Below are 55,637 nucleotides of genomic sequence, written 5' to 3'. Positions count from 1 at the left end.
AAGTTCACACAGCTCTACGGCCTTACCGAAACGGTGGGTCTTGGCACCTATCTGCCGCCGGAAGCGCATGACCCGAGCTGGGGCAAACTGCGCTCGTGCGGCCTGCCTTATCCGTCCGCCATCGTCCGCGTCGTCGATCCGGATGACAATCCGGTGCCCCAGGGCGAGGTTGGCGAAATCGTGATCGGCGCAGACTTCGTAATGAAGGGCTACTGGAACCGCGAGGAAGCGACCGAGGAAGCCCTGCGCGGCGGCCTCTTTCATACGGGCGATGCGGGCTATTTCGACGAGGACGGGTTTCTCTACATCCATGACCGTATCAAGGACATGATCGTGTCGGGCGGCGAGAACGTCTATCCGGCCGAAGTCGAGAATGCGCTGTTCAGCCATCCGGATGTGGCCGACGTCGCCGTGATCGGCATTCCGAGCGAGAAATGGGGCGAGGCCGTCAAGGCGATCATCGTCCTGAAGGAAGGCGCGACCCCGGACAAGGATGCGATCATCGCGTTCACGAAGGAGAAGATTGCGAGCTATAAATGCCCGAAATCTATCGACTTTGTGAAAGTGCTGCCGCGCAACCCGTCCGGCAAGATCCTGCGCAAGGATCTGCGGGAACCCTACTGGAAGGAGACTGACCGGCGGGTTGGGTAGCGTGCGCTCTCAAGCGCTCGTCCTTCGACTTCGCTCAGGATGAGCGCTAAGGTAGCGCCTGATGAATCCTAAGAGATCGTATGAACTTCTTTGTCTACATTCTGCGATGTTCCAACGGCGCCTACTATGTCGGCTCCCATCGCGGGCAGGATGTTGAGACGAGGCTTCATCAGCACAATGAGGGCGCGGACCCCAAAGCGTTTACTTACCGCTACCGCCCTGTGGAATTGTTATGGAGCTGCCAGTTTGACGACCCAACAGACATGGTAGCGTTTGAACAACAGCTCAAAGGCTGGTCGCGAAAGAAGAAGGAAGCTTTCATGCGGAGCGACTGGGCTGAGCTAAAACAATTGTCGAAATCCCGGACTGCGCCCGCTATCCATGAAAAAGGCCGCTTCTACCTGTCCACACAAGGCGGCCTCTCGACGCGCTCATCCTGAGCGAAGTCGAAGGACGAGCGCGGGCTCGGAATAGAGAGGTCGAAATAGATGGAAGACGAACCCCACGGCGTACACGATTTTGTCTATGATCCGCGCAATGCAGATGTGCTGATCTCCGTCAATGGAGAGCTCAAGCATCGTGACGAGGCGACGGTCTCTGTCTTCGATAGTGGCTATTTGCTGGGTGACGGGGTGTGGGAAGGCTTGCGCGTCAAGGATGGCGGGGTCGCCTTTCTCGATGAGCACCTGAAACGCCTCTATGCCGGTGCAAAGACCATCGACATGGATATCGGCCTGACAAAGGACGAGCTGACCGCCCGGCTGTTCGATTGCCTCAAGGCGCAGGACATGACCGACGGCGTGCACATCCGGCTGATGGTGACGCGCGGCATCAAGAAAACACCCTATCAGGGCCCGCGCTTCACGATCACCAAGCCGACCGTGGTCATCATCCCCGAATACAAGGCGCCGGTGCCGGAGGTGATCGAGAAGGGCCTCTCGCTGTTTACCGTTCATGTGCGCCGGACTGGCCCGGCCGAGCAGGACCAGAAGCTGAATTCCCACTCCAAGCTCAACTGCATTCTCGCCTGTATCCAGGCCGACAAGGCAGGCGCCGATGAGGGGCTGATGCTGGATGCCGACGGCTTTGTTGCGACCTGCAACTCAACCCATTTCTTCATCGTGCGCGATGGCGAGGTCTGGACTTCGCCCGCCGATTATTGCCTCGGCGGGATCACGCGCGGCAACATCATTCGCGTCTGCGAGGAGGCCGGGATAAAGGTGCGCGAGAAGCGCTTCTCCCTGTTCGATGTCTATTCCGCCGATGAGGCATTCGTGACCGGCACATTCGCGGGGGTGACACCGGTACGCGAGGTGGATGGCCGGACGATGGAGGAGGTCGGCGGGCCGATGGCGAAGCGGATTACCGGGCTTTACCAGGACCTTGTCGCCCGCAGCCTGACGCCGATCAAATGAACGACGCCCCCATCCGGATTGCGATGTGGTCTGGTCCGCGAAACCTCTCCACCACGATGATGCGAAGCTTTGGGGCGCGCCCGGATACAGCCTGCGTGGATGAGCCCTTCTATGCGGCCTACCTCACCGCGACGGCCATCGTACATCCCATGCAGGAGGCGATCCTCGCCTCGCAATCCTGCGATGGAGAGGAGGTCGCCCGGCAGCTGACACAAGCCCCCGTGCCCGGCAGCAAACCCGTCTTCTACCAGAAGCACATGACCCACCATATGGCGCCCTCCATTCCGCGCGGCTGGATGGGAGAGGTCACCAATGCCTTCCTGATCCGCGATCCAGCGCGCGTGCTGGCCTCCTATGCCCGCAAGATGGAAGAGGTGAGCCTGGAGGCCATTGGTGTCCCGCAACAGGCCGAACTGTTCGACCGGGTCTGCCAGCTGGAAGGCACACCGCCCCCGGTGGTGGATTCCGACGATATCCTTGCCGATCCGCCCGGCATGCTGCGCGCGCTCTGCGACGCACTGAAAATTCCGTATACAGACAAGATGCTGAGCTGGAGCGCGGGGGCAAAACCAGAGGATGGGGTCTGGGCGCCGCACTGGTATGACGCGGTCTGGCAGTCGACAGGGTTCGGCGCCCCGCGAGAGGCGCCGCCCGCCCTTCCAGACAAGTTGCGCCGACTCGCCGACGCGGCCCGCGAGCGTCATGAATCGGTCTCAAGATACCGCCTCAAACCGCTTTAGGGACGGGAAGATGAGACTCAGACCGGTTTTCCCCTGTCACATCCGATAGGACTGACGCGCAGTCAGCTTTGACCCTCCCTTGGCAGGGCACGCTGGGTGTATAAACTGAACGGGCTACACAAAAACATAGTTTCCAAGGGAGAGACCACATGGCCGACGGACAGGCTTTGCCGCCATTCCGCCCCCTGCCGCAGAAAGAGCCGGACATTGAAATGGTCCGCAAGGATGACGGCACGATCTATCTGACGCCGCGCCAGACGCCGGGCGACCGGCCCAAGACAATCCCGCACTGTCTGGATGAGCGCGCCGCAGAGCACCCGGACCGCCCCTGGCTGAAGCAGCGCGATCCCGAGACAGACCAGTGGCGCACCGTCACCTATGGCGAAGGCAAGAAGACGGTTGATGCGCTGGCGCAGGCCTTTCTGGATATGGGCGCAGGCCCGGACGCGCCTGTCATGATCCTGTCGGGCAACTCCATCGAAAGCGCGCTGACGATCCTCGCCGCCATGAAGGTCGGCGCGCCGGCGGCCCCGATCTCTGTGCCCTATTCCACCATGTCGACGGATTTCGGCAAGCTGAAGCATTGCTTTGGCGCGGTGAAGCCCAAGGCGATCTTCGTGCAGGATGTCGAGCCGTTCAAGAATGCCCTCAATGCGCTTGGCGATCATGGCTGCACCGTCTTTGCCAAGACCGGCGCAACCAATGAGATCCAGTCCTTCGACAAGCTGGCCGAAACGAAGCCCACCCCGACTGTCGATGAAGCCATGGCGAAGCTCAATGATGACAGCGTCGGCAAGTATCTCTTCACCTCCGGTTCCACCGGCATGCCGAAGCCCGTCCCCACGACGCAGGGCGCCATGTGCTCCATGATCGCCGGGCAGGAAGGTCTGCGCGATGATGCGCGCGACCCGGACTATGACCCCGATGAGGTTTCGCAGGTTCTGGACTGGCTGCCCTGGAACCACATTTCCGGCTCCAATGTGAACTTCAATGGAGCGCTCTGGAATGGCGCGACTTTCTGGATCGATGGCGGCAAGCCGACGCCGGATCTGTTCGGGGAGACGATCCGCAATATCCGCGAAGTCAGCCCGTCCTCCTTTGGGACTGCGCCGATTGCCCTGTCCATGCTGGCCGACGCCATGGAGCAGGATGATGAGCTGCTGGAGGCCTTCTTCAAGAATATGCGGTCCATCGGCTATGGCGGCGCCACGCTGTCGGACGACCTCTATGACCGGCTGCAGGCCCTTGCCATCAAGGCCACAGGCAAGCGCATACCGATCGTGACCATGTATGGCGCGACCGAGACGCAGGGCATTACTGTGGTGCACTGGGTGGTCGAACGCGTTGGCCTGATCGGCCTGCCACTGCCGGGCATGACGCTGAAACTGGTGCCGAACGGCGCCAAACTGGAAGTGCGCGTCAAGGGCCCGAGCGTCATGCCGGGCTATGTCGACATGCCGGAGAAGAATGCGGAAGTCTTTGACGAAGAGGGGTATTACAAGCTCGGCGACGCGGCGGTCATGGTCGATGAGAATGACCCGAACAAGGGCATTATCTTCGATGGACGCGTCGGTGAGGATTTCAAGCTGTCGACGGGAACATGGGTGAGCGTCGGCACGCTGCGCCCGGACCTTGTCGCCGGCTGTTCGCCGCTGGTCTTTGATGCCGTCCTGGCCGGGCAGGACAAGAATTTCGCCACAGCCCTCTTCTGGCCGGCACAGGCGACGATGCAGGCCTATGCGAAGAAAGCCGGCGGCGACATGCAGAAAGCCTTTGGCCAGCTGACGGACGACCTGACCGAGAAGGTGAAGGCCTTTAACTCGGGTGAGAAGGGCTCTTCGCGCAAGATCAAACGCTTCATGGTCATGACCGAGCCGCCATCCATCGATGCGGGGGAGATTACCGACAAGGGCTATGTGAACCAGCGGGCCGTCATCGACCGGCGCGCCAATCTGGTCGCGGCCCTCTATAGCGAGCCGCCCGGACCGGGCGTCGTCACCGTCTAGGCGTGGGCGGGCCGGACAGCGAAAGAGAGCAGCGCAAGCGCGGCCGGAGCACGGGGCTCTGGCTGGGCCTTGCGGCTGCCCTTCTGGTCGGCGCGGTATTCGTCACCCTGGTGGCCTTCCCTTCATTGACGGGGAGCGTGCGGGACGAGGTTGAGACGCCGCTGGCGCCGGACGGGGAGGCGCAGCTTGCCGAACTTGGCGAGGATGAAGTGACGCGCGCCTATTTCGACCGGCTGGACCGGACCTTCCCCTCAGCGGCGCAGGATCTGCGCGACACGCTGGTAGAGGCACTGGAACGCGGCGCGCCGGACGGCGAGATCGGCCTGATCGTGCTCCAGTCCGGTCTGGACGATATCTATGCCAATCTGGACCGGCTGTCGAAAGCCGACATCCGCTACTTCAACCAGCTTATGGATCTGGCTGAAGGCGAGCTTGCCGCCCTCTCGCAGTCGGGGGCGCCCTACTGCCAGGGCAGCGACCTGGTCGAATATTCCGACCTTTCCGAACAGGAAGCCTACCGGTTCGTCCAGGCGCGTGTGGAGCCGGGCGATCCGCTTTACGAGTTCGGGCTGGAAGCGAGCGGCATCCTGCTGGACGCGATCCGCGACGGACGGTCCAATCCCAAGAACAGGGCGGCGCTGTCGCGGGCCGATATGAGCGCGATCCAGTCGCTTGGGACGCAGCTTCTCTTCGACAGCGACATTACCCTGCTGCTGACGACAGAGGGCAAGAGCCGGCGCGAGATGAATGCCGCGCTGGAAAAGGTGAATTTCTGCGACCTCGGCGTGCGCCTCATCGGACGAGTGGAAAACCTGCCGGAACCAACGCGCGAAAGGCTGATCACGGCAGGGCTCGACCGGCTGAGATACTATGGAATCCGGCGCCTCATCTGGATGATGTCTGCCTATTAAACGGTTCCATGCAGAAAAAGCCTGCGCCCATGCGCGAAAAGACGCTTCAAAAAAGGTGAGGGACGCGTCATTTTAGGGCGATGGCTCTGGACGAAACCCTGCGGACATTTCTGGACCGCTTCAAACTCCCCGATTTCTCAAAGCTCGACTGGGCCCAGTCGACCGACCGGCTGCGCAACAGTTTCTACCGCGCGAGCCGGTCTGTGGAACGCGATGCACCGGAGCTTGCCGACATCTCGACGCTGGCCGTGGACGGCGCGGACGGACCTCTCAAGGCGCGGCTCTACACGCCGCTTGGGGCGGGGATCGGGCCGGGGCCGGGCATCATTTTCTTCCATGGCGGCGGCTTTGTCCTTGGCGACCTCGACAGCCATGACATGATCTGCCGCAGGCTGGCGGCGGGCTCGCGCTGCCGGGTATTGTCTGTCCACTACAGGCTTGCGCCTGAACACCCCTTCCCCGCTGCGCATGAAGACGCCATGGCGATCTGGCACTGGGCGACCCAGCGCAGCGACCTGCTGACGATGGATCCTGAACGCCTCTGCGTGGCCGGTGACAGTGCGGGCGGAAACCTTGCGGCCTATCTCTGTCAGGAACTGAACCGCCTCGGCGAACCAGCGCCGGCTTTCCAGCTTCTGCTTTATCCGCTGGTCCAGTTCGCGGATATCAGCACCAAGAAACTGACTTTCCAGGAAGGCTTCTTCCTCTCAGAGCGGTTGTTCGACTATTTCCGCGACGCCTATATCCAGGCCGAGAGCGACCGGATGGACCGGAAGGTCTCGCCGCTATTTGCGCCGGAAAATGACTTCCGGGGCCTGCCCCCCGCGCATGTGGTCCTCTGCGGCTGGGACCCGCTAAAGGATGAGGGGCGCGCCTATGCCACCAAGCTGGCCGCACACGGCGTGCCCGTCACCATCCGGGAACATCCCGGCATGGTGCACGGCTTCATGAACCTCACCGCGGTGTCAGTGCCCGCGCGCGATGCCATCCATGAGGCCGGCGAAACGGTCGGCCGCGCCCTTGGCGCGCTTTGACAATGGGCGATCGGGAAAGCAGGGCTCGTATTTTATGGCGAACCGCTCTAACTTCTGGTTCAGTATGAGACACTCGTTTTCTTCCCGCCAGCTTGCTGCGCTTTGTCTTGCGGCGGCCACGCTTTGTGGCATGGGCTCTCTTTCAGGCTGCGACCGGCAGGAAGAGCGTGTGGACCGGCTGGAAGACATTGCAGACGGCGTCTCGGAACAGATTAATGACCTGGACGAGCCCAGCCCGCAGGAGACCGACGCCAATGACAGCAAATAGCCAGACACGCACGCGCCGCCATAGCGGCGGACATCTCGGCCTCGGTCTGCTCATCGTCATGATTGCGGCGGCCAGCGCGCTTGCTGTACTGCAGATGACCGGCCTTTAGGCAATCATTGCACTTGCGCAACAAACCATAAAAATGCCGTGGGCGGATGAAGAAGATTGTGTTAACAATCTCTTAATGCAGTTGCGCGGCCCTCTGGATTGTCGGGCCGTTACCTGAAGCAGCCCGGGTCCATCCCTTATGAGCAATGTCGAAAAGCTACCGGTAAAGGCGCGCGAGGACGGCCCAGCTGTAACGCTTATCGGCACCGACCTGCCAGAATCCTATCTGGAAGAGGCTGAACCCTCGCCTTTCATGCATTCGGCAAGCTGGTGGTGGCGCCGCTGCGTCGCCGCGATCAAGGTGGTTGGTGTCCTGGCCATTGCCGCCTTCTATCCGGCCCTTGTGGCCGGTTCCCATGACATCAAGGACGACACGGTCATCCTGTCGGCGGAGCGGCCGTGGACCTCGCCGGAGACCGGCATCATGATTACGATGATTGGGCGCGAGATCGAAGGGCCGGGATGGGCGACGGATCGTCCGGGCTGGCACCCGCAGGCCCGGTTGACGGGGCTTCCCGCCTGGCAGGAGACCCTGTCGGCCTCAATGAGCGAATATGCGCGGCTGATGGCCGGTGAGGCGAGAACGCCGCGCGGGGCGGCCGACCCCGACCTCTCAGCCGCCGCCCGGCTGCTGACGATCGATCCGCAGCTGACGCAGACGCCGCGTCTTGCCGCCGCCGCGGAGGCACTGGCACGCTATGAAGGCCGGCTGGAGCGCGATCTTGCTGCGCCGTCGACCGGCTATGACAGCCTTCTGGGAAAGCTGGCGCTCATGGCGAGCTGGTCCGATATCTCGACCACGGAGCTTGGCGAGCAGATCGCGCTGCGCGATGGCTGGCCCGCTTCGAAGGCGGACATCACCGCTTTCTATGCCGCCCGTGCCCGCGCGCAGCTTGCAAGCCAGCTTCTGCCTGCCAGCATAGCCGCAGAGCCGGAAGTGGCCGTCAGTGAAGCGGTGCAATCGCGCATCGACAGGCTGGAAGCGGCCTGGCGCCGGGCCGCCACGCTCGACCCGGTCTTCGTGTCGAACCAGTCCGGCGATGCCCGCCTGATGGCCGATCACCTTGCCATGATGGCTTATTATATCGGCGAGGCGGGCCAGGCGACGCGCGAGCTTGGCGGCGCGATTATCCTGCAGGATGAGGAAAACGCGGAGGCCGCGCTCGCAAGTGCCGGACCAGAGCTGCGTGGCACCGGCACAGACTAGCGCGGCTTGAAACTAGTGCCCCTGCGGTCCATCTGAACGCTTTAGCACAAAGCACAGATTGCGGGACGCCAGATGTTTATCCAGACAGAGCCAACGCCAAATCCCGATACGATCAAATTCCTTCCGGGCGAAACCGTCGCCGGTGCGGCAGGTCCGTTCGATTTTGCAAGCGAGGAAGAAGCCGGATCGAGCCCGCTGGCCCAGACGATCTTCGAGGTCGAAGGCGTCACGCGCGTTTTCCTCGGCCCGGACTTCCTGTCGGTTTCCAAGGACGAAAAAGCCGACTGGAAACATGTCCGGCCGATGGTTCTGGCCGCGATCATGGACCACTATGTCGCCGGCATGCCCGTTCTCAACGATGGCGGCGCTGCACCGCAGCTGGACACGAGCGCGACAACGGCCGCCGACTATGAAGGCGAAACGGCCGAAATCGTCGAGGAAATCCTGGAGCTTATCGAGACCCGTGTACGTCCGGCTGTGGCGCAGGATGGCGGCGATATCACCTTCCAGCGCTTTGACCCGGCGGGCGGTATCGTTCACCTGACCATGCGCGGCGCCTGCGCAGGCTGCCCGTCCTCGACGATGACGCTGAAACAGGGCATCGAGAATATGCTGAAAGCGTATGTTCCCGAAGTGAATGCGGTCGAAGCCGCCCTCTAAGAATTACCACTCCAAGGAGCTTTGAAGACATGTCCGATCCGGTCAATGATTATGCGCTGGACCTTATCTGGCGCGAGGGACGGTCCTATAATGGATGGCTGGACAAGGATGTCCCCGAGACCCTGATCCGCGCCGTCTATGACCTGGCGAAGATGGGCGCGACGAGCGCCAATTGCTGCCCCGCCCGCTTTGTCTTCATCCGCTCCAAGGAAGCCAAGCAACGGCTGAAACCGCACCTCATGGAAGGCAATATCGAGAAGACGCTGACCGCCCCATGGGTCTGCATCATCGCGAACGACTTCATGTTCCATGAGAAGATTCCGAAACTCTTCCCGCACAATCCGGGGGCCAAGGACTGGTTCTCTGATCCGCATGCACGTGAGGAACACGCCATGCGCAACGGCTCGCTTCAGGGTGCCTATCTCATGCTGGCGGCCAGGGCGTTGGGCCTCGATTGCGGCCCCATGTCCGGCTTCAACCAGGACGGCGTCGATCTGGAATTCTTTGCGGACAAGGATGAGACCCATCACTGGCGCTCAAACTTCCTTTGTGCCATCGGCCATGGCGATGACAGCACGCTCTTTGACCGCAGCCCGCGTCTCAGCTTCGATGAGGCCTGCAAGATCCTCTAGGCAGGCGGGCCCGCCATGCTGATCCTTGCAATCAACACGTCGGGGCCGGCCTGCGATGTTTCCGTCCTCAAGGATGGCGACTGCGTGGTCACGCGCCATGAAGACATGGTGCGCGGGCAGGATGCGCGCCTGCCCGCCATTGTTTCGGACTGCCTCGCAGAGGCGAAGGCGAGTTTCGAGGATATCGGGCGGCTTAGCGTCGTGACCGGTCCGGGCAGCTTTACCGGTATCCGTGTCGGTGTCGCCTTCGCGCGTGGCCTTGCGCTTGCGCTCGGCATCCCCTGCATCGGTGTGACCGCGCTTGAAGCAGCCCTGCCTGCCGGTCAGCAGGGCTCCGCACTCGTCGCGCTGCCTGCCAAACGGCGCCCGCCCGACCTCAGCTATTGGGTGCAACGGTTCAGGACAGGCGCGGCCACAGGTGCGCCGGAGGAGATTTCGATTGCCCGGCTGACAGAAGAGCTGGCGGCCCATCCGCATTTCGTCTTCGGGGAAACGGACGGGGCGCTTGCTGAGCACATGCCCGCGCTTCAGATGCATGCGGCAAGCCCGACCGCTCGCCGCGCCGGTGAAATCGCCGCCCTCGCCGATCCGGAAGGCGCGGCTGCCCGCCCTGTCTATGTCCGTGCGCCGGACGCGGCCCTGCCAGGCGGACGAAAACTGAATGGCTGAGCCGGCCATCGTCATGTTGCGCCCCGATGATTCCTCGCGGGCCGCCAGCCTGCATCACGCTGCCTTCGATAGCGATGGCGCATGGAGCGCAAGGGCCATACGCGAAAGCCTCAGCGCCGCCACGACACTCGCTCTCGGGGTCGAGATGGAGGCTCGTCTCGCCGGACTTCTCATCATCCAGCGCATTCCGCCAGAGGCTGAAATCCTGACCGTCTGCGTTCACCCCGACATGCAACGCCGGGGCCTCGCCCAGCAGCTTCTGGACCACGCCCTGACCCTGCTAGGGCCTTATGGGGTCGACAGGCTGCTTCTCGATGTGGCCGCCGACAATGCGGCAGCTATCTCTTTCTATGAAGCAAACGGATTTACGCGCGACGGCGTGCGCCGGGACTATTACACAAGGGCGGGCGGGAAAGCTGTCGACGCCGTGCTAATGTCCAGATCGCTTGCTGGACAGACAGACAAATCGGAGGCATGAACATGGCCATGGACCGTCTCGAGAAACTTTGCACGGAAAAAGGTCTCCGGATGACGGAGCAGCGCCGCACAATTGCGCGCGTCCTGTCCTCTTCCGATGACCATCCGGACGCAGAAGAGCTGCACCGCCGTGCCAATGCGCTCGACAATTCCATCTCCCTGGCCACCGTTTACCGCACGGTGAAGCTTTTCGAGGAGAGCGGAATTATCGAACGTCACGAGTTCCGCGACGGGCGCGCCCGCTTTGAAGAAGTGCCCGAGGAGCATCACGACCACCTCATCGATGTGAAGACCGGCGATGTCGTCGAGTTTCACTCAGAGGAGATCGAGAAGCTGCAGATCGAGATCGCCGAACGGCTCGGCTACAAGCTGGTTGATCACCGGCTGGAGCTCTATGGCGTACCGCTGAAGCGCGACTGAACGGACTTGCACTCAGTCTGGCACCTGAGTCTGGCCTGAAAGCCTGTTTTGTTGCATAAGCGCGCGCATGACCACCCAGACTTCGCGACCCGAGCCGAAGCGTCTTTTCATAAAGACGTATGGCTGCCAGATGAATGTTTATGACAGCGAGCGTATGCGCGATGTGCTGCGCCCGCTCGGCTATCAGCCCGTGGACGGCCCGGAGACGGCCGATCTTGTGGTGCTGAACACCTGCCATATCCGCGAGAAAGCGACCGAGAAGGTCTATTCCGAGCTTGGCCAGATCAAGAAGATGAAAGAAGCCTCTGGCGGCAAGATGACGATTGCCGTGGCAGGCTGCGTGGCGCAGGCTGAAGGCGCCGAGATCATGCGCCGCCAGCCAGCTGTCGACCTGGTGCTGGGGCCGCAGGCCTATCACAAGCTCCCCGAAATGGTGGCCCGCGCCAGCCGTGCAGCCGGTGACAGGCTGGAAACCGAATTCGAGACGCTGGAAAAGTTCGACGCCCTGCCGAAACAGCGCGAGGCCGAAGGGCCGACGGCTTTCCTTTCGGTGCAGGAAGGCTGTGACAAGTTCTGCACCTTCTGCGTGGTGCCCTATACGCGCGGCGCCGAGCTTTCGCGGCCCGTGGATGACATCGTGATGGAAGCGCGCAGCCTGGCAGCGCAAGGCGTGCGCGACATCTCGCTTCTGGGTCAGAACGTGAATGCCTGGCATGGGGCACCGCCCAAGCTGGACGGCGGCGGCGAATGGGGCCTTGGCCAGCTTGCGCGTCACCTGTCGAGGATTGGCGGGATCGACCGCATCCGCTACACAACCAGCCACCCGCGCGACATGGATGACGACCTTATCGCCGCCCATGGCGAAGTGCCTGAGCTGATGCCTTTCCTGCACCTGCCGGTGCAATCGGGTTCTGACCGGATCCTGAAGGCGATGAATCGCGGGCATACGGCCGAGCATTATCTCGATATCATGCGGAAGATGCGGGACGCGCGCCCCGACATGGCGCTGGCGTCCGACTTCATCGTCGGCTTCCCCGGCGAGTCCGATCAGGACTTTGAGGACACGATGAACCTCGTCCGCGAGGTTGGCTATGCCATTGCCTATTCCTTCAAATATTCGCCGCGCCCCGGCACACCGGCCGCCGACATGTTCGGCCATGTGCCAGAAGAGGTGAAGGATGAGCGGCTGCAGCGGCTTCAGGCGCTGCTGAAACAGCAGCAGACCGAATTCAACGCCTCCAAGATCGGCGAGACGCTTCCTGTGCTGGTCACAGGCAAGGGCCGGATGCCGGGCCAGATGCATGGCCGGTCCCCGTGGATGCAGGCCGTCCATTTTGACGGGCCGGAACACCTCGCCGGACAGATCGTGGACGTAAAGATCGTCGGCGCGACGCTGAACTCCCTGTCCGGCGAATATGCCCATGCGGTGGAGGCCGCCTGACTTGAAAGGCACTGTCACCCGCCTCTACACCCCGGATAATCCAGCGCTGCTTCCTGCGATCTGCGGGCCGCAGCATCGCAACCTCATGAAGCTGGAAATGGCGCTGATCGACGGCAAGCTGAAAGCCGACAGCCAGGGCGGCAGCATCCGGCTGACCGGCTCACAGGGCGCGGTGGGCGATGCCGAAGCGGCGCTGGCTGCGTTTGAGCGCATGCTGCGCAGCGATCCGGCCGCCAGCGAAGCGGCGTTCGAAGGCGCCATCGATCAGGCGAGGGCGCCAGCCGAAAGCTATGGCTCACTCTCTGGCCTGCGCGTACCGGTGATGCCGCAGACACGCACGCAGGCCCAGTATATCGACTATCTCACGCGTGAAGGGCGCGATCTTGTCTTCGGGGTGGGCCCTGCCGGTACCGGCAAGACGTTTCTGGCCGTCGCCGCAGGAGCCGCCGAGCTGCGCAAGAAGACCAAGGAACGCCTCATCATCACGCGCCCAGCCGTCGAAGCCGGCGAAAATCTGGGTTTCCTGCCGGGGGACCTCGAAGAGAAGGTGGAGCCCTATCTGCGCCCGATCTGGGATTCTCTCAATGAAGTCCTCGGCGCCGATCATGTCGAGCGGATGCGCGAAAAGAAGATCATCGAGGTGGCGCCGCTTGCTTTCATGCGCGGGCGCACGTTGAAGAATGCCTTTGTCATCATGGACGAGGCGCAGAATGCCACGGTCGGCCAGACCAAGATGGTGCTGACCCGTCTTGGCCGGGATTCCCGCATGGTCGTGACCGGTGACCCGGGACAGGTCGACCTGCCACCGAAAACCCAGTCCGGCCTTGCACATGCGCTGCGTATTCTGGACGGGGTCGAGGGGACGGGGATCGTGCGCTTTACCGCATCCGATGTGCGCCGCCATGCCCTCGTCTCCCGCATCATCCGGGCCTATGACAAGGATGCCGGCCATGGCGATGACACCGGCTCAGGGGCAGGCTCTTGAGCATCACGCTGGACCTGCGCGTCGAGACGCCGGGCTGGACAGACGAAATCGGCGCGCCGGAGAGCGTCTGCCAGGGCGCGCTGGATGCTGCCTACGCGCTGACCGGTATTGCGGGGGAGGTCGCCCTCCTGCTGACCGATGACGAAGAAATGCACGGCCTGAACCGCGACTGGCGCGGCAAGGACAAGCCGACCGATGTGCTTTCCTTTCCAGCAGACGAGATGGATGCGCCTTTTCTGGGCGATATCGCCGTGGGTCTTGGCATCTCGCGTGGCGATGCGGACACACGCGGGCTGAAACTGACCGACCACCTGACCCATCTGGTCATTCACGGCTATCTTCATCTTCTGGGCTATGATCATATTATTGAAGAAGAGGCCCGTGAAATGGAGGCGCTCGAGGTCCAGGCTCTCGCCAGTCTGGGAATAAGCGACCCCTATGACCGCGGCCCTTAAGTTGGAACGAGATGACTGACACAACCGACCGAGAGAGACGGCGCCGCCCGCGACTTTTCAGGTTCCGCAGGCGGCGCGAAACCGAAGCGCAGGACGAGGCGCCCACAGCCGTCGTGAACAATGCGCATCACACCCCTGCACAGCTGCGCCTGCGGCTGGCTGAGTTCGAGCAGGGCCGGGTCGCCGATGTAATGGTGCCGCGCGCGGAGATCGTGGCCGTCGAACTTTCCACAGACCTGCCTACCCTGATCCAGCTCTATGCCGAAGAATCCCATTCGCGGCTTCCCGTCTATCGCGAAACGCTGGATGACCCGATCGGCCTGGTCCATATCAAGGACGTCGTCGGGGAGGTCGCGCGCGGCGGTGAAGGCATGGATCGCCCCCTGGAGCGCCTGCGCCGGGACATCCTGTTTGTTCCCGCCTCGATGAAGCTCGCCGACCTGCTGGTGAAGATGCAGACGAGCCGCATTCATATGGCCCTCGTCGTCGATGAATATGGCGGCACGGACGGCCTCGTCTCGCTGGAAGACCTCATGGAAGAGATCGTCGGCGACATTGAGGATGAGCACGACGAAGTGCCAGCCCTTGTGATCCGCCGCGGACGTCATGCCTGGGAAGTCGATGCCAGGATGGAGATTTCGGACTTTCAGGAAAAGACCGGCGTTGACCTCGATCTTGGCGATCAGGACGTCGAGGTGGACACGCTGGGTGGGGTCGCGTTCGCCCTCGCAGGCAAGGTGCCCCTGCGCGGTGAAGTCCTGCGTCATCCCGCCGGCGCGGATATCGAAATCCTGGACGGAGATGCCCGGCGCATCGACCGCCTGGTAATCCGCCAGCTGCCAGCAGAGGTCCCTGCTTGAGCACGCACATCCAGAGCCACGGCCTGTCTGCGCTGAGCCCGCCCCATGACTGGATGGCAAAGCTGTCGGGCCTGGCCGCGACCTTTGTGGCAATGCTGCTCGGTGCCATCGCCGCGCTGGGATTTGCGCCGTTCCACTTTACGCCTGCGCTTGTGATTTCGCTTACCGGCATCGTCTGGATGACCGACGGCGCCCGCCTCAAGGAAAAATGGGGCCGGTCGACCTTCCTGCGGGGCTGGGCCTTTGGCTATGGCTTCTTCCTCATCAGCATGTACTGGACGGTCTCCCCCTTCCTTGTCGATCCGGCCCAGCATGCCGCCTATATCTGGATGCCGCTTGTCTTGCTGCCGGGCGGCATGGCACTGATCTGGGGTGCGGGCTTCAGCCTTGCCGGGGCTTTCTGGTCAGCGTCGCCTTCACGCGTTTTCATCTTTGCGGTTTTCATGGCACTTGCCGAGCTGCTGCGTGGCCACCTCTTTGGAGGATTCCCCTGGAATCTGTTCGGAACAACCTGGACGCCGGGCGGGGCATTGTCGCAGGCCGCATCGCTCGGCGGGGTGTACTGGCTCACACTGCTGACACTGTTCGCATGCGCAGCGCCCGCGGCGCTCGTCGATACACGTGATGTACGCGGGGTGATCGGCCGCGGCTTTCCTGTGACCATGGCGGTCATCATTGCGGGCTTTGGCTGGGCCTGGGGCGCGCAGCGTATCGCCTCACCCTCGCAGATGACGGGGCAGCATGTCGTTCTGATGGACCCGGGCGTGCCGCAGGCAGAGAAGTATAATGGCGCGGCAGACCAGCTTCTGCGCCGCTATCTGACCTTTCTGGAAACGGTCGACGGCAGTGACGACGACATCATTATCTGGCCTGAGGGCGCCCTGCCCTTCTATCTGCTGACCAATACCTATGCGATCGACACGATTTCATCCTATCTGGGCAACCGCACCCTGATCGTCGGCGCCACCCGGCGGGGCCTCGATGAAGAAGAGACGCTCTACTTCAATAGTCTCGCCGTCCTGGATGCCGAGAATGGACAATCCGAGCTCATTGCCCTCTATGACAAGCACAGGCTGGTGCCTTTCGGGGAACTGGCCGCCGCCGATATTATCCCGTTCGGGCATGCGATGGCCGGGCTTTTGCCAGACGCCATGCAACAGCTGGCCTCAAGCGGGCTTGACCCCGGCACTGAGCCCACCGTCCTTTTTCCTCGCGGCATGCCGCCTTTCGTTGCGCTGATCTGCTATGAGGGGCTTTTCCCCGAAATCACGCGCAACGCCCGTCCCCAACGCGACCAGGCACGCTGGATCGTGACCATTTCCAATGATGCCTGGTTCGGCAGGGGACTTGGGCCCGCCCAGCATTACGCGCAGAACCGTTACCGCGCCATCGAAAGCGGTCTGCCCATGGCACGGGTGGCCAGCCGAGGGGCCACGGCCATGATCGACGGGTTCGGTCGGGAGACAGCCCACGGGCAGCGTATGCCCGGCGACCCGCAGGGATGGGTGTCTTCAGTGGTACGGGCTCCATTGCCCGAACCTGCTCCGCCAACCGGTTATCAGCGGTTCGGACCTGCCCTCTTCTGGCTGACGCTGGCCGGGTTCACAGTGCTGGCCTTCTTTACGTGGCGGCGCTAAGAGGGCGGTTTTCGCCCCTCAAAGCCCTACGACAAAGCGAGATCATGCCCGAGAGCAAACTGCCCAACAAGATCGACGAGCTGGTCGGCCAGCGCATACGCTGGCGCCGCAAGGAACTGAAGTGGACGCAGGAACAGCTCAGCGAGCGCCTTAGCCTGACCTTCCAGCAGGTTCAGAAATACGAGAAGGGCGTAAACCGGATTTCGGCAGGCCGTCTCTATGAGATGTCGCGCGTGCTCGAGGTGCCGGTCTTCTATTTCTTCGATGGCGCAGAGGAATACCTCTCCCTGCCCGGCCAGTTCGAGGAAGAGACAAGCGAAGCGGCCCCGCTGCCGCAGATAGACCAGGAAGCGATGGAACTTGTCTCTGCTTTCCAGAAAATTCGCGATGAAGGCCTGCGAAAATCCCTGCTGGCTACGATAAAGGCAGCCGCCGCCGCAGAGCCGACTAATTCCTGAGTAAGACTAGCCGGGACCGGCTCAAGCCTATAACACGGCGGGACCACTCACTCTAACCACCGGATATTATTTTGACCGATCCAGATTTTCTTTTCACCAGTGAAAGTGTTTCTGAAGGCCACCCAGACAAGGTTTGCGACCGCGTCTCCGACGAAGTCGTCGACCTCTATTTCCGGGAAGCGCTGAAGGCCGGCTACGACCCTTCGCGCGTTCGCGTTGCCTGTGAGACCGCTGCAACGACCAACCAGGTTGCCCTGCTCGGCGAAATGCGCGGCCCAGACACGATTACGCCCGACATGGTCGAGGCGGTTGTCCGCAACGCGATCAAGGACATCGGCTATGAACAGGACGGCTTCCACTGGGAGAAGCTGAAGCTCAATAACTGGCTGCACGGCCAGTCCGAAGACATCGCCGCTGGCGTCGATGAGGGCACCGGCACCTATACCGAGGAAGGCGCTGGCGACCAGGGCATCATGTTCGGTTATGCAAGCGACGAGACCGATGAGCTGATGCCGGCCCCGATCTCTTTCTCGCACCGCATCCTCAAGCGTATGGCCGAGCTTCGCCATTCCGGCGAACGCCCGGAATTCGAGCCGGACGCCAAAAGCCAGGTCACCATGGCCTATCGCGATGGCAAGCCGATCGGTGTGGACGCAGTTGTCGTCTCCACCCAGCACAAGGATGGCCTCTCGTCCGCCGATGTGCGCGAACTGGTCCGCCCCATTGTGCAGGACATCCTGCCGGATGGCTGGATGCCGGCCGAAGAGAAGCTTTATGTGAACCCGACCGGCAAATTCGTCATCGGCGGTCCCGACGGCGATGCCGGCCTCACCGGCCGCAAGATCATCGTCGACACCTATGGCGGCTCTGCCCCCCATGGCGGCGGCGCCTTCTCCGGCAAGGACCCGACAAAGGTCGACCGCTCGGCCGCCTATGCCGCGCGCTATCTGGCCAAGAATGTCGTGGCTGCAGGGCTCGCAAAGCGCTGCACGCTGCAGCTCTCCTATGCCATCGGCGTCTCCCAGCCGCTCTCGATCAATGTGAACCTGCACGACACGGCGAACACCGATGAGCGCAAGCTGGAAAAGCGCCTGATGGAAATCATGGACCTGTCCCCGCGCGGCATCCGCACGACGCTCGGCCTCAACAAGCCGATCTTTGCGCGCACCGCCGCCTATGGCCACTTTGGCCGCAAGCCAGACAGCGATGGCGGTTTCGGCTGGGAAAAGCTCGACCTCGTCGACAGCCTGAAAGACCTGGCCGGTTAGCCTGATCCGCTTCCGGCAAAGCACCGAATGAGCCTTGCCCCGCCCTTCGAAGGCGGGGCAAGTGTGTTTGGGGCACCAGCCCCCGTAACACTTTTTCAAACTGTCCGGGCTACGGTCCTAGGAAACAAAATCTGAAAAAGTGTGGTGTGGCTGTGGCGTCCCGGAAACTGATCATCCAAATTCCGTGCTTCAATGAAGCGGGCACGCTGGCCATAGCGCTGGGCCACCTTCCGCGTGAAGTGCCGGGCTATGACGTGGTCGAATGGCTTGTCATTGATGATGGCTCCACCGACAATACGGTACGCATTGCACGTGAGAATGGTGTCGATCATGTCGTCTCGCTACGACACAATCAGGGTCTCGCCCGTGGATTCATGGCAGGGCTGGAAGCTGCGCTAAAGCTGGGCGCGGATACGATCGTCAACACCGACGCGGACAATCAGTATGATGCGTCCTGTATCCCTGACCTCGTGGCACCCATCGTCGCCGGCGAGGCAGAAATCGTTGTTGGCGCACGCCCCATCAACGAGACACCCCATTTCTCAGGCATCAAGAAATTCCTTCAGCGTCTTGGCAGCCTCGCGGTTCGTCTGGCCAGCAACACCACCATTCCAGACGCGCCATCAGGATTCCGGGCTATCCACCGGGAGGCGGCGATGCGGATGTTCGTCTTCTCCGAATACACCTACACGCTGGAAACGATCATCCAGGCAGGCCGCAAGAACATGCGGATCACTTCGGTCCCCGTGCGGACCAATGAGGATCTGCGTCCGTCGAGACTGGTCAAGAGTATTTCAAGTTATGTCCAGCGCTCGCTGGTGACGATCCTGCGGGTCTTTATCACCTACAAACCGCTCAGGGCCTGCTTCACTGCAGGGGCCATCTTCACGCTGGGCGCCGCCCTGCTTGGTGGGCGCTTTCTGTGGGCTTACATTGCCGGCGACGGCGCCGGCAAAGTGCAGTCACTCATCTTGCTCAGCGTTCTTGCCATGGCCGCCTTCATCTCTTTTGCCGTGGGTGTGATTGCAGAGCTGCAGGCAGCCAACCGTAACCTTCTCGAGGATATTCGTCTGCGGCTGCTGCGCCAGGAACTCGCTGAGAGCGAGCTTGCCAGCCAGCGCGCCCGTTTCGATCGGGTCCGCAATGAGCTTGCCGAGACCGACACAGCCCAGCACCTTGCCCCACTCAAATCCCGCGCAGGATAAGCCGATGTCCCAGAGCAGCAGTCTTCGCGATGCTACCGTCGCCGACTATGAAAACGTCGCCGGCAACCACTATGACAAGTACAATACGTCCAACCCCATCGCCCGCTGGCTGATGAAGGGATTTCTGGATGCTTTTGACCGGCTGTCGAGCCAGACCGGTGCGGAAGAAGCGTTTGAAGCAGGTTGCGGCGAAGGCCACCTATCGCTTCGCCTGGAACGCGTCGGCCTCAGAGTTCGCGGTGTCGACCTTGAAGACAGCGCCATTGCTGAAGCCCGGACCAATGCAGTCGCTCAAGGCTCCTCTGCCCGCTTCGAGGCCGCTGACCTGTACACGCTCGATTCAGACCACCACGGCGGCGAACTCGTGGTCAGCTGCGAGGTACTGGAACACGTGCCCGATCCGGATCGCGCACTGGATGTCCTGACGTCGCTTGCCAAGCCGTGGCTTCTGCTTTCGGTTCCGCGCGAGCCTATCTGGCGGGCGATGAATATGGCGCGCGGCAAGTATTTACCTGCCCTCGGCAACACGCCGGGCCACATCCAGCACTGGTCCTCAAGCGGCTTCCAGGAGCTGGTCTCTCGTCATGCACGGATCGTGGAGATTGCCCAGCCGCTTCCCTGGACGATGCTCCTTTGCCGGTGCGACTAAGGGGGCTGGCATGACCCGGCCTGCCTTACTGAAGCTCTTGCGCTGGGCTGGTACAATCTTGGCCGGGTTGCTGACGGCGTGGTTCGTAGCCCGCCTGGTAATGAGTGATCTCGGCGCGGTCCGTGACACCCTGAATCCGTCGCTTCTGCTGACCATCGGTGCTCTCGCCATCGTCTATGCGAGCCTTGGCACCATCCTCGCACTTGGCTGGAGTCGTCTCATCGTTGCTTTCGGAGGCAGCCGCGAGGGGCAAATGCGCCTTCATGCCGTGACGCAGCTCATGAAATACCTGCCAGGCAATGTCTTTCATCTTGCAGGCCGTCACGGCATGGCCCGGCGCAGGGCCGTTTCGCATGAAACCCTTCTTCTAGCAGTACTCGCAGAGACCGGCCTTCTGGTATTCACATCCCTGCTCGTCGGCGGGCTCGCAGTGCCCATGCTGCCAATGCCCAGCATCGCTATATGTGCGGCGGCGGCTATGGGTGTGATCGCGACCGTCTCGTTGATTGCGGCGCTTGTTGCATGGAAGTGGGAATACGCCGCGTCGCCAGTCCAGCGTTTCTGGCGTGCGCGCTGGGGTCTCGCGAGGATTCTCCCGCTCTATCTCACCTTCTTTGCGGTCTATGGCGCGATTGGCGGACTTCTCCTGACGGCCCTTTCACCGGCCGTCGACGGACAACTCTTCGCGCTTACGGCGGGCGCCTTCGCCCTTGCCTGGCTCGGCGGTTTCCTGGCCCCCGGCGCGCCCGCGGGCATTGGTGTACGCGAAAGCGTGCTCCTCTTGATTCTCTCACCCTTTGCCGGTCCCGGCGCCGTGCTCTTTCTGGCCGCTCTGGGCCGGGTGATAACGGTATTGGGCGACGCGCTTCTGGCGGCCGGCGCAAGCCTTGTGACCAGCGTGGCTTCTGGCCCCGATAAGTCTCAGCCTGACTGGGAGACTTCGCTTGGCCGCAACTGACAAGAGCCATTTTCGAGACGCCGGTGCGACAAGCGGCGCAACAGTCGACTGGCGCGTCTGGGCGTTATGGATTGTTGGATTTTCCATCTTCAGCGCAATCCTGCCGCGGGATGTCGATTATGATGTTCCACACTATCAGATCCACAATGGCTGGGCCGCCCTGCATCGGCGCTGGGGCCGGGATTTTGCCCCCGCTGACATGCACAGCTTCATTAACCCGGCTTACAACATCCTCGTCTGGTGGTTGATTGAGCGGCTCCCTGGTCCGATGGTGAGTGCCATTCTGTCGATCCCACAGGCACTGCTCCTGCCCGGCCTTTTCCACCTCACCCGCAAGGGGGCTACCGCAATCACGGGCGTTTGGTCAGGGCCCATATGCATGTGCGTTGCCATTGTTGGCTTCCTGGCGGAGAGTCAGTCCGGCCTCTATGCTTCGTTGCGCAACGATTCCTGGAATGCAGCGGCCTTCATTTGGGCCCTGGTGCTTTGCCTTAGGGATGACGGAACGCTGCATGACCTGAAGCGTCTGGCTTTCGCCAGCCTCATTATGGGCGCCGCCCTTGGTATGAAGGCCACCAATTTACCCTACACTATCGCTTTTGGCGTGTTCGTTCTGTTTCTCGCCAGGTCTAATAAGCAGCGCTTGAGGGCAACCCTTGTCTGTGCAGGTGTAGGCTTTGCTGCGGCGGCCGCACTCGCTTTGCCTTATGCCTGGTATCTTTGGATCGAGTTCGGCAACCCTGTCTTTCCGATGGCGAACTCACTTTTCGACAGCCCGCTTGGACCGACGGAATATGATGCCTACGTTCGGCGCAAGCCTGAAGGCCTTATCGGCCACCTTGTCTACCCCTTCCTCTTTACCGCCGACGGCACTCTGATCGGGGACGCAAAGCACGGCGACATTCGACTTCTACTTGGCTACGCCGGAGCTACCGGGTTGCTAGCCCTCGCCGCGAGGGCTTATTTCGTGCGCCAGCTCCTTCCCGCACAACGCTTCATCATCGCACTTTCTGCAGCCTTTCTGATCGGCTTGTTTTCGTGGATCGACGCCTTTTCAGTCCTGCGCTACTACCTTGCAGGATGGATGATCGGCCCAGCGCTCGCCTATTTCCTCGTGCTTCAGGCAATGGGGGAAAAGCCGTTATCACGCACCGTCCTGATTGTGGGCGCGGGCCTTGGCACCGTCATGCTACTCACCACAATAAGTCCAATGGCTTGGCGGCGGGTTGCCTGGACAAGCCCCATGGCCCCTTACCTCTCTGCTGACATCCCCAAGCTGGAGCAGTACGAAGACTCTTTCATCCTGTTTACCGGGCACTTCCCAACAGCCTTCCTCGCAACGCAGCTCCCACCTTCCGCCATCTTCGGGCATGCCTTGCAAGACCCGTATTTCGAACCAGCTCTGGCGAACTACCGTCCACTTATGTGGGACGCGATCGCCGCCTCGGCCAAGCCAGTATATGCTGTCATGTTCTCGGCGCCCGGCCCAGAGGGCATACTTCCCCGCCTGGAGAAGGAAGGGAAGCTGGCTGGGTCGCCGGAAGACTGCGTCCGGATCAAGACAAACTTTGACACGCCCGGTACGGGCTGGTTCATCTGCCCGGTCACAAGAACAGCACCGGTCAAGGTCGACAAAAGCTAACGCGCAGGCAAAAACAATGTCGGACATGACAGACAAGCCTATCCGCTCCTTTGGCAGGACCGGGGGCCGACCGCTATCGCCCCGCCAACGCAAACTGGTGGATGAGTTGCTGCCGCAACTGCGTGTGCCTCCAGACACTGCTGTACTGGCTGCTCCGCTGGACCTCTTTGAAGATAAGGTCAGCGAGCTGTGGCTGGAGATCGGTTTTGGCGGGGGGGAGCACGTCAGCGCGCAGGCGAAGGCCAATCCGCAGGCCGGGATTTTCGCCAGCGAAGTCTTTATCGAAGGGCTCGCCAAATGCCTCTCTGACATCGACGATATGGGCCTCTCGAATGTGCGGCTCTGGGATGAGGATGCGCGCGAGCTTGTCGACCTGCTGCCGGGCCACTGTCTCGACCGGGTCTTTATCCTGTTTCCCGACCCGTGGCCGAAGAAACGCCACCACAAGCGCCGCATCATCCAGCCGCCTTTCCTTGATGCTCTTGCCCGCGTCATGAAACCGGGGGCGCAGCTCCGCTTCGCAACGGATGTGCGCTCCTATGCCGACGAGGCGCTGGTCACCTTTCTCGCCCATGGCGCATTCGACTGGCAGGCCCGGAGGGCCGATGACTGGCGGACGCCGCCCGCCGACCATGTCCGCACCCGATACGAGACCAAGAACCTTGGCGACATCGCCCCCGTATTTTTCAATTTTGTTCGCAAAACTTGATGACTTAAGGTTGATGTTCGCGCCCTGATATTTAGGCTTCCCTCATCTTCAGAGAGGGATGACATGTTCAGGACAATCGCAATTTCTGCCCTGCTGGCGGCGACCGTACTGCCGGCCGCAGCGCAGGCATCTGACATCGATCAGGTCATATCGGCCTATAATGAAGCGGCCACCTCTGGCAGTCGGGAAGACAGGGTCGCGGCGGCGCGGGCGCTTGGCGCGGCGGCGCAGGCCAATCCGGACCGCGACGATGCCGGCCTTCTTGCCTATGAGGCAGGGCAGACACTCTGCGTTCTTGCCGCTTGCGAGGGCGCGTCACAGCTCGCTGACTTCGCCGACTCTGCCCCTCTTCCTGACGGTGCTGTCTCACAGGCTGATATTACCGTCCTGTCGACCTATGCCGACTGGAAAGAGAACCCCAACAGCCGGAACCGACGCGCGCTGGATGAGGCGCTGGCCGCGGTTGTCGATCACGATGTCTCCATGCTGACGCTAACCGCGTTTCAGGCGCGCTATGCACATGATTTCGAAAAGGCCGACTGGCGCAGTGCAGAGGTCAGCGCTGGTGCCGCGGCCACGCATTTTAAGCCGTTCAGGAAGGTTATTGGCAGGGAATGGAGCGACGCAACAATTGGGTCCATTATTGCCGGCTTCAGCGATGAACCGGAACCGCAGAATGCCATCGATATGGCGCGTCACCGCGTCGAGCTGACAAGGCTCAAAGCTGGCCTGGAAGAGGAGCCCGAGTGGCTCGAGACGAACAGATATCTCAGCCACGCCTGGCAGCTTGCCCTCTCTGCCTATTTCAATTCAGGCGGCGGACGCAGAACGGGATCGCTTCTCCGTGGGCCTGACCCCACAGATGAGATTGAAGCCATAGAGGCCGAAATCGAAGAGATGGAGGCGGCTGCCGAAGAGGAGGCACGCGAAAGCGATGCAGCCAACGGCAAGGCCCAATTGCCTTTCTGCGAAGGCCATCTGAATATGTCCCCGCCTCTCCGCTATCCAGGCCAGGCCTTGAAACAGGGCATGTACGGTGCCGTGATCGTCCGCCTGTCCATTGAGAACTTGAATGTGGCCGGGGTCGAGGTGCTTGCGGCGGTCCCCTCCGCCACGTTTGAGGAGCGTGCAAGCGAGACAATCGAGCAGTGGACCTGGAAGGTTTCAAGCGGCACGCCGGGTGAAACCTGTCGAACCAGCCACGACGATCTCGTCCTGCCAGTTATATTCGAGCTTCGATGAGCGGCGCGCAGCGCTGATGCAATCCCGATTGCGAAAGCTGTGATTTTCAGGCATAAGGAGGGCTATCGAATATACGGTCGGTCTGAATTCTTAAGACCCCGTCGGACCGACGGCCTTGCTTCACTTCCCCCGTTTTTTCGAGACCCTTCGTGACCGTCCGCGCGGTGTGGGTTTGGCACGGGGAGAAGACTGGAGTAGCCATTATGGCAACCGGAAAAGTTAAGTGGTTCAACGACCAGAAGGGCTATGGATTCATCAAGCCCGATACCGGCGGCGCCGATGTGTTCGTTCACATCTCTGCTGTCGAGAAATCTGGCATGCGCACGCTCGCCGAAGACGCCCCCATCGAGTATGAGCTTCATACCGATGAGCGCCGCGGCAAGACGTCGGCCGTGGACCTGAAACTTCTCTAGACCATTCTGGGGCCATGGCCTCATGAATTCGGACGGCGGCCTCCCTTGGGGGCCGCCGTTTCTGTTTGCGCCTTTGCAGCCGGGCCTGTTGACCTCGCCATGAATGGAAGGCTTGGTCCGCCCTCGACCCCAGAAAGGCCCCTTTCCATGATGCTCGACAACTGGATGACCTTTGCCGCCGCCTCGGCCATTCTCGTTGTGATGCCCGGCCCGACCGTACTGATGACGTTGAGCTATGCGCTGAATGGTGGCCGGCGGATCATGCCCGCGGCGGTTCTCGGCGTTTTGCTCGGCGATGTGATTGCGATGAGCGTCTCGCTGATGGGGCTGGGCGCCGTTCTGATGACATCCGCGTTTCTCTTTCAGATTCTCAAATGGGCCGGGGCCGTCTATCTCATCTATCTCGGTGTCAGGATGATCCTCTCTGCAGGCAGCCTGCAGCCTGCCCTGGAACATGTAGACGGGCCGGTCTCGCCCCGCGCGGCGTTTCGCGACACGGCGATGGTGACGACGCTCAACCCGAAATCCATCCTGTTCTTCATCGCCTTCGTGCCGCAATTTGTGTCGCCTGCATCGCCGATCCTGCCCCAGCTGGTGATGCTCGTGGCAACCTTCGCGGCGCTCGGGGCGACGTCTGTTCTGACCTATGGGCTTCTGGCTTCACAGCTCAGGGCCTCGCTCTCATCGTCGGCCTTTCCCTGGCTCGGCCGGCTTGGCGGCGCCGTCCTCATCAGTATGGGCCTTGCGACGGCAGCCTATAGGCGGGGCGCCAGCTGAGGCGCGACAGCGCCCCGGTCTCGACACGCAGTCAAAGGAGCGCTATATAGGCGCCAAGTCGAAAAATATCGGCGGCGGGTCCGGCAACGGGTCCGCCGCTTTCTTTTGTCCCGGAGATAGTTTCAGCCGTGATCGCGCTTTCGCAGCAGGAAAAGACCATACTTGCCCTGATCGAGCCCATTGCAGAGGGGCTCGGCATGGAAGTGGTGCGGGTCCGCCTCATGGGCGGCAAGCGGCCAATCCTTCAGGTGATGGCGGAAAAGGCCGGCGGTGCCCCGACCAATGTCGAGGATTGCGCAGACCTGTCGCACGGCATTTCCCCGGTTCTGGAAGCGGCCGATCCGATTTCCGACCCGTACCGGCTGGAAGTCTCCACCCCCGGCATTGACCGCCCGCTGACCCGCAAGGGCGATTTCGGTCGCTGGGTGGGCCACCTTGCCAAGGTGGAGCTGGCCATGCCCATTGATGGGCGTCGGCGTTTCCAGGGGATCATCCAGCGCGAGGACGACAATGGCGTCGCCATCGAGCTCGACGATGAGAGCGAGCTGGTCGCGCAGGTCGATGAGATGTCGAAAGCGAGTCTGGTCCTCACCGACGAGCTGATCGACGCGGCAAAGAAAGCAGGCGGCCTGCCGCCCCAGCCCGATGATGAAGGTTTTTCCGGACTCGATGTCGATGACAGCGAGGACGATGAAAGTGACAACAATAACGAAGAAAGTGGAGCTCACAGATGAGTACAGTCGGCGTTTCAGCCAACCGGCTCGAAATTCTTCAGATCGCGAAAGCGGTCGCTGAAGAAAAGTCGATCGACCGTGGCATCGTGATTGGCGCGATGCAGGAAGCCATCGAGAAAGCTGCCAAGTCCCGCTACGGCCAGGAGCATGACATCCGCGCCGAGATCGACGCTGACACGGGCGAGCAGACCCTCTGGCGTGTCCAGACCGTGGTTGCCGATGACGAGGTCGAGGACCCGGCCCAGCAGATCGCTCTGTCCGAAGCCAAGAAGATCGATGCGAGCTACGAAGTCGGCTCCGAGATTACCGAAGAGCTTCCGCCCTTCGACTTTGGCCGTGTTGCCGCCCAGACCGCCAAACAGGTCATCATGCAGAAGGTGCGCGATGCAGAGCGCGAGCGCCAGTATGATGAATACAAGGACCGCGTCGGCGAGATCATCAACGGCATCGTCAAGCGCGTCGAATATGGCCACGTTATCGTGGACCTCGGCCGCGCCGAAGGCATCATCCGCCGCAATGACGGTATCCCGCGCGAGAACTTCCAGCCGAATGACCGCGTGCGCGCCTATCTCTACAAGGTGAGCCGCGAGACCAAGGGCCCGCAGATCTTCCTGTCGCGCGCCCATCCTGACTTCATGGTCAAGCTGTTCGCCCAGGAAGTGCCGGAAGTCTATGACGGCGTCATCGAGATCCGCGCCTGCGCCCGCGATGCAGGTTCGCGCGCCAAGATCGGCGTGATTTCAAACGACAGCTCGATCGATCCGGTCGGCGCCTGTGTCGGTATGCGCGGTGCCCGCGTCCAGGCTGTCGTCGGCGAGCTTTCCGGCGAGAAGATCGACATCATCCCTTGGAACTATGACGCGGCGACCTTCATCGTGAACGCACTGCAGCCGGCCGAAGTGTCGAAAGTGGTGCTGGACGAGGACGAGCAGCGTGTCGAAGTCGTCGTGGCCGACGATCAGTTCCCGCTGGCCATCGGCCGGCGCGGCCAGAACGTCCGCCTCGCTTCGCAGCTGACAGGCTGGCAGATCGACCTCGTCACCGAGACGGCCGATTCCGAGCGTTACCAGAAGGACTTCCAGGCCCGTACCGAGCTCTTCATGAAGGCGCTCGACGCCGACGAGACGCTGGCCCAGCTGCTTGCCTCGGAAGGCTTCGAGACGGTTGAGGAAATCGCCTATGTGGCGCCCGAGGACTTCATCTCCATTGAAGGCTTCGACCTTGAAGTCGCCAATGAGATCCAGGAACGCGCCCGCGAATATCTCGACAACCTCGCCGCAGAGCAGGATGCCCGCCGCAAGGAGCTTGGCGTTGAAGACAGCGTCATGGAGCTTGAGGGCATGACGGTCGCCTTCGCCGTGAAGTTCGGCGAGAACGACGTCACCACGCTGGAAGATATTGCAGGCCTGGTGCCTGACGACATCACCGGCTGGCGCGAGCCTGGCCCGGACGGCAAGCCTGTCTTCCAGGAAGGCATCCTGAAGAAGGGTGAGATGCGCAAGGATGAGGCCCAGATCTTCATCATGCGTGCCCGCGTGGCCGCAGGCTGGGTCGAACCGGAAGCACTCGCAGAGCTTGAAGCCCAGATGGCCGCCGATGCTGAAGGCGAAGCGGCGAACCTCTCTGAAGAGGAACGCGCGCTGATGGCCCTCGGCGATATCGGCAAGAGCAATGATGAAAGCGGCGAAGAGCTTGCCGTCGAGGAAGATCTGATCTTCGACCTCGATGCGCTGGCGGCCGAAGATGGCGGCGACGACGCGCCAGAGGACGGCGACGATGCCGACCCGAAGGAATGATCGCGGCCAACGCCTGAAGGCGTCCGACACTGAAGAAACCCACACTGACGGCCCCGTCCGTCAGTGTGCGGTTACGCGGGAATCCTGGACACAGGACGCCCTGATCCGCTTTGTCCGCTCACCGGACGGGATGGCGGTGCCGGATATTGCCGGCAAGCTGCCTGGACGCGGGGCATGGGTGAAGGCGGACCGGGACACTGTGGACGAAGCGGTAAAACGCGGCGTCTTCTCGCGCGCCTTCAAGCAGAAGACCGGCGCCGAGGCCGATCTTTCGGACATGGTCGAGCGCCTATTGTTGCAGCGATGCATCAATTATCTCGGTATGTCGCGCAAGGCAGGCGACGTAGTCATTGGATTCGATCAGGTTCGTGCCTATCTTAGAGGACAGGCGCCGGGCATCCTTCTTGAAGCAAGCGATGGCAGCGAAGATGGCCGTAACAAGGTTCATTTTCTCGCCAAGGCCTTGTATGACATGCCCCAGACAGCTGGAGCCCTCAGTTCTGCTGAATTGGGCATGGCCTTTGGCAGGGCGCATGTGATACATGCGCTGCTTCAGCCGGGGGCGCTTTGCGAGGCCTTCAAGGACGCATACTGGCGTCTTATCGGGTTTCGCCCGGCACCGGAAACAGACTGGTTCTCTGGTCTTGAACGGTAAATTATCACGGCAGGGCGGTCCCTGCCGGTCAATACGCAGGTATATGGAGTCGCATGAGCGATACGAAAGACAAAGGCAATAACGGTGGACGCAAGCCCCTGACGGTGTCCCGCGGATCAAGCGGCACGGTCAAGCAGAGCTTCAGTCATGGCCGCTCCAAGCAGGTCATCGTCCAGACGAAGAAGCGGCGGGTCGTCGGCCCCGGCGCCGGACAGTCCGGTGGCGGCGGCGGATCGAATGCGCCAGCTTCGAAATCGCCTTCGTCGCAGGGCGGCGGCAAACAGCCGTCCAAGCTCGCGGAAGCGGCCAAGAAGCTCGGCATTACCGAGCAGGAGCTGATTGCGCGCCAGAAAGTGCTGCTTCAGCGCCGCGAGGCCGAGCAGAAACAGAAAGCCGAGCAGGAGCGCCAGGAAGCGGCCCGCGAACGCCTTCTGTCCGAACAGGAACGCAAGGTTCAGGAAGACAAAGAACGCGTAGAGGCCGAAGCCCGCCGCAAGGCTGAGGAAGAAGAACGCAAGGCCCGTGAAGAGGCAGAAGCGCGCAAGAAGAAGACTGAAAAGCCGCGCGACACCCGCGCCGGATCTGCCGACACGCCGGCGGCGCCTGACATGCCGCTGCCAGAGCCGGCCCAGGGCCGCAACAAGAAATCCCGCAAGGGCGGACCTGAGCGCGATTTCAGCGATGGCGGCCCGAACAAGCGCGGCGGCGGGGGTAACAAGCGCCGCAAGGGCAAGCTGACGATTGCCAGCGCCCTTGGTGATGATGGCGACCGTCAGCGTTCACTCGCATCGGTCAAGCGCGCACGTGAACGTGAACGCGAGCGCCGTCAGGGCGGCGAGCAGCAGGAGAAGGTCTCCCGCGAAGTTACGCTGCCGGAAACGATCACGCTGCAGGACCTTGCCCAGCGGATGAATGAGCGCGTCGCGGACGTCGTGAAGTTCATGATGCGTCAGGGCGAGATGATGCGCGCCAATGACATCGTCGATGCCGACACGGCCGAACTGATCGCCGAGGAATTCGGCCATACGGTCAAGCGCGTCTCCGAATCCGACGTCGAGATTGGTCTCGGCGATGATAAGGATGACGAAAAGGATCTGAAGCCGCGTGCGCCGGTCGTGACCATTATGGGTCACGTCGACCACGGCAAGACATCGCTTCTGGACGCCCTTCGCTCCACCGATGTGGTGGCGGGCGAAGCGGGCGGCATTACCCAGCATATTGGTGCCTATCAGGTGCAGCTGGAAGGCGGCGACAAGATCACCTTCCTCGATACGCCGGGCCACGCAGCCTTCTCGGCCATGCGTGCACGCGGTGCCAATGTCACCGATGTTGTCATCCTTGTGGTGGCGGCCGATGACGGTGTGATGCCTCAGACGATCGAGGCGATCAAACACGCCAAGGCGGCTGAAGTGCCGATTATCGTGGCGGTCAACAAGTGCGACAAGCCGGACGCAAATCCGGACAAGGTTCTCACCGAACTGCTCCAGCACGACATCCAGGTCGAGGCGATGGGCGGCGACGTCCAGGCCATCAAGGTCTCCGCGCTGGAAAGAACCGGTCTTGAGGAGCTCACCGAAGCGATCACGCTGCAGGCAGAGCTTCTGGAGCTGAAAGCCAATCCGGACCGCGAAGCCGATGGTATCGTGGTGGAATCGCAGCTCGACAAGGGCCGTGGCCCGGTCGCGACTGTGCTTATCAATCGCGGCACGCTGAAGCGCGGCGAGATCGTCGTTGCAGGCAAGCAGTGGGGCAAGGTCCGCGCTCTCGTGAACGAGCGCAACCAGCAGCTCAAGGATGCAGGCCCTGCCGTTCCGGTAGAGATTCTGGGTCTCGATGGTGCGCCTGAGCCGGGCGACATGTTCAACGTGGTCGACAGTGAAGCACGTGCCCGCGAGATCACCGAATATCGCGAACGCGCCGAACGCCAGAAACAGGGCGTTGCCTCCGGTCGTGCCTCGCTGGAATCGCTGATGAACTCGATGAAGGACGACAAGGAGGTTTCCGAACTTCCGATCGTCGTCAAAGGCGATGTTCAGGGCTCTGTCGAAGCCATCCGCCATTCACTGGAAGGCCTGTCGACCGACGAGGTCCGCGCGAATGTGGTCTATGGTGCCGCAGGCGGTATCTCCGAAAGCGACATTCTGCTGGCCAAGTCCTCCGGGGCGCCGGTCTTTGCCTTCAATGTCCGCGCCAACAAGCAGGCCCGTGAACTGGCCGAGAAGGAAGATGTGGAGATCCGCTACTATTCGGTGATCTACAATCTGATCGACGACGTCAAAGACACGCTGTCGGGCATGCTGGCACCGGAGAAACGCGAAACCTTCATCGGTTACGCCGACATTCTGGAAGTCTTCAACATCACCAAGGTCGGCAAGGTTGCTGGCTGTAAGGTGTCCGAAGGCACCGTCAAGCGCGGCTGCGGTGTCCGCCTCCTGCGCGACGATGTGGTCATTCACGAAGGCAAGCTGAAGACACTGAAGCGCTTCAAGGACGAAGTCGCCGAAGTCACCTCCGGCATGGAATGCGGCATGGCCTTCGAGAAGTATGAAGACATCCGCGAAGGCGACAAGATCGAGTGCTTCGAAGTCGAGATGATCGAGCGCAAGCTCGACTGATCCGGCCTCGCCGCACAGACAGCACAATGTAGAAAAAGCCGGGAAATCTCCCGGCTTTTTCCATAAGGGGTTAAACAAGATTGTGCTTAGTGATGGCTATGCCCTCGCCCGCGCCTACCCCCTTCCGCCCCTATACAGACGAAACGCTGAGCATCAGCGGCGCCCCAAGCGACCGCGACATGAAGCGGCTTGTCAACCAGACCCGCTCTTCAAATATCGGTCCGACCGCGCTCTATTATGCTGGCGTCACCGCACCGGTCATCTCGGCGGGCATGGGTTTTGTGACCCGCCAGGCGCTGGTCGGGACGGGGCTGACCGATTACTGGATCCTGCTCACCTCGTCGCTGCTGGCAGCCATGGCAGGGGTGAGCTGGTATCTCATCTTCATGCGCTGGTCCTATCGTCACCATCATGGGCGTGCCTCCGAACTCGACAGCGAAACCTCCATTGACCTTACGCCGGAGGGGCTCCACATCCGCAGGGGCGATGTGGAAACCCGCATTGCATGGCGCGCGCTCCGGTCGGTCCGCGAGAGCCGCCGGGATACACTGATCACCTTCAGGGGCGCAGATCCGCTGCTCGTCCCCGACAAGTGGTTTGGCCGCGACAGGCAGGCTGCGAAGGCATTTCGCGCGCGCCTGAGACAAGGATTGCAGGATGGCGAAAAAAAAGAAACCACAGGGCGCCGCCGCCAATGAGCCTTCCCAAAGGCAATTGCGCGCGGGCGAGCTTATCCGTCACGCCCTGACAGATATCATGATGCGGGAAGAGTTTCGCGACCCGGAGCTTCAGGGCATCAATGTCACGATTGGCGAAGTGCGCACATCTCCCGACCTCAAGCACGCGCACGTCTTCTGTTCTCCACTGGGAGAGACCGATGAGGACGCCCAGACCGCACTTGCCAAGGCGCTCAACCGGGCCGCGCCCTATATTCGCGGGCGGCTTGGCAAGCAGATCGACATGAAATTCACCCCGCAGCTCCATTTCATCGCCGATCATTCCTATGATGAGGGCGCCTATATGGAAGCCGTCTTCAGCCGGCCAGAGGTCCGCCGTGACCTAGAAGCTGGAGAGGACGACGAAACCCTCTGAGGCAGTAAAAAACAGGCCAGCCGCCGGCTGACCTGTTTCCTCCGCTCGCCTGCAGAACCCGGGTGAAAAGGGTCCAGGACACCCTTGCCCTGCGAGACGTTGCGTCCCCTCAAATGGCTGCCCGATTGGGCCGCACCTGTTTACATTGGCGCGATTACGCGCACCGGGATTGTACAAACTCGACATGGCGTTGATTTCCGTGCCAAAATAGGACCAGAGAGGCTCGACACGCATTGGGGGGATGCGCGGTCATGATCATTTTCGACTATTACCAACCGGATGAGCGCGTGCGCGACCTCATCGGCAGCTATTACGCGACCACGGTGCCTGAGCCGCTGGAAGATGTGATGCGCGCGGAAATCGCCAATGTCCGTTTCATCCTGGAAGGCAAGCTCCATTCCGACATGTCGGGCGAGATGCGGAGCTTTGTGCCGGGCGATGCCATCCTGTGCGGGCCGACCTTCAGATGGAGCACAATCCGCTTCGAACGCGGCACACGCCTTGTCGGCGCTGCGATAACGCCGCTCGGCTGGGCGCGGATGTTTGGTGTCCCGGCAGAGGAGCATGCCGATAATTGGGTGGCGCTGAAGGATGTCGCGCCTGCAAAGGTGCACGGGCTGATCGACCGGATCCTCGACCCGGCCTCGGACGGCACACGGGTTGCCCTTGCTGACGTCATGTTTGCGGCCCTGGACAATCCGGATGCGAAGGTGAACCACGACTTTCTCGACATCGTGACCGACTGGCTGACCGACCCGGAGCCGAATGAGCTGGAAGACCTGCTCGCCGCCATTGATCTCTCACCGCGCCAGGTGGAACGCCTCTCAAAGCTCTATTTCGGCTGCGCGCCGAAGAAACTGCACCGCAAGTTCCGCGCCCTGCATTCGGCCAACCGCCTCTCCTGGGACGCGCTCGAAGACTGGCGCGAGGCGGCAACCACCGCCTATTACGACCAGTCCCACTTCATCCGCGAATTCAAGGAGTTCAACGGCCGCACGCCGTCGGAATTCATCAAGGGCGCCCACCTCCTCGTCCGGCAGACCCTCAACGAACGCCGCCAGATCGAGCACCACTCGCCTTACAGCCTTGTGGGGTGAGGTATTAGGCGTCTTGCGAATACCAGAGACAACTTCTCTTCTCCCGAAGGAGACGGGAGAAGCTCCTACTCCACCGGTCGCCCGCTATCGAGCAGGTCTTTCTCGCCGGTCTGGGCGCGCTCTTCCTTGACCTTTTCCGCAATATGGTCGTCGGGACGCGTATTGAGCACGTCGGCCTCGGCGGTTCGGGCTTCTGCGGGGGCGGCAGCCTTTGGCTTGGGCGGCGGCGCAGTCTGCGAAGGCGTCTCGCCTTCGGTGACGGTGACGACCGTGCCGGGCTTGATGGCGACCGGCGCGCCATCGAAGCGCAGGCGATAGATTGGCTCTGGCAGGGTGAAGCCTTCGGTTTCCAGCGCGTCCTTGGCCGCGCGGATGGCGAGGCTGCGGGCCTTGCCGAAATCGGTGTGCGACTGGTCCACCCAGCCCATGAAACTGATGACGATATTGCTGTCGCCCACGGCAGTGATGATCGCGTCGGGCTTTGGATCATTCAGCACAAAATCCAGTGAAGCCATCGCCGCAATGCCGGTCGCCATGGCCGCGACCGGGTCATCCTCTGCATCGACGCCAAGCTCGAAATCGAAGCGGCGTTCGGGATTGCGGGTATAGTTCAGGATCACCGCCTTGAAGACGGTGGAGTTCGGCACGCGAAGATGGTTGCCATCCAGTGTCATGAGGATGGTCGCGCGCGAGGTCAGCCGCACGACACGGCCTTCATGGCTGTCGACAAGGACATGGTCATTGGCCCGGAAAGGCTGGCGGAGGCTCAGCATGATCGAGGCGATATAATTCTCCACCGTGTCGCGCACCGCGAAACCGATGGCGAGGCCGATGACACCCGCGCCGCCGAGTATCGCACCCATCAGCGCGGTCGCCCCGATGAGGTTGAGCGCGGTGACCAGACCGACGACAAGCGCAATGAAGCGCACGGCCTGCGCCACGATTTCGGCCAGGAACGGGTTCGGCGTCAGGCGCCGCCAGAGCGCGCTCCAGCTCGCCAGCAGCTGACCGAGAATGAAAATGACGAGAAAGACCGCGACGGCGAGCCCGACCAGCGGCAGCGCCTCCCAGCCGCGCCGCAGGCTGTTTTCAAGATTGGCAATGGTCGGGGAAATCGAGCGGTCCACCGACAGATCCCGCTCAATCGACTGTTCGACCGTGACAACGCCCTGGAAACGGCTCGCAATGGAGACGGCCCGGTCAATATCTGTCTGGTTCGCGACCATACCCGAAAGGGAGACGACGCCTTCACTGACGCTCGCCTCGACGCCGGACAGGGCGGAGATTTCATCGAAAATAGCGTTGATGCGCGCTTCGATGGCGCCGTCATTGCTGCTTTCGACCGCAATCGGCTCGGCCGGCGCTGGGGCCTCCTGCTCGCTGGTTTGAGCGTGCGCCAAGGGGGCTGCAACCGGCGTAGCGGCCAAAATGGCCAGCGCGGCAAGCGCGAGGCTGAGGGTCCGGACCAGTGAAATCATTGCCGCTTAAACCTCTCTGCGCCGCCTTCGTTCCCCACCTCAAGCCCATATGGCGTAGCAGGCTTGATCGGCAGGGCAAGGGCGCGCATGAGGGGGCATGACCGGTTTCACTACCCTGCTCGCGCTGGCTTTCGGCCTGTCCGTTGACGCGTTTGCCGCTGCCCTCGGCAAGGGCGCTGGCGAGCGCGCGACACCGCTCATCGGCGCGCTGCGCATCGGCTTTGTGTTTGCGGCTATGGAAGCCCTGATGCCGGTGGTCGGCTATCTGATCGGTCTGGCGCTCGCCAACTGGGTCGCCGGTGTGGACCACTGGATCGCCTTTGTCCTGCTGGCCCTGGTCGGCCTGCATATGGTCTGGCAGGCCTTCAAGGACGAACCAGAGACAATCGAAGACAGGGCCGAGGACGCCGCGAACGGACCCATCAAGGGCCCGCGCTGGGTTCATCTCGGGCTGGCGGCCGTCGCCACCAGTATCGATGCAACCGTGGTGGGCGTCAGCCTCGCCATGGTGGGCACCAATCTTCTGGCGGCCTGTATCGCGATCTTCCTTGTCACCTTTACCATGTGCACCGTGGGCGCTCTGATCGGACGCAAGGCGGGCGACTGGCTCGGCCACTGGGCCGAAGTCGCTGGCGGGATCGTGCTGATTGTCATTGGCGGGCTGATCCTCACCCAGCATCTCAGCCAGGGCATCTAGAGACGCGGCCGCCCTGTTGACGCGGGACGCAGGCCCGCCTAGCTCGCCTGTTTGAAACATGTCAGGCCCCGTGTTCAGCGTTGGATCCGCTGGCGCCGGGAAGAATGGAGACACCCCTTTGGGACGCAATCGCAAGAAAAAGGGCCTTCCGGTCCATGGCTGGCTGAATGTCGACAAGCCGTCAGACATCACTTCCACACAGGTGGTCGGTATCCTGAAACGCCTGTTCAACGCCCAGAAGGTCGGCCATGGCGGCACGCTGGACCCACTGGCAGACGGCATCCTGCCCATTGCCTTCGGTGAGGCGACCAAGACCGTCCAGTGGGCGATGGACGCCGACAAGGAATATGTCTTCACCATCCGCTGGGGCAGTTCCACAGATACGCTGGACGCCGAAGGCGAGGTCATCCGCACATCAGACACCCGGCCGGACCGGGACGCCATCGAAACCGCCCTGGAAGAGTTTGAAGGCGAAATAGACCAGATCCCGCCGAAATTCTCAGCTATCAAGGTGGATGGCGAGCGCGCCTATGATCTTGCCCGCGACGGGGAGGACTTTGAGATCCCCTCGCGTACCGTCTTTGTGCACGAGGCTCGCCTGGTCGACATGCCGGACGCAGATCATGCGGTCTTCCATGTAAGGTCCGGCAAGGGCTTCTATGTCCGTGCCCTGGCGCGCGATCTTGCCGGTGCGCTCGGCTGCGACGGGCATATCGCGCAGCTACGCCGTATCCGTGTCGGCGTGATGCATGAGGGCGCCGCCTTCAAGCTGGCTGACCTTGAAGCCATGGAGAGCCGCGAAGACCTCTTGCGCACGCTCGCCCCGATCGAGGCCGTGCTGGACGATGTGCCGGATGTCGAGATCAGCGAAGAGGATGCCGCCGACATTCGCCAGGGCCGCGAAGTCATGCTGATGCCACACGTCGTCGAACGCTGGCGCCTTGAGAAGAATCCGGACCCTGAAGACCGCCTGACGCTCGCCATGTGCAATGACGAAGCCGTCGCCATGGGTGAGGTGCGCGCGGGACGCTTCCAGCCGATGCGGGTGTTTCAGGTCTAGCTAGAAACAGCTGCCATACTCATCCGGCATCCAGGCATCGCTCGTTATGGTGAAATCGGCCGGCGCATAGACATATCCGACGCCGACGGTCTGGCCGGGCGTCAGAAGGTGCGTGCCCTCGAAACTATGCCCGCTCGTGGTCGAATTGGCGCCGAGTGTCAGGCCAAGGCAGATCGCCTCCGGATTGCTGTTGATGGCGTAGAAATTCCAGAAGCGCTCGCCCTCGAAGGATTCCTCAAGGTCGCTGTAAATGTAGAGTCCCTGATCGTTATAGACGGTGTCACGCTGGATAAGCGTTGGCTCGTACATGGTCTCACAAGCGCCCAGCACGAGAAAAGCCGCACAGGCGGCAAGGATCCTGATTTTCACCGAAAGTCCCCAAAAAGTTGAGGCCATAGCGATAGCAACAGATTTCTGCGTCGCCTAGCAAATTCAGCCCGCCCCAGGTCCGGCGCCCCGCCTGCTGTGCACGGAAGGAACATCTCTTGTTCACGGGCTTTGTCTCTTCGCACGCAGGCAGGCTTCCCATGTAAGCGCCTGCAAGCCAGAAGGCAGAAGGACGCCCCCCATGACCGAGAAGCTTTTTACTCCCATCGACCTTGGTGATCTCACCCTCCCCAACCGGGTCTTCATGTCACCCCTGACGCGCAACCGCGCCACCGACGGCGACAACCTCCCGCACGAGCTGCATCAGGAATACTATGCCCAGCGCGCAGGCGCCGGTCTCATCATCACCGAAGCGACGCAGATATCCCCCGAAGGCAAGGGCTATGCCTGGACGCCCGGCATCCATAGCGATGCGCAGGTCGCAGCCTGGAAAAAGGTCACGGATGCAGTTCACCGCAAGGGCGGTCATATTGCCATGCAGCTCTGGCATGTCGGGCGCATCTCGCACACATCCATGCAGCCAGATGGGCAGGACCCGGTTGCCCCTTCGGCTATCGCGGCGAATGCGAAGACCTATGACGGCAAAGGCTTCGTCGAGACATCAAAGCCACGCGCGCTGGAAACCGAAGAAATTCTGCGCCTGCTGCAGGATTACCGGAAGGCCGCCGAAAACGCGAAGAAGGCCGGTTTCGACGCTGTCGAAATCCATGGCGCGAATGGCTATCTGATCGACCAGTTCCTGCGCGAAAGCTCCAACAGGCGCACCGACCAGTATGGCGGCTCGGTGGAGAACCGCACGCGACTCTTGAAAGAAGTGATCGAGGTGGTCACGAGTGTCTGGGAGCCTAAGCGTGTTGGCGTCCGCTTCGGTCCGTTCTCCAATGCCAACGACGTCTCGGACAGCGACCCGATGGCCCTCTTCTCGAAAGCCTACTCAATCGCGGAAGAGGCAGGCCTTGGCTTCCTCGACATCATCGAAGGCCAGACGGGCGGGCCGCGTGACGCCGACGACGAAAAACTTGCCGAGCTGCGCAAGCATTTCACCGGCGTCTATGTCGCCAATAATGGCTTCGACCGCGCGCTCGCGATCAAGCGGGTGGAAAGCGGCAAGGCCGACGCCATCGCCTTTGGACGGCCCTTCATCGGCAATCCGGATCTTGTGACCCGGCTGGAGAAGAATGCACCGCTCAATGAGAGCAATAAGGAAACCTGGTATGGCGGCGGCGCCGAAGGGTATACCGACTATCCAACGCTGGAAGAAGAAAGGGCCTAGGTCAGGCTACTTGCGCGCCAGATAGACCGTCTGCGTGAAAGGTTTGTCCTGGAGCGGGTTGTGGAAGGTCACAGCTTCGCTCCAGGCTTCGGCGAACACCGTTTTCATCCGCGCAATGAAGGCCTCATCGGCCAGCGCATCCGACCAGAGCCCCATGACACCGCCGGGCTTCAGATGACCTGCGAGCTGTCTCAGCCCCTCTTCGCTGTAGAAGCTGCCGCTGCGCTGATCAAGCAGCCAGTCCGGGGTATGGTCGATATCGATAAGGATGGCATCCTTGGGCACCCCGAACCCTTCGGGCGAGGCGGCGAGCGCAAAGAAGTCGCCCTGGATCAGCGAGCAGCGCCCTTCATCTGCCAGCGGCGGATCGAGCGGAACAAGCCTCTCCTCATGCCAGTCGATCACGGGCTGCAGAAATTCGATGACCTCGAGACGCGCCACGCGCGCGTCCTCCAGAACGGCACCGGCCGTATAGCCAAGGCCGAGACCGCCAACGACCACGTCCCAGCCCTCTGCCGGGGCTTCGCCCAGCGCGGCCAGGCCGAGCTTTGCCAGCGCGATCTCGGAGGCCGTAAACAGGCTGGACATGAGGTGTTCCTCACCCAGCAGCACTTCCCAGACGTCGGTATCAAGCGAAAGTATGCGCCGGCGGCGAAGGCTGATCGCGCCGATCTCCGTGACCTGATAGTCGATTTCCTCAAATAGGCGGCTCATCCTGTCTCCTTCGGCAAGAGGCGTAATGGTCATGCCCCGATGCGCAAGGGGCAGGGAAAGATCACACCATTCCCCTTCCCTTTCAGGGCGTTCTGTGCCATGTGCGCGCCTTGAGGCGAGCTTTCGGGGCTTGCCCCGGCTGGACGACATCCTGGCTGGGTCCCCGGCGCCCTCCCCAAACACCACCCTCACATTGAAGGGTATAGCTGAAACGGCCCTTTAGAAGGGGCCAGAACGAAGAGAGTATTCACGATGTCGATCACGGCAGAAAAGAAATCTGAACTGATCAAGAAATTCGCCCAGACTGACGGCGATACCGGGTCTCCGGAAGTCCAGGTTGCGATCCTCACGGAGCGCATCAACAACCTGACCGAACACTTCCAGACCAACAAGAAGGACCACCATTCGCGCCGCGGCCTGCTCAACCTGGTCGCCACGCGCCGTAAACTCCTCGATTACCTCAAGAGGAAGAACGAGAGCCGCTACAAGGCTCTCATCGAAGAGCTGGGTATCCGCCGCTAGGCACCAGCCACAAAACAGCCCGCCGGGACATGGGGTCCAGGCGGGCTTTTCGCATGAAGAGAAAGAAGAACGCATGTTTGACAAGCAAACCGTGTCGCTGGAATGGGCCGGCCGCACGTTGACGATCGAGACGGGCCGTGTCGCTCGTCAGGCTGACGGGGCCGTCCTCGTCACTTATGGGGACACAACCGTCCTCGCGACCGCAACCTACCGCAAGGAAGCAAAGCCGGGGCAGGATTTCTTCCCGCTGACGGTCAACTATCAGGAAAAATACTATGCATCGGGCCGTATCCCGGGCGGGTTCTTCAAGCGTGAAGGCCGTCCGACGGAGAAAGAGACGCTGACTTCGCGCCTCATCGACCGTCCGATCCGTCCGCTTTTCGTCGATGGCTTCAAGAACGAAGTCCAGGTCGTCCTCACGGCGATCTCCTATGACCTCGAAAACGATCCCGATATCATCGGCATGATCGGCGCCTCTGCCGCCCTCGTGCTCTCCGGTGCCCCGTTCATGGGCCCGATCGGCGCTGCACGCGTCGGCTACAAGGATGGTGACTACCTCATCAACCCGACAGCCGATGACATGGAAGAGTCCGACCTCGACCTCGTCGTCGCCGGGACCGCCGACGCCGTCATGATGGTGGAATCGGAAGCAAATGAGCTCGCCGAGGACGTCATGCTCGGCGCAGTCATGGCCGGCCACGAAGCGATGCAGCCGGTGATCGACGCGATCATCAAGCTGGCCGAGAAGTCTGCCAAGGAACCGTTCGACTTCGAAGCCGAAGACCTTTCCGCTGAACTGAAGCAGATTCAGGACCTCGTCGGCTCTGACCTCTCTGCAGCCTATCAGATCACCGAGAAGCTCGCCCGCCAGGAAGCTGTCGGCGCGGCCCGCGAAAAGGCGGCCGAAGCGCTGGTTGCAACCGAGGACAAGCCGGAAGGCATGGATGAGTCGGTCTTCAAGTCCGCCTTCAAGAAAGCCGAAGCCAAGGTTGTCCGCGGTGACATCATCAAGACCGGCAAGCGTATCGATGGCCGCTCGCTCGATCAGGTCCGCCCGATCGTGGCCGAAGCCGGCTTCCTGCCGCGCACGCACGGCTCTGCCCTCTTCACCCGTGGTGAGACGCAGGCCATCTGTGTCGCAACGCTCGGCACCTCCGACGATGAGCAGTTCATCGACGGCCTGGGCGGCACGCACAAAGAAAAGTTCATGCTGCACTATAATTTCCCGCCCTATTCGGTCGGTGAAACAGGCCGCATGGGCGGCGCTGGCCGCCGCGAGATCGGTCACGGCAAGCTGGCATGGCGCGCACTCCGCGCGGTTCTGCCGGAGCCGGAAGAGTTCCCGTACACGATCCGTCTCGTCTCCGAGATCACCGAGTCCAATGGCTCGTCCTCGATGGCGACGGTCTGTGGCTGTGCCCTCGCCATGATGGATGCAGGCGTGCCGATTGCACGTCCGGTGTCCGGCATCGCGATGGGTCTCATCAAGGATGACGACGGCGTTGCCGTTCTGTCCGACATCCTTGGCGACGAAGACCATCTCGGCGACATGGACTTCAAGGTCGCAGGTACCGAGAAGGGCGTCACCTCGCTCCAGATGGACATCAAGATCGCTGGTATCACCAAGGACATCATGCAGACGGCCCTTGACCAGGCCAAGGGCGGTCGCGCCCACATCCTGGGCGAAATGAACAAGGCCCTTGCAGAGTCCCGCGGTGAGCTCTCATCCAATGCGCCGCAGATGGAAATTGTCACCATTCCGGTCGACAAGATCCGCGACGTGATCGGGTCTGGCGGCAAGACGATCCGCGACATCGTCGACACGACGGGCGCCAAGCTCAATGTCGAAGACGATGGCACGATCCAGATCTCCGCACTCGACCGCGAATCCATCGATGCCGCCAAGAAGCGCATCCGCGAGCTGACGGCTGAGCCGGAAGCTGGCGAGATCTATGAAGGCAAGGTCGTGTCCATCAAGGACTTCGGCGCCTTCGTGAACTTCTTCGGTCCGAAGGACGGTCTCGTCCACGTGTCGCAGATGGCGGATGAGCGCGTCGGCCACCCGAAAGACCTCGTCAAGGAAGGCGATACGGTCTGGGTGAAGCTGATGGGCTTTGATGACCGCGGCAAGGTTCGCCTGTCGATGAAAGCCGTCGATCAGGAAACCGGCAAGGACAAGGAATCTGCCGAGTCGGACGCCGAATAGTCTGCCGGCCTGAGGCCTTTTTCAGACCCGTCTGAAAGGTCCAGATCGCCAAAATTGAAGAGGCCGCCTCGAAAGGGCGGCCTTTTTTATTGGAAAATCGCCTTGGACCCGCGTGATTTTCCCCAGTGAAATCAGACTCCCTCCGTATACATACGTAATTTTTCCGCCGAAAGCCGCCGTTTTTCCATTGACACATAACTGTCATAAACCTTTCATGACGGTTATGTTACAGAAATATGACACCCCTCGCGCTCTTTCGCTGCTGGCTCTGGCGGCAGCCTCGGGTGCAATTCTCGCCCTTCCGGCCACGGCCGAGGCCGCCTGTTCCCTCGATGATGGGTATGCAGATGGCCTCGTCAGCTATGTTGCGGAGGTGGATTCCTGCCTCGAAGCGGCAAGCCAGTTCGAAGCCGGCGCGGAAACCGCCCTGTTCGACGCCACGAATGCCACCCGCAGCGAAGCTGGCATCGGGAAGCTGAACCGGCGCGCCTCACTTGATCGCGCAGCCCGCGCCCACGCCCTCGACATGGCTGCCCGCGGCTATGCCGGTCATGACGACCTTGAAGGCCGCGGCCATATCTACCGCATGCGCGCGCTGGACCGGCAGGTCCTTGCCAGCGCAACAGGTGCAAATGTCGCCGTCCTGGACGCGAATGCCAGCCCGGCCGAGATCTATGACGCCATCACCGCTGACAGCGCCAACCGGCAGAACCTTGTCCATGAAGGGTTCACCGATACCGGCCTTGGTATCGCAGAGGCCGATGGACGCCTCTATGTCGTTCAGATGCTGACGACGGTCGATGGTGAGCTGGAGACCCCGCTGCCGCTCGAGATTGCGGGCGCCACCAGCTTCACCCCGCGTGTGAACCAGGACTATTTCCGCACCGCCGGCTGGAATCTCACCGACGGCGCCGGTAATCGCCTCGCCGGGGGCACGCTGATGCGGATGCATGATGCCGCCTTCGACCGCGACAACACCGGCTATCTCGACGTTCTGGTCGAACTCGACACCGACACCTATGTGCTGAAAGGCCCGATGGTCGCGCGCCGCTAGGGTCGTAGCCAGCCAAGCACAGGAAAGGCGCAGGCTCTCAGGGCCGCGCCTTTTCTTATGCGCGAAAGTCAGCCGGGACGCATCAGCGGGTTTTCAGCCCGCACGCTTGGGGTTAAATCCCGGCGCATGACCAGCTCCCCCTTCCTTATCGCCATGTCCGGCGGCTCCGGCTCCGGCAAGTCCACGCTCGCCGATGCCCTGATCAGCCGGCTCGGCTCTGAGCGCGCGGTCATATTCCATGAAGACGGCTATTACTGGCCCATGCGCCATTACGGGCCCTGCGACACGCCAGAGCAGCGCGCGGCCATCATCGCGCAGGCCAATTATGACGATCCCGCCTCCAAGGACACCCATCACCTCGTCAACGACATCAGGGCGCTGAAGAACGGGCAGGCTATCGACCAGCCCGTCTATGATTTTGACCGTCACGACCGCGATCCGGACCGGACCTGGCGGATCGAGCCAGCCCCCGTCCTCATCCTTGAGGGCATCCATGCCCTCTCGGTGCCAGAGCTGCTCCCGCTTATCGACCTCTCCATCTATGTCGACACGCCGGACGATCTGCGCCTTGCCCGGCGCTTGCGCCGCGACGTCATCGAGCGCAGCCGGTCAGTCGAGAATGTGCTGGAGCATTATCTGAAAACCGTACGGGCGGCCCATTACCGGTTCACCTTTCCGGCGAAATTCGAAGCCGATCTGGTGATTGCCGACGAAGGCCTGCCAGCCTATGGCAAAGTCTGTGCGGGCGAGGACGCGATCGACCGGATGCTCGCGCCTGTCGTCTCGAGGCTCCAATTAATGGGTGTCTTGTAAACGGTTTTACCGTATAGTCCCCTTTATGAGGGGGATTTTTGTTTTATTAACCATTTTCGGGGGTGTTTTCGCCTTTCAGGCGAATGCACAATGCCGAATTTCGTTTGCTGAGCGAGCGAACGATATCCCCACCTATGTCCAGAACGGCCAAGCCTGCCTCAGCGACATTCCCGATGGCTTCACGTTTGATGAAACGCTTGAGGCCCGCTTCGCCGAGCGGATAAACCAGACCCGCCGCGCCCACGGCCTGCCCACGCTGGTCTACCGCACCGAACTGCGCAATGCTGCGCGCTGGCACAGCCTCGACATGGCCGCGAATGACTTCTTCAATCACCAGGGCCTCGACGCCACCATGCCGCGCGACAGGATCAACGCGCTCGACCGGACCCTGCTGACCAGCCTGCTGCTGGAAAATATCGCCTCGATCACCGGAAATTTCGACCGGGATACCGTGGTTGAGCGGCTGCACACCGGCCTCATGAACTCACCCAGCCACCGCGACGCCATTCTGCGCGACGGCATTACCCATTTCGCCATGGGCGTCGTGACGACAGACCGTGGTGTCTGGCTGACCGAACTCTTTGTCCGCGAGGATGGCACGTTCGACCGGCCCGTGCCGCTACGGCTGGAGGCCGGCAGCATTATCCGCCAGCCAGCGACCCTGCGCCGCTGGTCGATGAGTGGCCTGGCGATGATGCATGGCGATGACGCGGACGCCTTTGACCTGCCCGAGGAAGGCTGGGCCATGGGCCGCGTGCCCGAAGACCTGCAAGGCAAGATCGACCTCACCGTGCGCGGCGAGAAGGCCGGACCCCAGCCCAACCAGACCGTTTACATCCATTTCCACGGCCCGACCGTGGAAGTGCGGCCGGCTCATTCGTCCTAATCGCGACGGTTTTTCACTTTGCGGACCTGGTAACAATCTGGCGCCCGCGCGCCGCGGCCTTGTCGAGCCACGCATCAATCTTCTCAGGCCGCGCTGTCTTGACCGGACCGAACTGGAACGTGCGGAGCGGTTTGACGCCCGCGAAATTCAGCACTGTCCGCTCGACCTGATTGCGCGCAGCGCGGCGATAGGAAATGGCATCCCAGATCACGGGGGCATCGGATGTCATGAAGATATCGGCCGAACGGCCCGTGAGCAGCCGGTCCCACCAAAGTCCCTTCTCATGATAGCGCATGGCGAAACCCGGCAGGAAGCTTCGATCGATCACGCCTTTCATCTTGGCCGGCATACCGCCCCACCATTGGGGATAGAGCCAGACAAGATGGTCTGCCCACATTGTGTTTTCCCGCCAGGATTCCAGGCAAGGCTCCAGCGTCTTCCGGCTATGATAGCCCTCGGTCAGGTCCGGATCGAAACTCATATGCGAGAGATCCATGCGCCGAACCTCCGCGCCGGCGCCCTCCGCAGCCGATTGATAGGCATCGGCCAGCCCGCGCGAAAGCGACGTATGCCGCGGATGTCCAACCCAGACGAAGATGCGATCACTCATGCGGAGCCCCTGTAAACTCTGAACATCTCAGTTAATGTTCATTTTGTGGTCCACAAGAGGTTTAGTCTGCTTTGAGGCATGGCAGTTACTCGAGTAAAGGGGGTGCCCACCCCCGCCCGCTACCGCCGCAACGCCGCCACAGCCGCATCGACCGGCATATCGCCATCGGTCAGCTCAAAGATATCCTTCCGGATTTCTGGCGCGTCGATCAGTTCGGCGATGAAGGCGGCCACATTGCCGCGCGCCACGTCGCCATAGGTCAGCGCCCGACCGGCCGCCACCTTCCCATCGCCGTCTTCGGATTTCAGCGTCCCGGGCCGGACGATGACATAGTCGAGGTCGCTCCCCGCCAGCGCGGCATCGGCCTTCTTCTTCTCTCGCATATAGTGTTCAAAGCCATCGCTGGTCTCTCTGTCGCGGCCGGCATCGGGAAAGACGGAGACGAGATAGATGCGCTTCACGCCCGTCGCCCGCGCGGCCTCGATCAGCTTAACAGGGCCTTCGCCATCGATCTTCGTCGTGCGCTCCGCGCCGCTCCCGGCCGCGCCCGCTGAGAAGACCACCGCATCGGCGCCCCGGATGATCGCGGCGAAGTCATCGGCGCCCATCTCCATGAGGTCGCCCTGCGCGGGGGTCGCCCCGGCCGCCCGGAGGTCTTCGGCCTGTTCCGGCTTGCGGTGCAGCCCCGTCACGCTGTGACCTCTGCGGACAAGCATCGGGATGAGACGGCTTCCAACGCCGCCCGTCGCCCCGATCAACACGATATCTGCCATGGGAAACTCCTTCTCGTTGCTCATTCCAACCATCGCTCCGGCGCGAAGTTCCGCCGCTTTCCCGACCGTCATCACTGTGCGCTCTCACCGTGAGGCTCTAGGATGAGACAAAAGAACGAGGAGGAAATGCGGATGAAGGATTTCAGCGGAAAGATCGCCGTCGTCACAGGCGGCGGAAACGGTATGGGACGCGAGCTCACCAAACAGCTTGCCGAAGCAGGCTGCAGCGTCGCCATCTGTGACGTTTCCGAGGAGGACATGGCCGAAACGGTCGCCGCGGCTGAAAAGCTAGCGCCCCAGGGTGTCCGGATCACGTGTTTTCGCGCCGATGTCGGCAAGGAGGCCGAGGTTCAGGCCTTCGCAGACCATGTCCGCGCGGCGCATGAGACCGACCATATCCATCTTCTCATCAACAATGCCGGGATTGGCGGCGGCGGCAGCTTCGTCACCGGTCCGCGCGAGAACTGGGAGCGGACCTTCAATGTCTGCTGGTATGGCGTCTACAATAATGCCCGCGCCTTCATGCCGATGCTGGTGGCCGCCGACGCGGCGCATATCGTCAATGTGAGTTCGGTGAACGGCTTCTGGGCCAGTATCGGCCCCGATACGCCACATACGGCCTATTCAGCCGCCAAGTTCGCCGTGAAGGGCTTTACCGAGGCGCTGATCACCGACCTTCGCCTGAACGCCCCGCATGTGAAGGCCAGCGTTGTCATGCCCGGCCATATCGGCACGCAGATCGCGCTCAACACGCTGCGCGAATTTGGCGATGATTCAGCGGTCGGCGGCGGGAATGAGGACTATGAAGCGGCCAAGGCACGCGGCGAACAGTTCCGCGACAACGCCATCACCTCTGCCGAAGACGCCGCGAAGATCATCCTCGACGGCGTGCGCGAAGAAAACTGGCGCATCCTCATCGGCCCCGACGCCGAAGCCATCGATGAAGCGGTGCGCAAATCCCCGAAAAAAGCCTATGAGGGCGATTTCGGCATGAGCATCTTCGCCAAGCTGCGCGAGGCGATTGCGCCGGGGTGACGGTAAGGGCGGCTATGCCCCACCCCGACCGTCCCCGTGCTCGAGGAGGGTCGGGGTGGGGCCTTACCGGTTATCCAGCTCTGACCTCACAAGCTCCAGCCCCCGCCGCGTGATGCGGTAGGGTTGGCCGCCCTTCGAGGCGATGGCTCGTTTTTTCTTGAGCTTGCGAAAAAGCTGTTCGTCGAGACCGGGATAGCGCCAGCCATCGCGCGAATAGCAGTGCAGTTCGGCAAGTTTCTTTCCGTGGCGAATGAGTTCGATCCGCCCGCCCTGGGCGAGCAGGTGGAGGATGCGCTGTTCGGCGCGGGAGATATCCATTGTGTCTGAAGTCCGGAAGGTGCGCGGGCCGCTTGTAACGGCGCACGCAAGACAGGGTCTCGGCCTCTCAGTTCATGAGAAACCGGCACGCGCTTGCCGGCCTGCCTCGCCTCATCGGCGCTTGCGGCAGGCCCCTTTAGCGGGACTCAGACTGGTTGCGTGTCATCAACAACTTCTAGTTATGCGGCTAAGAGCTCTCAAGCTATTACTAGCCTTTCGCGCCGACGTCAGTAGACTGATTTGCGGCTTTGGCTTCTGGATTCGGGTTTGCGCTTGTGGAGCGTAGTCCATCAATGTGCTCAAGCAAATCGTCTGATACCTTCAGCCAAAGTGGATCTAAGACGAAGTCTATCCCCTCACGACGAGCAAGTTTCGCAGCGGGCACGAAATCACTATCCCCAGCAATCAGCACGATGCGGTCAACTTGTCGCTTAAAGCTGATGGAAGCAATATCTAGCCCAATCCGCATATCGACGCCTTTCTGGCCAATATCTAACGTAAAGTCATCATCGGTCAGCGTCAGCAGTTTATTGATGTCACCTATCAAACGCTTCTGAGCGGACTGAGTGAATCGCCATGTGCCGGTTTTCTCCGCAAGGCGTCCTAGCCGCAGAGCAACCTTTCGCTTTCTCAACAGCGCTTTGTGAAATTGATTTCGAAAAATCGCTTCCGGCGATAGAGCTAGATTAATCGCGCGTTTGCTTACAGGCTTATGCAATCGCTTTTCAAGTGGTGGACTATCGTAAACAAAAAGACGGTAAAGTTCGCTATCTCGTTCAAAAGTGGTCTTTTTTCCTTTGCGTACCTTGCTGCTTAAATGCCTCGCGCATAGGTCGTACAAATTATCCGCAGCCAATTCCGCATCCGAATGATCAATGCTGGGCATAATGTGAGCATAGCGCTTTAGAAAGAAGCCAGCATCAACAAGAATTGCGGTACGATACAAAACAAAACCCCCTGCGGCGCGCCACACCTTCAATCAAAAGTGGTGCGGGGGCAAGCAGGGGGTTACGCGATAAAATCAATATAATAGCAAAATTGCTATTGTAGAGTAAAAATTCACATTAAAAGCGAATTAATTTCAGTCCTCACCCGAATCCGGCACGCCGACGACGTGGAAGCCTGCATCGACGTGAAGGACCTCACCGGCGACCGAGTGGCCGATATCGGAGAGGAGGTAGAGGGCCGCGCCGGCGACGCCTTCCATCCGCGTGTCTTCCTTGAGCAGCGACATGTCGCGGCCCGTGCCCATGAGGGACTTGCCGCCCTTGATGCCCGCCAGCGAAAGGGTGCGCATCGCGCCCGCCGAGATGGCGTTGACGCGGATGCCCTGCGGACCGAGGTCGCGCGCGGCATAGCGTGTGGAGGCTTCGAGCGCGGCCTTGGCGACACCCATGACATTGTAGGAGGGCACGACGCGCTCAGCGCCAAGATAGGTCATGCAGATAATCGCCCCGCCATCCGGCATCATTTCAGAGGCGCGGCGCGAGCAATCGATGAAGCTGTAGACCGAGATATCCATGGCGCGGCGAAAGCCTTCGCGCGTGGTGTTCGCGACCATGGAGCCCTGAAGCTCTTCCTTGCCGGCAAAGGCAATGGAGTGGACGAGGAAATCGATCTTGCCCCATTTTTCCTTCACCGCGGCGAAGGCAGCATCCATGCTGGCATCATCGGTGACGTCAGCCGGGATCATGAAATCCATGCCGATGGACTCGACCAGCGGGCGCACGCGGCGCTCAAGATTCTCGCCCTGATAGGTAAAGGCGATTTCCGCGCCCTGCGCGGCGAGCTGTTTGGAGATACCCCAGGCAATGGAGTTCTGGTTGGCGACGCCCATGACAATGCCGCGCTTGCCCTTCATCAGCTCGCCTTCCGGCATGTTCCATTCATCAGCCATGTTGAAATCCTCGCATGAAGAGAGTGTCGTTTCCTGTTCGCCGGGCTAGGGGTGCAGGCCGTTTTGGTCAAGCAGATACGGACGCCGGAGCGCCCGGCCCGCTTCAGCTCATGGCCCCGCCGCCATCGATCACATTCTTGAGGCCGACCTTCATGTCGAGCGCCGTGTAGACATGCTCGTCGTCGACATAGACCCGGCCATTGGCGATGCCGAGATTGAGCTTGCCGCGGCGCACGCGCTTCATGTCGATGACATATTTGACGAGCTTCTTGTCCGGCGTGATCTCACCGGTAAATTTCACTTCGCCGACGCCGAGCGCGCGGCCCTTGCCCGGAGAGCCTGACCAGCCGAGCCAGTAGCCGACCGCCTGCCACATGGCGTCGAGACCAAGACAGCCCGGCATCACCGGATCGCCCGGGAAATGGCACTGGAAGAACCAGAGGTCTGGCTTGATGTCATACTCACCGATGACATGGCCCTTGCCGAACTCACCGCCATCGAGGCTGATCTCCGTGATCCGGTCCATCATCAGCATGGGCGGGATGGGAAGCTGCGCATTGCCGGGGCCGAAAAGCTGTCCCTGACCTGAAATCAGGAGCTCTTCCTTTGAGTAGGAAGACTGTGGCGTGTGAAAATCGTGCGGTCCGCTCATGCGAGCCTCTCTTGTACTTGCGTAAAATCCAGATCAGGGCATGAGCCTGCCCCAAAGCCCGCTGTCAAGCAAACCGGGCCAGTTAAAGACCGGCCGTTTCGGTGTTGAGGCCCCAGAGGGACGGCTTGTCGACCCAGCCGCGATAGTCGCCCGCACGCACCTCGCACCAGCGCTCCTCACAGCCTTCCAGCTCGGCCAGAACACCGGCCTGCAGCTTCGCCCGGCCGATGGAGCCGGTCTGCGGCTTGCGCCTCAGGATGATGTCGCGCGTGATCAGCACATGGTTCGGCTCTGTCAGCAGGCGCTCATGTACCCAGACCTCGTCGCCCTGCGGATCGCGGATCTGGACCCAGTCGCGCGTCTCCTTGATGACGAGGACGGGCAGGCCCGCGCGCTCATACTCCCAGACGATCTGATGGTCGCCGGAGGGGCCGATCCGCCCGTTCACCTTCGAATAGCGCAATGATTCGAAGCGTGGCACTGGCTTGCCGGAAAACTGGCTGACCTTCACCGCCTGTGCAGCGGCGGGCGGCGTTGCCAACTGCCAGGCAGTCGCGATAAGGCAGGCGGACAGAAAAAGGCGGCAGGACGTGAACATGCCGTCATTTAGTCCGGGCTTGGTGAATCAGGCGTAAAGGCCGCTACGGGTCTGCCCGGATTGGCGCGAGCGGATCGCTCTGCTATGCGCTGATGGCAAGGAAAGGAAACGCTCATGACCGCAAAGCGGCTAAAGGTAATCGTGACGCGGCGACTGCCGGACCCGGTAGAGATTCGCCTGAAAGAGCTTTTCGACACCGAGCTCAACGAAACCGATACGCCCTTCGATGAGGCCCGTCTCGTCGATGCGGTGAAACGCGCGGACGTTCTGGTGCCGACGGTGACCGATACAATCGATGCCCGCCTCCTGGCCCAGGCCGGGAGCCAGCTGCGCCACATTGCCCAGTTCGGCGCAGGCGTCGACAATCTGGATATTGAAAGCGCGGTCCAGCGCGGCATCACCGTCACCAACACGCCCGGCGTGCTGACCGATGACACCGCAGATGTGACCATGGCGCTGATCCTGGCCGTGCCGCGCCGCCTGCACGAAGGCATCAAGCTGCTTGAGGATGGCAAGTTCGATGGCTGGGCGCCGACCTGGATGCTCGGCAAGCGGCTCGCGGGCAAGCGGCTCGGCATTATCGGCATGGGCCGGATCGGACAGGCCGTGGCGCGCCGTGCAAAGGCGTTCGGACTTCAGATCCACTATCACAACCGCAAACCGGTCAACCGGCAGATCACCGAAGAGCTCGACGCGACCTATTGGGAAAGCCTCGACCAGATGCTGGCGCGCATGGACATCATTTCCGTCAACTGCCCGCACACGCCGGCAACCTTCCACCTGCTCTCGGCGCGCCGCCTCGATCTCATTCGCGAGGACGCCTACATCATCAACACCGCCCGCGGCGAGGTGATCGACGAGGCTGCGCTCGCCCGCGCGCTGAAAGCCGGCAAGATCGCAGGTGCCGGCCTCGACGTCTTTGAACGCGAACCGGCCGTGAACCCCGAACTCCTCGGCCTCTCCAATGTGATGCTGCTGCCGCATATGGGCTCGGCCACCGAAGAGGGCCGGATCGAGATGGGCGAGAAGGTGATCATCAACATCAAGACCTTCGCTGACGGTCACCGTCCGCCAGACCGTGTCATACCGGCCATTCTGTAGACCACAAAAAAGCCCGGCACATTGGCCGGGCTTTCTTCTTTGTCTCGATCAAAACCTGCTAGTGCACGCTGACCGGGCGCATCTCATAGGCGCGCGCGGCGGCAAAAGCGGCATCGCGGCCCTCAACGATTGCAAGCTGCTGGCCATCGCCATTGGCAACCACAAACAGAGAGCTGGTGTCATTGACAGTCTCCAGCGCCTCATCGGGCAGCCCGTTCAGCTCCGTCTCGGCGATCTGGCGTACATAGACCAGATCCTTCGCGGTGAAGAGCTTTGCAGCTTGATGTTCAAGGTCTGTCGTCATGGCATGCTCCTTCCTTCAAAGACAGGACCACGACACATGAGGCCCCCGGCCAGTTGCCCCGCTTCGTGGCGGCAACGGAATATGCCGGGTCTTTCCGTGTCATGGCTTAATCTGGTGGCCCGGAATGTTCGCTTCAAGCCGCAAGTGCGGCATTTAGTGGGCATATACTCACTTTAGCTTCACTAAATGAACAGCCGTTCAGCCGGGCACTCCTAACTGAACTGCTCGATCACGATATCGTCTTCCGCGACGCCGATTTCCTTCAGCGCCAGCACAATGTCATCGATCATCTCGTCCGGGCCGCACACATAGCATTTGCCTTTGCCGGGCTGGATACGGCTCTCCAGCAACTTCCTGTCGACCTTGCCGGTATGGACATCCGCAGACGTCTGGTCGGTCACGGTGAAATAGGTCTTCAGCCCCTCCATCGCCTCAAATTCCTTGCGATAGATGATGTCGTCTTCCGTGCTGTTGGAGAAGATAAGCTCAGAGCCTTCCAGCGTGCCATTCTCTTCCAGCCGCTTGCGCAGGATGGCGATCATCGGCGTGACACCTGCCCCGCCAGCGATGAACCAGCCCGCGCCTTCATCATTGATCGCCCCCCAGGGCTCATCGATCAGGACGGTATCGCCGGGATGGAGTTTGGCGATCTGTTCGGTCACGCCATCATGTTCGGGATAGGATTTGATGGTGAATTCCAGAAAGCCGTCAGACGGCAGGCTGGTTGGCGTAAAGGGGCGTTTTTCGCCGCGCCAGTCTTCCTTGTCGATAGCCATATCAACCGCCTGGCCAGGCTTGATCCCGAGGCCCGCTGGCTTGTCGAAACGCAGCCTGAACACGTCATGGGTAACAGGCTCGATGGATTGCAGGGTCAGCGTGTGGCTCATAATTTGTTTCTCCACGTCAGATTTATCATCGGTAAAGAAACGGGGGGATCGCCCTTCCCGTTCCGGGAGCGGCATCGCAGGCCGCTTTTAGCCCTTTCCTGCCCGCGCCCCTCGCGATACCAGCACAGGCGTCAGGAAGAGGATAAGCCATGAAGATCTGGGGCCGGGACAATTCAACCAATGTCCGCAAGGTGCGGTGGTGCGCCGAAGAGCTTGGGCTTCAATATGAGCATGTCCCCGCAGGTGGTCATTTCGGCCTTGTCTCCACGCCGGAGTTTCTTGCGCTCAACCCGAATGGTCTCATTCCCTGCCTTCAGGACGGGTCGCTTGTGCTTTGGGAATCCAATGCCATCGTCCGATACCTTGCCCGTCAATATGGCGACGATGAATTTGCCCCTGCCGATGCGGGCCGATGGGCTGCAGCCGACAAATGGATGGATTGGGCCTCCCTGTCATTCGCTGGTCCGTTCCGGGATCTGTTCTGGAATCTGGTTCGTCGCACGCCAGAAACGCGTGACGGCGCAGCGATGCAGCGTGGACAGGAACAATGCGCCGAGTTGATGAAGGTCGCCGACGATGCCCTGGCCCGGCAACCCTGGTTGTCGGGGGAAACCCTGGGAATCGGGGACATCCCGCTGGGCTGCATTGCCTACGCCTGGTTCAACATGCCAATCGAGCGTCCTGCCATGCCTGCGCTGGAGGCGTGGTATGAACGGCTCTCACAGCGCCAAGCCTATCGCAAGGCCGTCATGACCGCGTTGACCTGAGCTGAAGCAAAAGAGAGCGTGACTCCCGTATCGCACCCTGTGCCCGTCGCGGCTTATGCCGGAACGGGCAGAATGGTGTCGTAATTTCCAGGAATTTGGTTGGTGGAGCCTAGCGGGATCGAACCGCTGACCTCCTGCATGCCATGCAGGCGCTCTCCCAGCTGAGCTAAGGCCCCGAACCGTCGGAGACGCGTGAGTTATAGGCTCACGCGCTCCTGATCAAGTCCATTTATCAGGACTTCTTGTCATCCTCTTCAGCGTCGTCGGACTCATCATCCTCTTCGCCGTCATCATCGTCGTCTTCATCGAGGTCGAGATCATCGTCATCAAGGTCGATATCGCCTTCAAGCTCGAAGTCCTCATCATCCTCGTCATCGTCGAGAGGGATGTCCTCATCGTCGTCGTCATCATCGCCGAGGTCGTCTTCGGAGAAGCCGGTCGGCACCTTGCCCGGTGCGGCTTCCTCGTCCTCATCCTCGTCATTGCCTTCAAGGACGACTTCGTCTGCTTCAGAGCCGAGTTCGCGGGAGGATTCATCATCCTCGTCGTCCTCTTCTTCTTCCTCGTAGTCGTCTTCCTCGTCCTCATCATCGATGTCATCGTCATCTGTGTCGCGGGCAGAGGCTTTCTTCTTTTTCTTCTTCTTGGTCTCTTCCTCGAGATCGTCCTCTTCCTCATCGGCAGGGACAGCACTCTTGGCGCGCTTGGCCTTCAGCTTGGCGCTCGTCGTGCGCACTTCATCGTCTTCAGGATCGAATTCGGTCTTGCATTTCGGGCAGACGGCCGGGCGCTTGTTGAGATCGTAGAATTTCGCTTCGCAGTTCGGACAGATCTGCTTTGTGCCAAGATCAGGATCAGCCATGTATGATGAACTCCGGGCTGGATTTAATGATTGCCGGGGCGCTTGCCAGAAACCCCCGCCCCTGTCAAAGCGCTTTTGGCGCCGATCTGCAAAGGAGAAATCATTGGCATGGACTTCGTTCCCCGTAGATCGTTTTCAGGGCGCAGTCCGTGCACCCGGAGACAAATCCTGTTCGCACCGATCCCTGATGTTCGCCGGTGTGGCCGAAGGGGTCTCGGAGGTGTCCGGCCTGCTTGAGGGCGAGGATGTGCTGAACACGGCGCGGGCCATGCAGGCGCTCGGCGCGGAAATAGAGCGCACAGGCCCCGGACGCTGGCGCATTGAGGGAACAGGCAAGAGCGGGCTGCGCTCGCCAGAGGGCCCTCTGGACTTTGGCAATTCCGGCACCGGATCGCGCCTGATGATGGGCCTGATGGCCGGTTACGGCCTGACAGCAGAAATGATCGGCGATGAGAGCCTTTCTGCCCGGCCGATGGCGCGTGTCATGGACCCGCTCAAGGAGATGGGCGCGAAATTCAGCCCCGATGGCCGCGACCGCCTGCCGCTCACCCTGACGGGCCGCAGCGATCTGCAGGCCCTCTCCTATGCCCCGCGCCAGGCCTCCGCGCAGGTGAAGTCAGCCATCCTGCTCGCCGGCCTCAATGCGCAAGGCACCACCGAAGTGACCGAACTGCGCGCGACGCGCGACCATACAGAGCGGATGCTGCGCAGCTTTGGCGCTGAGGTCACAGTCCGGGCTGGCAGCGGAACGCAGAACATCGTTTCCCTCAAAGGCGGCCAGCCCCTCCATGCCGTTGAAACCATCATTCCGGGTGATCCGTCTTCGGCCGCTTTCCTGATCGCCGGCGCGGTGATTT

The 55,637-nt window shown here is 61.4% G+C and carries 62 protein-coding genes and 1 tRNA gene (2 of these 63 only partly in view); 49 read left to right on the top strand and 14 right to left on the bottom strand.

The window, feature by feature from the left end:
- The 37 genes from ABNU55_RS05875 to ABNU55_RS05695 all read left to right on the top strand — a co-directional run.
- Positions 1–651 carry the final stretch of a long-chain-fatty-acid--CoA ligase gene (locus ABNU55_RS05875; protein WP_290749814.1) on the top strand. 918 nt of this gene lie to the left of the window's left edge, so only the last 651 of its 1,569 coding nucleotides appear in the window; its start codon lies off the left edge, out of view; its stop codon occupies positions 649–651.
- Between the two features lie 80 nt (positions 652–731).
- Entirely contained in the window at positions 732–1,091 is a 360-nt protein-coding gene (locus ABNU55_RS05870; protein ID WP_290749812.1) for a GIY-YIG nuclease family protein, read from the top strand.
- Positions 1,092–1,139: 48 nt separating this feature from the next.
- Positions 1,140–2,066 (top strand): aminotransferase class IV, encoded by a 927-nt coding sequence (locus ABNU55_RS05865; RefSeq protein ID WP_290749810.1) that lies wholly within the window; start codon positions 1,140–1,142, stop codon positions 2,064–2,066.
- On the top strand, positions 2,063–2,806 hold the full coding sequence (locus tag ABNU55_RS05860) for an HAD family hydrolase (RefSeq protein WP_290749807.1): 744 nt from the start codon (positions 2,063–2,065) through the stop codon (positions 2,804–2,806). The genes ABNU55_RS05865 and ABNU55_RS05860 overlap by 4 nt, the downstream gene beginning before the upstream one ends.
- A 149-nt stretch (positions 2,807–2,955) precedes the next feature.
- Positions 2,956–4,812 (top strand): AMP-binding protein, encoded by a 1,857-nt coding sequence (locus ABNU55_RS05855; protein WP_290749804.1) that lies wholly within the window; start codon positions 2,956–2,958, stop codon positions 4,810–4,812.
- Between the two features lie 2 nt (positions 4,813–4,814).
- Positions 4,815–5,723, top strand: coding sequence for a hypothetical protein (locus tag ABNU55_RS05850; protein ID WP_290749801.1), 909 nt, complete (start codon positions 4,815–4,817; stop codon positions 5,721–5,723).
- A gap of 80 nt (positions 5,724–5,803) precedes the next feature.
- The gene (locus tag ABNU55_RS05845) at positions 5,804–6,757 is read left to right on the top strand and encodes an alpha/beta hydrolase (protein WP_290749798.1); all 954 of its coding nucleotides are present in this window, start codon (positions 5,804–5,806) and stop codon (positions 6,755–6,757) included.
- Positions 6,758–6,821: 64 nt separating this feature from the next.
- Positions 6,822–7,025, top strand: a complete 204-nt coding sequence (locus ABNU55_RS05840) for a hypothetical protein (protein WP_290749795.1) — start codon at positions 6,822–6,824, stop codon at positions 7,023–7,025.
- Entirely contained in the window at positions 7,012–7,134 is a 123-nt protein-coding gene (locus ABNU55_RS05835) for a hypothetical protein (RefSeq protein WP_290749792.1), read from the top strand. Before ABNU55_RS05840 ends, ABNU55_RS05835 begins: the two co-directional genes overlap by 14 nt.
- A 138-nt stretch (positions 7,135–7,272) precedes the next feature.
- Positions 7,273–8,340 carry a hypothetical protein gene (locus ABNU55_RS05830; protein ID WP_290749789.1) on the top strand — a complete coding sequence of 356 codons (1,068 nt, stop codon included), beginning with the start codon at positions 7,273–7,275 and terminating at the stop codon, positions 8,338–8,340.
- Between the two features lie 72 nt (positions 8,341–8,412).
- Positions 8,413–9,000 (top strand): NifU family protein, encoded by a 588-nt coding sequence (locus ABNU55_RS05825; protein WP_348764258.1) that lies wholly within the window; start codon positions 8,413–8,415, stop codon positions 8,998–9,000.
- 29 nt (positions 9,001–9,029) lie between these two features.
- Positions 9,030–9,632 carry a malonic semialdehyde reductase gene (locus ABNU55_RS05820; RefSeq protein ID WP_290749786.1) on the top strand — a complete coding sequence of 201 codons (603 nt, stop codon included), beginning with the start codon at positions 9,030–9,032 and terminating at the stop codon, positions 9,630–9,632.
- Positions 9,633–9,647: 15 nt separating this feature from the next.
- Entirely contained in the window at positions 9,648–10,301 is a 654-nt protein-coding gene (gene tsaB / locus ABNU55_RS05815) for a tRNA (adenosine(37)-N6)-threonylcarbamoyltransferase complex dimerization subunit type 1 TsaB (RefSeq protein WP_290749784.1), read from the top strand.
- Positions 10,294–10,779 (top strand): GNAT family N-acetyltransferase, encoded by a 486-nt coding sequence (locus ABNU55_RS05810; protein ID WP_290749781.1) that lies wholly within the window; start codon positions 10,294–10,296, stop codon positions 10,777–10,779. The genes tsaB and ABNU55_RS05810 overlap by 8 nt, the downstream gene beginning before the upstream one ends.
- 8 nt (positions 10,780–10,787) lie before the next feature.
- Positions 10,788–11,198, top strand: a complete 411-nt coding sequence (locus ABNU55_RS05805) for a Fur family transcriptional regulator (RefSeq protein ID WP_290749922.1) — start codon at positions 10,788–10,790, stop codon at positions 11,196–11,198.
- Between the two features lie 67 nt (positions 11,199–11,265).
- Positions 11,266–12,639 (top strand): tRNA (N6-isopentenyl adenosine(37)-C2)-methylthiotransferase MiaB, encoded by a 1,374-nt coding sequence (gene miaB / locus ABNU55_RS05800; protein WP_290749778.1) that lies wholly within the window; start codon positions 11,266–11,268, stop codon positions 12,637–12,639.
- A gap of 1 nt (position 12,640) precedes the next feature.
- Positions 12,641–13,624, top strand: coding sequence for a PhoH family protein (locus tag ABNU55_RS05795; RefSeq protein WP_290749776.1), 984 nt, complete (start codon positions 12,641–12,643; stop codon positions 13,622–13,624).
- Positions 13,621–14,079: an rRNA maturation RNase YbeY gene (ybeY, locus tag ABNU55_RS05790; protein ID WP_290749773.1), complete on the top strand. Its 459-nt coding sequence runs from the start codon at positions 13,621–13,623 to the stop codon at positions 14,077–14,079. The genes ABNU55_RS05795 and ybeY overlap by 4 nt, the downstream gene beginning before the upstream one ends.
- 11 nt (positions 14,080–14,090) lie before the next feature.
- Positions 14,091–14,939, top strand: coding sequence for a hemolysin family protein (locus ABNU55_RS05785; RefSeq protein ID WP_290749770.1), 849 nt, complete (start codon positions 14,091–14,093; stop codon positions 14,937–14,939).
- A complete protein-coding gene (lnt, locus tag ABNU55_RS05780; protein WP_290749767.1) occupies positions 14,936–16,576 on the top strand; it encodes an apolipoprotein N-acyltransferase in 1,641 nt (546 codons plus the stop codon). The genes ABNU55_RS05785 and lnt overlap by 4 nt, the downstream gene beginning before the upstream one ends.
- 44 nt (positions 16,577–16,620) lie before the next feature.
- On the top strand, positions 16,621–17,034 hold the full coding sequence (locus tag ABNU55_RS05775) for a helix-turn-helix transcriptional regulator (RefSeq protein WP_290749764.1): 414 nt from the start codon (positions 16,621–16,623) through the stop codon (positions 17,032–17,034).
- Between the two features lie 71 nt (positions 17,035–17,105).
- A complete protein-coding gene (metK, locus tag ABNU55_RS05770) occupies positions 17,106–18,302 on the top strand; it encodes a methionine adenosyltransferase (protein WP_348764257.1) in 1,197 nt (398 codons plus the stop codon).
- 152 nt (positions 18,303–18,454) lie between these two features.
- A complete protein-coding gene (locus ABNU55_RS05765) occupies positions 18,455–19,507 on the top strand; it encodes a glycosyltransferase family 2 protein (protein ID WP_290749759.1) in 1,053 nt (350 codons plus the stop codon).
- A 4-nt stretch (positions 19,508–19,511) separates the two neighbouring features.
- A complete protein-coding gene (locus ABNU55_RS05760; protein WP_290749756.1) occupies positions 19,512–20,156 on the top strand; it encodes a methyltransferase domain-containing protein in 645 nt (214 codons plus the stop codon).
- A gap of 100 nt (positions 20,157–20,256) precedes the next feature.
- Entirely contained in the window at positions 20,257–21,114 is an 858-nt protein-coding gene (locus ABNU55_RS05755) for a hypothetical protein (RefSeq protein WP_290749754.1), read from the top strand.
- Entirely contained in the window at positions 21,101–22,756 is a 1,656-nt protein-coding gene (locus tag ABNU55_RS05750; RefSeq protein WP_290749751.1) for a hypothetical protein, read from the top strand. The genes ABNU55_RS05755 and ABNU55_RS05750 overlap by 14 nt, the downstream gene beginning before the upstream one ends.
- Positions 22,757–22,772: 16 nt before the next feature.
- Entirely contained in the window at positions 22,773–23,465 is a 693-nt protein-coding gene (gene trmB / locus ABNU55_RS05745; protein ID WP_290749748.1) for a tRNA (guanosine(46)-N7)-methyltransferase TrmB, read from the top strand.
- A gap of 63 nt (positions 23,466–23,528) precedes the next feature.
- Positions 23,529–24,707 (top strand): energy transducer TonB, encoded by a 1,179-nt coding sequence (locus tag ABNU55_RS05740; RefSeq protein WP_290749745.1) that lies wholly within the window; start codon positions 23,529–23,531, stop codon positions 24,705–24,707.
- A 203-nt stretch (positions 24,708–24,910) separates the two neighbouring features.
- Entirely contained in the window at positions 24,911–25,120 is a 210-nt protein-coding gene (locus tag ABNU55_RS05735) for a cold-shock protein (protein ID WP_290749742.1), read from the top strand.
- Between the two features lie 147 nt (positions 25,121–25,267).
- The gene (locus ABNU55_RS05730; RefSeq protein ID WP_290749739.1) at positions 25,268–25,897 is read left to right on the top strand and encodes a LysE family translocator; all 630 of its coding nucleotides are present in this window, start codon (positions 25,268–25,270) and stop codon (positions 25,895–25,897) included.
- A 128-nt stretch (positions 25,898–26,025) separates the two neighbouring features.
- On the top strand, positions 26,026–26,631 hold the full coding sequence (gene rimP / locus ABNU55_RS05725; protein WP_290749736.1) for a ribosome maturation factor RimP: 606 nt from the start codon (positions 26,026–26,028) through the stop codon (positions 26,629–26,631).
- The gene (gene nusA, locus ABNU55_RS05720) at positions 26,628–28,427 is read left to right on the top strand and encodes a transcription termination factor NusA (RefSeq protein WP_290749733.1); all 1,800 of its coding nucleotides are present in this window, start codon (positions 26,628–26,630) and stop codon (positions 28,425–28,427) included. Before rimP ends, nusA begins: the two co-directional genes overlap by 4 nt.
- Positions 28,408–29,082, top strand: coding sequence for an RNA-binding protein (locus tag ABNU55_RS05715; RefSeq protein WP_290749730.1), 675 nt, complete (start codon positions 28,408–28,410; stop codon positions 29,080–29,082). The genes nusA and ABNU55_RS05715 overlap by 20 nt, the downstream gene beginning before the upstream one ends.
- Positions 29,083–29,135: 53 nt before the next feature.
- Complete coding sequence (gene infB, locus ABNU55_RS05710; RefSeq protein WP_348764256.1) at positions 29,136–31,697, top strand: translation initiation factor IF-2; 2,562 nt, start codon at positions 29,136–29,138, stop codon at positions 31,695–31,697.
- 92 nt (positions 31,698–31,789) lie between these two features.
- Complete coding sequence (locus ABNU55_RS05705) at positions 31,790–32,395, top strand: YcxB family protein (RefSeq protein ID WP_290749724.1); 606 nt, start codon at positions 31,790–31,792, stop codon at positions 32,393–32,395.
- Positions 32,355–32,789 carry a 30S ribosome-binding factor RbfA gene (gene rbfA, locus ABNU55_RS05700; RefSeq protein WP_290749721.1) on the top strand — a complete coding sequence of 145 codons (435 nt, stop codon included), beginning with the start codon at positions 32,355–32,357 and terminating at the stop codon, positions 32,787–32,789. Before ABNU55_RS05705 ends, rbfA begins: the two co-directional genes overlap by 41 nt.
- 251 nt (positions 32,790–33,040) lie before the next feature.
- On the top strand, positions 33,041–33,886 hold the full coding sequence (locus tag ABNU55_RS05695; RefSeq protein WP_290749718.1) for a helix-turn-helix domain-containing protein: 846 nt from the start codon (positions 33,041–33,043) through the stop codon (positions 33,884–33,886).
- Between the two features lie 65 nt (positions 33,887–33,951).
- On the opposite strand, the gene ABNU55_RS05690 is transcribed toward ABNU55_RS05695, so the two are convergent.
- Positions 33,952–35,364 carry a mechanosensitive ion channel family protein gene (locus tag ABNU55_RS05690; RefSeq protein ID WP_290749715.1) on the bottom strand — a complete coding sequence of 471 codons (1,413 nt, stop codon included), beginning with the start codon at positions 35,362–35,364 and terminating at the stop codon, positions 33,952–33,954.
- A 97-nt stretch (positions 35,365–35,461) separates the two neighbouring features.
- Between ABNU55_RS05690 and ABNU55_RS05685 the strand changes: the two genes are divergently transcribed.
- Positions 35,462–36,061, top strand: a complete 600-nt coding sequence (locus tag ABNU55_RS05685; RefSeq protein ID WP_290749712.1) for a manganese efflux pump MntP family protein — start codon at positions 35,462–35,464, stop codon at positions 36,059–36,061.
- A 118-nt stretch (positions 36,062–36,179) separates the two neighbouring features.
- Entirely contained in the window at positions 36,180–37,121 is a 942-nt protein-coding gene (gene truB / locus ABNU55_RS05680) for a tRNA pseudouridine(55) synthase TruB (RefSeq protein WP_290749709.1), read from the top strand.
- Here the strand turns inward: truB and ABNU55_RS05675 are convergent, their stop codons facing one another.
- Positions 37,122–37,490, bottom strand: a complete 369-nt coding sequence (locus ABNU55_RS05675) for a hypothetical protein (RefSeq protein ID WP_290749707.1) — start codon at positions 37,488–37,490, stop codon at positions 37,122–37,124.
- Between the two features lie 199 nt (positions 37,491–37,689).
- Here ABNU55_RS05675 and ABNU55_RS05670 point away from each other — a divergent pair, with 199 nt between their 5' ends.
- Positions 37,690–38,781 (top strand): alkene reductase, encoded by a 1,092-nt coding sequence (locus tag ABNU55_RS05670; protein WP_290749704.1) that lies wholly within the window; start codon positions 37,690–37,692, stop codon positions 38,779–38,781.
- A gap of 6 nt (positions 38,782–38,787) precedes the next feature.
- Here the strand turns inward: ABNU55_RS05670 and ABNU55_RS05665 are convergent, their stop codons facing one another.
- A complete protein-coding gene (locus ABNU55_RS05665; protein WP_290749701.1) occupies positions 38,788–39,495 on the bottom strand; it encodes a spermidine synthase in 708 nt (235 codons plus the stop codon).
- A 252-nt stretch (positions 39,496–39,747) separates the two neighbouring features.
- Here ABNU55_RS05665 and rpsO point away from each other — a divergent pair, with 252 nt between their 5' ends.
- The 5 genes from rpsO (at position 39,748) to ABNU55_RS05640 (ending at position 44,976) form a co-directional block, all read left to right on the top strand.
- Complete coding sequence (gene rpsO / locus ABNU55_RS05660; protein WP_290749698.1) at positions 39,748–40,017, top strand: 30S ribosomal protein S15; 270 nt, start codon at positions 39,748–39,750, stop codon at positions 40,015–40,017.
- Positions 40,018–40,090: 73 nt separating this feature from the next.
- Positions 40,091–42,223: a polyribonucleotide nucleotidyltransferase gene (gene pnp, locus ABNU55_RS05655; protein WP_290749695.1), complete on the top strand. Its 2,133-nt coding sequence runs from the start codon at positions 40,091–40,093 to the stop codon at positions 42,221–42,223.
- Between the two features lie 223 nt (positions 42,224–42,446).
- A complete protein-coding gene (locus tag ABNU55_RS05650; protein WP_348764255.1) occupies positions 42,447–43,277 on the top strand; it encodes a CAP domain-containing protein in 831 nt (276 codons plus the stop codon).
- Between the two features lie 126 nt (positions 43,278–43,403).
- The gene (gene udk, locus ABNU55_RS05645) at positions 43,404–44,090 is read left to right on the top strand and encodes a uridine kinase (RefSeq protein ID WP_290749690.1); all 687 of its coding nucleotides are present in this window, start codon (positions 43,404–43,406) and stop codon (positions 44,088–44,090) included.
- A 25-nt stretch (positions 44,091–44,115) separates the two neighbouring features.
- Positions 44,116–44,976: a CAP domain-containing protein gene (locus tag ABNU55_RS05640; protein WP_290749687.1), complete on the top strand. Its 861-nt coding sequence runs from the start codon at positions 44,116–44,118 to the stop codon at positions 44,974–44,976.
- A 13-nt stretch (positions 44,977–44,989) separates the two neighbouring features.
- Here ABNU55_RS05640 and ABNU55_RS05635 read toward each other — a convergent pair whose 3' ends face one another.
- Positions 44,990–45,586 (bottom strand): NAD(P)H-dependent oxidoreductase, encoded by a 597-nt coding sequence (locus ABNU55_RS05635; RefSeq protein WP_290749684.1) that lies wholly within the window; start codon positions 45,584–45,586, stop codon positions 44,990–44,992.
- Positions 45,587–45,705: 119 nt separating this feature from the next.
- Positions 45,706–46,359 (bottom strand): SDR family oxidoreductase, encoded by a 654-nt coding sequence (locus ABNU55_RS05630; protein ID WP_290749681.1) that lies wholly within the window; start codon positions 46,357–46,359, stop codon positions 45,706–45,708.
- 132 nt (positions 46,360–46,491) lie between these two features.
- Between ABNU55_RS05630 and ABNU55_RS05625 the strand changes: the two genes are divergently transcribed.
- Positions 46,492–47,394 (top strand): SDR family NAD(P)-dependent oxidoreductase, encoded by a 903-nt coding sequence (locus tag ABNU55_RS05625; protein WP_348764266.1) that lies wholly within the window; start codon positions 46,492–46,494, stop codon positions 47,392–47,394.
- A 63-nt stretch (positions 47,395–47,457) separates the two neighbouring features.
- Here the strand turns inward: ABNU55_RS05625 and ABNU55_RS05620 are convergent, their stop codons facing one another.
- The 5 genes from ABNU55_RS05620 to ABNU55_RS05600 form a co-directional block, all read right to left on the bottom strand.
- Positions 47,458–47,712, bottom strand: a complete 255-nt coding sequence (locus tag ABNU55_RS05620) for a YjhX family toxin (RefSeq protein WP_290749677.1) — start codon at positions 47,710–47,712, stop codon at positions 47,458–47,460.
- A 208-nt stretch (positions 47,713–47,920) separates the two neighbouring features.
- The gene (locus tag ABNU55_RS05615) at positions 47,921–48,658 is read right to left on the bottom strand and encodes an NYN domain-containing protein (RefSeq protein WP_290749675.1); all 738 of its coding nucleotides are present in this window, start codon (positions 48,656–48,658) and stop codon (positions 47,921–47,923) included.
- A gap of 135 nt (positions 48,659–48,793) precedes the next feature.
- Complete coding sequence (locus tag ABNU55_RS05610; protein WP_290749672.1) at positions 48,794–49,609, bottom strand: enoyl-ACP reductase; 816 nt, start codon at positions 49,607–49,609, stop codon at positions 48,794–48,796.
- A 103-nt stretch (positions 49,610–49,712) separates the two neighbouring features.
- The gene (gene fabA / locus ABNU55_RS05605; protein ID WP_290749669.1) at positions 49,713–50,261 is read right to left on the bottom strand and encodes a bifunctional 3-hydroxydecanoyl-ACP dehydratase/trans-2-decenoyl-ACP isomerase; all 549 of its coding nucleotides are present in this window, start codon (positions 50,259–50,261) and stop codon (positions 49,713–49,715) included.
- A gap of 82 nt (positions 50,262–50,343) precedes the next feature.
- Positions 50,344–50,859, bottom strand: coding sequence for an SH3 domain-containing protein (locus ABNU55_RS05600; protein WP_290749666.1), 516 nt, complete (start codon positions 50,857–50,859; stop codon positions 50,344–50,346).
- A gap of 114 nt (positions 50,860–50,973) precedes the next feature.
- Here ABNU55_RS05600 and ABNU55_RS05595 point away from each other — a divergent pair, with 114 nt between their 5' ends.
- A complete protein-coding gene (locus ABNU55_RS05595; protein WP_290749663.1) occupies positions 50,974–51,960 on the top strand; it encodes a D-glycerate dehydrogenase in 987 nt (328 codons plus the stop codon).
- 58 nt (positions 51,961–52,018) lie between these two features.
- Here the strand turns inward: ABNU55_RS05595 and ABNU55_RS05590 are convergent, their stop codons facing one another.
- Both ABNU55_RS05590 and ABNU55_RS05585 read right to left on the bottom strand, forming a co-directional pair.
- Positions 52,019–52,264 (bottom strand): DUF1150 family protein, encoded by a 246-nt coding sequence (locus ABNU55_RS05590; RefSeq protein ID WP_290749661.1) that lies wholly within the window; start codon positions 52,262–52,264, stop codon positions 52,019–52,021.
- A 212-nt stretch (positions 52,265–52,476) separates the two neighbouring features.
- Positions 52,477–53,151: an FAD-binding oxidoreductase gene (locus ABNU55_RS05585; RefSeq protein WP_290749658.1), complete on the bottom strand. Its 675-nt coding sequence runs from the start codon at positions 53,149–53,151 to the stop codon at positions 52,477–52,479.
- A 149-nt stretch (positions 53,152–53,300) separates the two neighbouring features.
- On the opposite strand from ABNU55_RS05585, the gene ABNU55_RS05580 reads away from it, so the two are divergent.
- Positions 53,301–53,918 carry a glutathione S-transferase gene (locus ABNU55_RS05580; RefSeq protein ID WP_290749655.1) on the top strand — a complete coding sequence of 206 codons (618 nt, stop codon included), beginning with the start codon at positions 53,301–53,303 and terminating at the stop codon, positions 53,916–53,918.
- 100 nt (positions 53,919–54,018) lie between these two features.
- Here the strand turns inward: ABNU55_RS05580 and ABNU55_RS05575 are convergent.
- Positions 54,019–54,094: transfer RNA gene (locus ABNU55_RS05575), tRNA-Ala, on the bottom strand.
- A gap of 56 nt (positions 54,095–54,150) precedes the next feature.
- Entirely contained in the window at positions 54,151–54,780 is a 630-nt protein-coding gene (locus tag ABNU55_RS05570; RefSeq protein ID WP_290749652.1) for a TIGR02300 family protein, read from the bottom strand.
- 103 nt (positions 54,781–54,883) lie between these two features.
- Between ABNU55_RS05570 and aroA the strand changes: the two genes are divergently transcribed.
- Positions 54,884–55,637: the 5' portion of a 3-phosphoshikimate 1-carboxyvinyltransferase gene (gene aroA / locus ABNU55_RS05565; protein WP_348764254.1), read on the top strand. The gene runs 569 nt beyond the window's last position; the window shows 754 of its 1,323 coding nt (coding positions 1–754); the start codon lies at positions 54,884–54,886; the stop codon falls past the right edge of the window.

The sequence above is a fragment of the uncultured Henriciella sp. genome, assembly GCF_964005855.1.
Classification (GTDB): Bacteria; Pseudomonadota; Alphaproteobacteria; order Caulobacterales; family Hyphomonadaceae; genus Henriciella.
The sequence above is the reverse complement of the archived record's forward strand: the minus strand, read 5'-3'. Positions and strand labels throughout refer to the sequence as shown.

Bases quoted from the DNA above. Each gene is read 5' to 3' on its own strand.
- ABNU55_RS05870 (WP_290749812.1), top strand. From the start codon at position 732: ATGAACTTCTTTGTCTACATTCTGCGATGTTCCAACGGCGCCTACTAT.
- ABNU55_RS05865 (WP_290749810.1), top strand. From the start codon at position 1,140: ATGGAAGACGAACCCCACGGCGTACACGATTTTGTCTATGATCCGCGC.
- ABNU55_RS05860 (WP_290749807.1), top strand. From the start codon at position 2,063: ATGAACGACGCCCCCATCCGGATTGCGATGTGGTCTGGTCCGCGAAAC.
- ABNU55_RS05855 (WP_290749804.1), top strand. From the start codon at position 2,956: ATGGCCGACGGACAGGCTTTGCCGCCATTCCGCCCCCTGCCGCAGAAA.
- ABNU55_RS05845 (WP_290749798.1), top strand. From the start codon at position 5,804: ATGGCTCTGGACGAAACCCTGCGGACATTTCTGGACCGCTTCAAACTC.
- ABNU55_RS05840 (WP_290749795.1), top strand. From the start codon at position 6,822: ATGAGACACTCGTTTTCTTCCCGCCAGCTTGCTGCGCTTTGTCTTGCG.
- ABNU55_RS05835 (WP_290749792.1), top strand. From the start codon at position 7,012: ATGACAGCAAATAGCCAGACACGCACGCGCCGCCATAGCGGCGGACAT.
- ABNU55_RS05830 (WP_290749789.1), top strand. From the start codon at position 7,273: ATGAGCAATGTCGAAAAGCTACCGGTAAAGGCGCGCGAGGACGGCCCA.
- ABNU55_RS05825 (WP_348764258.1), top strand. From the start codon at position 8,413: ATGTTTATCCAGACAGAGCCAACGCCAAATCCCGATACGATCAAATTC.
- ABNU55_RS05820 (WP_290749786.1), top strand. From the start codon at position 9,030: ATGTCCGATCCGGTCAATGATTATGCGCTGGACCTTATCTGGCGCGAG.
- tsaB (WP_290749784.1), top strand. From the start codon at position 9,648: ATGCTGATCCTTGCAATCAACACGTCGGGGCCGGCCTGCGATGTTTCC.
- ABNU55_RS05810 (WP_290749781.1), top strand. From the start codon at position 10,294: ATGGCTGAGCCGGCCATCGTCATGTTGCGCCCCGATGATTCCTCGCGG.
- ABNU55_RS05805 (WP_290749922.1), top strand. From the start codon at position 10,788: ATGGACCGTCTCGAGAAACTTTGCACGGAAAAAGGTCTCCGGATGACG.
- miaB (WP_290749778.1), top strand. From the start codon at position 11,266: ATGACCACCCAGACTTCGCGACCCGAGCCGAAGCGTCTTTTCATAAAG.
- ABNU55_RS05785 (WP_290749770.1), top strand. From the start codon at position 14,091: ATGACTGACACAACCGACCGAGAGAGACGGCGCCGCCCGCGACTTTTC.
- ABNU55_RS05775 (WP_290749764.1), top strand. From the start codon at position 16,621: ATGCCCGAGAGCAAACTGCCCAACAAGATCGACGAGCTGGTCGGCCAG.
- ABNU55_RS05760 (WP_290749756.1), top strand. From the start codon at position 19,512: ATGTCCCAGAGCAGCAGTCTTCGCGATGCTACCGTCGCCGACTATGAA.
- ABNU55_RS05755 (WP_290749754.1), top strand. From the start codon at position 20,257: ATGAGTGATCTCGGCGCGGTCCGTGACACCCTGAATCCGTCGCTTCTG.
- trmB (WP_290749748.1), top strand. From the start codon at position 22,773: ATGTCGGACATGACAGACAAGCCTATCCGCTCCTTTGGCAGGACCGGG.
- ABNU55_RS05740 (WP_290749745.1), top strand. From the start codon at position 23,529: ATGTTCAGGACAATCGCAATTTCTGCCCTGCTGGCGGCGACCGTACTG.
- ABNU55_RS05735 (WP_290749742.1), top strand. From the start codon at position 24,911: ATGGCAACCGGAAAAGTTAAGTGGTTCAACGACCAGAAGGGCTATGGA.
- ABNU55_RS05730 (WP_290749739.1), top strand. From the start codon at position 25,268: ATGATGCTCGACAACTGGATGACCTTTGCCGCCGCCTCGGCCATTCTC.
- nusA (WP_290749733.1), top strand. From the start codon at position 26,628: ATGAGTACAGTCGGCGTTTCAGCCAACCGGCTCGAAATTCTTCAGATC.
- ABNU55_RS05715 (WP_290749730.1), top strand. From the start codon at position 28,408: ATGCCGACCCGAAGGAATGATCGCGGCCAACGCCTGAAGGCGTCCGAC.
- infB (WP_348764256.1), top strand. From the start codon at position 29,136: ATGAGCGATACGAAAGACAAAGGCAATAACGGTGGACGCAAGCCCCTG.
- ABNU55_RS05705 (WP_290749724.1), top strand. From the start codon at position 31,790: ATGGCTATGCCCTCGCCCGCGCCTACCCCCTTCCGCCCCTATACAGAC.
- rbfA (WP_290749721.1), top strand. From the start codon at position 32,355: ATGGCGAAAAAAAAGAAACCACAGGGCGCCGCCGCCAATGAGCCTTCC.
- ABNU55_RS05695 (WP_290749718.1), top strand. From the start codon at position 33,041: ATGATCATTTTCGACTATTACCAACCGGATGAGCGCGTGCGCGACCTC.
- ABNU55_RS05690 (WP_290749715.1), bottom strand. From the start codon at position 35,364: ATGATTTCACTGGTCCGGACCCTCAGCCTCGCGCTTGCCGCGCTGGCC.
- ABNU55_RS05685 (WP_290749712.1), top strand. From the start codon at position 35,462: ATGACCGGTTTCACTACCCTGCTCGCGCTGGCTTTCGGCCTGTCCGTT.
- ABNU55_RS05670 (WP_290749704.1), top strand. From the start codon at position 37,690: ATGACCGAGAAGCTTTTTACTCCCATCGACCTTGGTGATCTCACCCTC.
- ABNU55_RS05665 (WP_290749701.1), bottom strand. From the start codon at position 39,495: ATGAGCCGCCTATTTGAGGAAATCGACTATCAGGTCACGGAGATCGGC.
- rpsO (WP_290749698.1), top strand. From the start codon at position 39,748: ATGTCGATCACGGCAGAAAAGAAATCTGAACTGATCAAGAAATTCGCC.
- pnp (WP_290749695.1), top strand. From the start codon at position 40,091: ATGTTTGACAAGCAAACCGTGTCGCTGGAATGGGCCGGCCGCACGTTG.
- ABNU55_RS05650 (WP_348764255.1), top strand. From the start codon at position 42,447: ATGTTACAGAAATATGACACCCCTCGCGCTCTTTCGCTGCTGGCTCTG.
- udk (WP_290749690.1), top strand. From the start codon at position 43,404: ATGACCAGCTCCCCCTTCCTTATCGCCATGTCCGGCGGCTCCGGCTCC.
- ABNU55_RS05640 (WP_290749687.1), top strand. From the start codon at position 44,116: ATGAGGGGGATTTTTGTTTTATTAACCATTTTCGGGGGTGTTTTCGCC.
- ABNU55_RS05635 (WP_290749684.1), bottom strand. From the start codon at position 45,586: ATGAGTGATCGCATCTTCGTCTGGGTTGGACATCCGCGGCATACGTCG.
- ABNU55_RS05630 (WP_290749681.1), bottom strand. From the start codon at position 46,359: ATGGCAGATATCGTGTTGATCGGGGCGACGGGCGGCGTTGGAAGCCGT.
- ABNU55_RS05625 (WP_348764266.1), top strand. From the start codon at position 46,492: ATGAAGGATTTCAGCGGAAAGATCGCCGTCGTCACAGGCGGCGGAAAC.
- ABNU55_RS05620 (WP_290749677.1), bottom strand. From the start codon at position 47,712: ATGGATATCTCCCGCGCCGAACAGCGCATCCTCCACCTGCTCGCCCAG.
- ABNU55_RS05610 (WP_290749672.1), bottom strand. From the start codon at position 49,609: ATGGCTGATGAATGGAACATGCCGGAAGGCGAGCTGATGAAGGGCAAG.
- fabA (WP_290749669.1), bottom strand. From the start codon at position 50,261: ATGAGCGGACCGCACGATTTTCACACGCCACAGTCTTCCTACTCAAAG.
- ABNU55_RS05600 (WP_290749666.1), bottom strand. From the start codon at position 50,859: ATGTTCACGTCCTGCCGCCTTTTTCTGTCCGCCTGCCTTATCGCGACT.
- ABNU55_RS05595 (WP_290749663.1), top strand. From the start codon at position 50,974: ATGACCGCAAAGCGGCTAAAGGTAATCGTGACGCGGCGACTGCCGGAC.
- ABNU55_RS05590 (WP_290749661.1), bottom strand. From the start codon at position 52,264: ATGACGACAGACCTTGAACATCAAGCTGCAAAGCTCTTCACCGCGAAG.
- ABNU55_RS05585 (WP_290749658.1), bottom strand. From the start codon at position 53,151: ATGAGCCACACGCTGACCCTGCAATCCATCGAGCCTGTTACCCATGAC.
- ABNU55_RS05580 (WP_290749655.1), top strand. From the start codon at position 53,301: ATGAAGATCTGGGGCCGGGACAATTCAACCAATGTCCGCAAGGTGCGG.
- ABNU55_RS05570 (WP_290749652.1), bottom strand. From the start codon at position 54,780: ATGGCTGATCCTGATCTTGGCACAAAGCAGATCTGTCCGAACTGCGAA.